Genomic DNA, 57,671 nt, shown 5'->3' on the forward strand with positions numbered 1-57,671 from the left:
GTGGCGCAGGTGCGTTCGGAAGGTGAGCACAGCACGCGGTCGGGACGAATGCCGTGCGACTTGAGCCAAGCGCCTGCTGCGCGCGCCTCCTGTTCGCCCCGTCCGCTGAGGCGGCGCACATTGTCGTCGGCACCCGCTGAGGCGGGCTGTGCTTCGGCGTGCCGTAGCAGGATCAATTCATGCATAAAAATTCCTTAGTGCTTTCGCTTGATCCAGCGTAACAAAGGTGCCCAGTCCTGTTGGTGCCCGCGAACCTGTTCGGAGTTGTAATCGAAGATACCCTTGCCCAACGAGGTCAGTAACACATATGCCTGCGTGTCGCGCAATTGTGCGATGACCGGGAAGGGCGCCTGTTCGGCGAGCTGTTCCATCGCTTCCTGACTGGCGTGGGTCCATGGCTTGAGCCGGTTGCCGACCAGTGCGACGGGCAATTTGCCGCGTTTGATGCGGCTGATCGTGCGCAAGTGCTGGAGAAAATGGAGCGTGGCGTGCATGTCGAACGACGATGGCAGCACGGGCACCACCAGCATGTCGGCCTTTTCCAGATACGGCTCGAGTTCGCGTTCGTGCGAACCGGCGGGGGTATCGATCAACAGGCGATCGGTGTCTTCGGGCACTTTGTCGAGCGACTTGCGGCCGCCTTCCATCGCCAGGACGCCGGGCACATTTTCAGGACGCAGACTGGCCCAGCGGAAACTGGAGCCTTGCGGGTCGCTATCGATGATGGCGGTGCGTTTGCCGTCCTGCGCCCAATGCGAAGCCAGCTGGGTTACCAGCGTGCTCTTGCCACAACCACCCTTGCTGCTTGCTACCAGCACCGTAAGCATTACATGCCCCTGCGTCGTGGAGTGGGCTCAAGGGTAGCGGGGGAGAGGGGAGCAAGGGAACAGGCAACGATAGCGCACTGCAACGAAGTTGGCGCGGTTGCTGTTCCCTTCTTGGCTCAGTTGGCCTTGGCCGCCGGGGCGTCGGTGGGAATGCCGTCGTCGTGCAGTGCGGCCAGTATCAGGCTCATCTGGGTACCGCCAGTGCGCGCCAGGGCCAGCAGATGCTGCGATTGGGCTTTATCGTTCCGCGCGCGGGCGGAGAGCTCGGCGAAGTTCTGTACCTGCCACACCAGGTTGTGCCGCGCATTCTGGGCGTCCTGCTGCTGGGCCGGATCGCCACTGAGTACTTCACGCAGGTGCAAGCCGAGCGAGCGGCCCAGCGGGCTGGAACCCCATTCCAGAATCTTGCCGAGTTTCAGGCAATCGTCCTTCACGGTCGGATCCTTCGGCGCTTTGTCTTCGCAGTAGGTCGCGGTGTCGTGCAGTGCCGGCTGCGGAATGCCGGACGCGCTGCTGAAGGCAATCAGCATCTGAACGCCGTTCGGGCCCGCACTGGAATTGGGGTCCATGGTGGCGGGCGGCGGTGGCAGGGTGCTGACGGTGGCGGCCAAGGCTTTCAGGCCGACGCCGGAATAGTCGTCATAGATCTTGGCGTTGGCGGCATTCGTCAGGTCCTGACGTGCGTCTTGCGCCTTCATCGTATTGACGTCCTGGCTGAGCTTCACCAGCCAGGCCGCCGCGTTGTCCGGTGCCTGCTGGACCAGTTGGGCGAGCGCATCGGCGTTCGGGCATTCCTTGGCCTTGGCGTCGCAATCGGCCAGGCGAACCCAGTTTTCCGCAGGGCCGGCGTCGTCCGCGTGGGCGGCACGTTCGATCAGTGCATGGAAGGAACTGATTTTGTTCTGATTGGGCAGCGGACGGGCCAGCAGCGCGGCGGCGAGCAGCCGGTCGGCGGAGGCGCTTGGCGCCAGCACGCTGACCAGATCGCTTTGGAAGGCGAGCAACGCATTGACGCGCGCTTCGTCGGCTTTCGAGGGAGTGGGCCCGGGGCCGGGACTGTCTTGCGGGCTTGCCATAGCAGCCGACGAGGCGCCAAGCGTGCAGAGAAGGGTAAGGACCAGGGGGCGCCATCCGCGCATCAGAGATGCTCCGTCGTTCATAAAGGCGGGCAGCATACCCCGCGCGGACTAAGGCGGTTCTGAACGGCTGGATTCAGATGCCCCGGCCCGCGGCCGCACTTGTTAGCATGGCCGCTTGCCATCGCGGTACATGGGAGAAAGATGTGGATTCGTTTTTGACGCTGGCGCAGGGGACCGTCCCATGGTTTGCAGGATGGGGCACGCTCGCCTTGATCAATGCCGGTCTGGCGCAGGGCAAGAACCGCAGCGGACTGTGGTGGTTCTTGTTGTCGCTGGTATTTGGCCCCGTTGCGACCCTGGTACTGGTGCTATTGCCCAAGGTACGCAGCCGGTTGTTCTGATGCCCGCGGTAGGTGCGGGCACGCCGATCGTTCGCTGAAATTATTCGCCCAACGCTTCGCGCATGAACTCGGGCGTCGCCAGCGCGCCTTTGTGCACGTCGGCGTTGTAGTAGCGCGTCGGGAAATTCTTGCTGATGGCGCCGCGTTCGCGGAAACCGGCAAGATCGCCGCCTTTGCGCGCCATCGTGCAGCTCCACCAGCCGGTCGGGTAGCACGGTTGCGGGAAGGGCAGCGTACGCACGGCACTGAAACCGGCGGTGCGCATCGCAGCGCGCATCGACTTGATCAGTTCCAGATGCGCAATCGGCGATTCGCTCTGTTGCACCAGAATGCCGCCATGACGCAGTGCCTTGAAGCAGCTCGAATAGAACGCGGCGTTGAACAGCCCTTCGGCCGGACCGACCGGATCGGTCGAATCCACGATGATCAGATCCAGCGATTCCGGCTCGGCGTCCGCCATGTATTTGATGCCGTCGATAAACAGCAGCTCCGCGCGCGGATCGTTGTTCGACTCGCACAGCTCCGGAAAATACTGCTCGGCCAGACGCGTCACGCGCTCGTCGATTTCCACCTGCACGGCATGCTCGACTTCTTCGTGCTTGAGCACTTCGCGCAACGTGCCGCAGTCGCCGCCGCCGATGATCACCACGCGTTTGGCGCGCGCATGGGTGAACAGCGCCGGGTGGGTCATCATCTCGTGGTAGAGGAAGTTGTCGCGGCTGGTCAGCATCACGCAGCCGTCGATCACCATCAGGTTGCCCCAGTCGGTGGTCTGGTAGATCTCGATCGTCTGGAACGGGGTTTTCTCGGCATGAAGCGGTTTTTCCACGCGATAACCGATGGAGGAACCGGAAGCCTGATGCGCTTCGGTGAACCAGCTGGGCTGCGACATGACGGGAAGATCCTGAGAAGCAAGGTTAAAGAGACGCAATTGTACCGAGAACGGTGCCGATGCGGTTGACCTCAAATTGTCGCGCCGGGCCTATTACAATACGTATTCGGGTCGCGCCCACCCCATGCGGACGTGACCCGCCAAGCCCTTCCGGCCCCGCGGCGTGCGAGGCTTCCGGCCGGTGGGCTTCGCGTTCGTCAAGGCTCGCCGCTGCGACGATGTCGTCTTTAGGGTCAATCGAACGGCCCGCATAAGGAGATACCGTCCATGGCGAATTCCTGGAACACCGAGACCGCACGTCACACCTATGCCGTGCCCTACTGGGGCGACGGCTACGTCGATGTGAACGATGCCGGTCACATCGTGATCCGGCCACATGGCTCGAAAGGGCCGGCTCTTTCGCTTCCCGAGATCGTCGAGCGTGCACGCGCCGAAGGCTTGCGTCTGCCGTTGCTGGTGCGCTTTCCGGACATCCTCGCCGACCGCCTTTCCCGTCTGCAGGGCGCGTTCGCCAAAGCGATCGGCGAATGGAATTACGCGGGCGGCTATACGGCCGTCTATCCGATCAAGGTGAATCAGCAGCGTGGCGTGGTGGCGGAACTGGTCGCTGCCGGCGAGCAGGGTTTTGGCCTCGAAGCCGGATCCAAGCCGGAATTGATGGCCGTGCTGGCGATGGCGCGTCCGGGTTCCATCGTGATCTGCAATGGCTACAAGGATCGCGAATACATTCGTCTTGCGCTGATCGGCCGAAAGCTTGGCTTGCGGATTCATATCGTCATCGAAAAGCCGTCCGAACTGGAAAACGTCATTGCCGAAGCGAAGGCGTTGAATGTCGAGCCGCTGCTTGGCGTGCGCGTTCGCCTTGCATCGATCGGTGCGGGTAAGTGGCAGAACACGGGTGGCGACAAAGGCAAGTTCGGTTTGTCGCCAGCGCAGGTGCTGAGCCTGGTCGAACGCCTCGATCAAGCGGGCTTGAAGCACACGTTGAAGCTGCAGCACTTTCATATGGGCTCGCAGATTTCCAACGTGCGCGACATCGCCAACGGCATGCGCGAAGCGACGCGCTATTTCGTCGAGCTCACGCGCCTTGGCGTTCCGCTGGAGATCGTCGATGTCGGCGGTGGCCTTGGCGTGGATTACGAAGGCTCACGTTCGCGCAGCCACAACTCCATCAATTACTCGCTGGAACAGTACGCGACGACCATCGTTCAATCGCTCGCCGAAGCCGTTGAAGCGGAAGGTTTGAAGGCGCCGCACATCATCACCGAAGCCGGTCGTGCGATGACTGCACATCATGCCGTGATGGTGATCAACGTGAGCGAAGTGGAAGCCGTACCAGCAGGCAGTTTGCCACCTGCTGAAAAAGACGAGCCGTCGGTGTTGCGTCATCTGCGTGAAGTGCACGAAGAACTCGATGTGCGCCCGTCGCTGGAGCTGTTTCACGAAGCGCAACATCACTTGCAGGAAGGTCAGACTCTTTACGCGCTCGGTCAGTTGTCATTGGCCGATCGCGCGCGGCTGGATGAGTTGTATTACGCCATTGCCAATGCCGTGCGCGCGCGCCTGCTGCCTGCCGAACGCGCACATCGTCAGGCGCTGGACGATCTGGACGAAAAGCTCGTCGACAAATACTTCGTCAACTTCTCCGTGTTCGAATCGGTGCCGGATGTGTGGGCAATCGACCAGATTTTTCCGATTGCGCCGATCGCGCGCCTGCACGAACAACCGACGCGCCGTGGCGTGCTGGTCGATCTCACCTGCGACTCGGATGGCCGCATCGATCATTACGTCGATGCAGAAGGTGTCGACGTCAGCATTCCGCTGCACGAACTGAAAAACGGCGAGCCGTATCGCCTGGGCATTTTCATGGTCGGCGCGTATCAGGAAACGCTGGGCGACATCCACAATCTGTTCGGCGATACCGATGCGGTGAACGTGCGCGCGGACGGCAACAGCTATGTCTTCGCCCACAAGCGCCGCGGCGACACGACGGATCTGATGCTCGACTACGTGGGATATGACCTCGAGGCATTACGCACCAGTTACCGCGAACGGATCGCCGCCGCCGGTGTCACCGGCGAGCAGGCCGAGAAGCTGTTTGTAACATTGAATGAAGGTTTGACCGGCTATACCTACCTATCCGAAGGCGTGCGCTGATGTAGCAGGATCGCGGCGTCTCGCAAGTACGCGAGGCGCCCTGAACCGGATGGATGTGCCGCCGATAATCCTTTCCCCATCCCCCATCCGAAGGAGTGGCATATGGCAAGTCTCGACGGCAAAGTTGCATTGATCACCGGCGCTGCAAGCGGCATTGGCAAGGCGATCGCAGAGCTTTACGCAAAGAACGGCGCAGCCGTGGCGATTGCGGACATCAATCAGCAAGCAGCGGACGCTGCAGCAGCAGAGATCAAGGCAGCAGGCGGCAAAGCTGTCGGCATCGAAATGGATGTCACCAACGAAGACGCCGTGAACGCGGGTACCGAGAAGACGGTCGCCACCTTCGGCCATCTGGACATTCTCATTTCCAACGCGGGCGTGCAGATCATCAACCCGATCGATCAGTTCTCTTACGCCGATTGGAAGAAAATGCTGGCGATCCATCTCGACGGCGGCTTTCTTACGACCAAGGCCGCGCTCAAGCACATGTATAAAGACAACCGCGGCGGCACGGTGATCTACATGGGCTCCGTGCATTCGCATGAAGCGTCGAAGCTGAAGTCGGCGTATGTCACGGCGAAGCATGGCTTGCTTGGTCTGTCGCGCACGCTTGCCAAAGAAGGCGCGGCGCACAACGTTCGTTCGCATGTGATCTGCCCGGGCTTCGTGCGCACGCCGCTCGTTGAAAAACAGATTCCGGAGCAGGCGAAAGAGTTGGGCATCAGCGAAGCAGATGTGATCAAGAACGTGATGTTGAAAGACACGGTGGACGGTGTGTTCACCACGGTGGAAGACATTGCTGAAACGGCTCTGTTCCTGGCGGCATTCCCGAGCGCGGCGCTGACTGGCCAGAGTTTTGTGGTGAGCCACGGCTGGTACATGCAGTAATCGCCGACGCCGCTCCCTCCCCTGCTTGCAGGGGAGGGTTGGGGAGGGGTTGCACGAGCTTGCCGCAAGGCCGATCGGCTTCACCCCACCCCAACCCTCCCCTACTGCACGTAGGGGAGGGGGTAGGTAGTGGTGAGTTGAAGTTGGATGCCACGCAAAACCTTCACTAGGAAGCGCTCATGAAAATCGCCGACGTCAAAGCCAACGCATTCGCTATGCCGCTGACAAGCCCGGCGTTCCCGCCCGGCCCGTATCGTTTCGTCAATCGCGAATTCCTCGTCATCACCTATCGCACGGACATGGACGCGCTGCGTGCTGTTGTGCCGGAACCGCTCGAAGTCACCGAGCCGCTGGTGAAATACGAATTCATTCGCATGCCCGATTCCACCGGTTTCGGTGACTACACCGAATCGGGACAGGTGATTCCCGTAACCTTCAACGGCCAACGTGGCGGTTACGTTCACTCCATGTATCTCAACGATCATCCGCCGATTGCCGGTGGCCGCGAGCTGTGGGGTTTTCCGAAGAAACTCGCCAGCCCCGTGCTGGATACCGAAATCGATACGCTGGTTGGCACGCTCGATTACGGCAAGGTGCGCGTGGCCAAGGCGACGATGGGATTCAAGCATCGTCCTGCGGATCAGGCTGCGATTCTTGCCGGTCTCGCTGCGCCGAACTATTTGCTCAAAATCATTCCGCATGTCGACGGCACACCACGCATCTGCGAGCTGGTGCGTTACTACACCAGCAACGTCACGCTGAAAGGTGCGTGGACGGGTCCCGCTTCGCTGGAGCTTCATCCGCACGCATTGGCACCGGTTGCTGATCTGCCCGTGCTTAAGATCGAATCGGCGCTGCATTACATCACTGATCTCACGCTCGATCTGGGCACAGTGGTTCACGATTATCTCGCTGCATAGAGGCGTTCCATGACTGAGCAAAAGGCGTCGACGCCAAAAGTCGCTGCGCACCATCCCGCGCAGGATGCTTACAAAGTCACGGCCCTGGTTCTCCAGGGCGGTGGCGCGCTGGGTGCGTATCAGGCGGGTGTGTATCAGGCGCTCAGCGAAGCGGGGTTGCATCCGAACTGGATTGCAGGCATTTCCATCGGTGCGTTGAACGCCGCCATCATCGCGGGCAACGCGCCCGAAGATCGCGTCGAAAAACTGACCGAGTTTTGGGAAACGATCTGCAAGTCCGCGTTCTGGCCCAATCGCCCGGCGTTGCCGTGGCCGGAAACGATGACGTGGCCGCAGATATTCCGCGATGGCGTCAACACACTCGCGGCGTGGCGCGCGCTGACCGAAGGGCAGTCAGGGTTCTTCCAGCCACGCATGCCGCCGCCGGTGCTGCAGTTGCACGGCACGCCAGCGACCGCAAGCTGGTATGACACCGCACCGCTACGCGAAACACTGGAACGACTGGCGGATTTCGACCGCATCAACGATCAGCGCTCGATGCGTGTGTCGGTGGGTGCAGTGAATGTGCGCACGGGCAATTTCGCGTATTTCGAAAATCGCCATCACAAACTGCGGCCGGAACACTTCATGGCGTCGGGCGCATTGCCACCCGGGTTTCCCGCGGTCGAAATCGACGGGGAGTATTACTGGGATGGCGGCATGGTCTCCAATACGCCACTCTACAAGGTGCTGTCCGACCAGCCGCATCGCGATGCGCTGATCTTCCAGGTCGATCTATGGAGTGCCTGCGGAGCATTGCCGCGCGATATGAGCATGGTTGCCGAGCGCAGCAAGGACATCCAGTTCTCCAGCCGCACGCGTCTGGTCACCGAATACATGCGCCTGACCCGGGAGCAACAGCGTTTCCTGCATGACGTGATGAAGCTGGTGCCGGAAGACAAGCGCAACGATCCAGCCTATCGCCGGGCCGAGCAACAAGCCAACGGCGCACTGACCAATCTCATCCACCTGATTTATCGTGACAAGCCCTACGAAGGGCATTACAAGGATTACGAGTTCAGTGTCACGACGATGCATGAGCACTGGCAGAGCGGTTTGACCGATATGCGGCACACGCTTTCGCGGCCGCACTGGCTTGAGCCACCGAAACCCGAAGACCCGTTCGTGACGCACGATGTGCATCGTGCGTTGAACAACGACTGAGAACGTGAAGGACAACGCATGACTTTGAAGGCTGCTTTTATCGGTTTGGGCGCGATGGGCGCACCGATGGCCGGACATCTGAAGCAACATGGCCTGTTGTATGCGGTGGCCAATCGCACGCAAGCGAAAGCCGAGCAGTTGGCGCGCGAACTGGGCGTCACTGCGCCGGCAACCTTGGCGGAGCTGGCGCCGCAATGTGACGTGATCGCGCTATGCGTGACGGCGGATGCCGATGTGCTCAACACCGTTGAGGCGCTCGCGCCGCATGTGCGTCCCGGGACGATCGTGATCGATCACTCCACCGTCGATCCTGAGACGGCGAAGAAAGCAGCTGCACGCCTGAAAGAAGTCGGTGCGCACTTTCTTGATGCGCCGGTTTCCGGCGGCGTTGAAGGTGCGAAGAACGGCAAGTTGTCGGTGATGGTTGGTGGCGATGCGAACGTGCTGGAGCGTGCGCGACCGGTGCTTGAGTCGTATGCGTTGCGCGTCACGCATCTCGGCGACGTGGGTGCTGGCCAGGCGACCAAGGCGGTGAATCAGGTGTTGGTTGCCGGCATCGCGCAAGCCGTTTGCGAAGGCCTGGCGCTGGGTGAGGCATTAGGTCTCGATCCGGAACGTCTCATCCCCACCTTGGGTGCGGGTGCCGCTGGCAACTGGTTCCTCGAAAAGCGCGGCGCGACGATGTTGAAGAACGAATTCAGCGTCGGGTTCAAGCTGTCGCTGTTGCACAAGGATCTTGGCATCGTGCGTGGTATCGCTGAAAAAGCGGGTACATCGCGCAGCGTTGTCGAGCGTTCGTTGGCGGACTATGCCGAACTGATGAAGCAAGGTCACGGCGATGACGATATTTCTGGCCTGATACGGCTGAAACGAGCTCACTGAAACATCGGGCAGCTTCGCTTTAGGTCGAACATAAAAAAGGCCACGCTTTGCGTGGCCTTTTGCATAACAAGCGCGAGGATTACTTGCCTTCTTTCAACGCAATGGCAGGAATGCCCGCGGCGGAGAGACGCTGCTTGGTCGATTCAAGATCGGTTGCCGAATGGAACGGTCCCAGGCGCACGCGATGATAAGTCTGACCGCCGACGTTGACCGACTGCACATTGGCGACGAAGCCCTGCAGCGCAAGTTTGGCTTTCAGTGTCTCCGCATCGGCAGCGCTTGGGAACGCGCCAACCTGGAGCAGATAGCCACTCGTTGCAGGGCTGGCCGCTGGCGCTGCTACGGCGGAAGCGGGGGCTGCCGTGATGTTCTGCGTAACAGCCTTTGGCGCGTTCGGTGGCAGTTGCTGCGCCGGTGCCGGCGTGGTGGCTTGCTGTTGCGCGGCCTGTTGTTGCTGCTCGGCTTTCGCCTGCGCACTGATTTCCGAATCCGGAATGCGCACTTCTTTCTCCGACAGGACGGAGTAGAAGTCGTATTGCGGTTTCTTCGGCGCCGTCGTGCTGGTCGTCGGCTGCAGACCTTCGTCGCTACCCGGCTGTGCGGTCGCTTCCGGATTCGGCTGCGGACCTTTCGGCGCCATCGGCACCATGGAATGACGCATCAGCACGACCACGACGAGGGCGCCGATCAGCACGCCGATAAGTATTCCCGCCCAAGCCGGAAATCCGCCGCCGCTGTTGCGAACAGCCTGCCGGCCTTTGCCCTTGCGTGTTGCCATTACATGCTCTCCGGGGCGCTGAGGCCCAACAAATCCAAACCATTCTTCAGAACTTGCCGCGTGGCAATCACCAAGGCCAAGCGCGCGTCGCGCACATCCTTATCATCGACCAGGAACTGATGCGAGTTGTAGTAGGTGTGGAACGCATTCGCCAGTTCGCGCAACCAGGCTGCGAGAAGTTGCGGTTCCAGATTGGCAGCGGCGTTCTCGACCATTTCCGGATACTTGGACAGTTCCGTCAGCAGAATCTGCTCATGCTCGTTATCAAGACGCGACAGATGCGCCTGACCGTTCACCAAGTCGACAGCAAAACCTTTCTCGGCTGCCTGACGTAACACGCTGCACACGCGTGCGTGCGCGTACTGGATGTAATACACCGGATTGTCGTTACTCTGCGAGCGCGCGAGGTCGATGTCGAAAACCAGCTGCGAATCGCCCTTGCGCGAGATCAGGAAATAACGTGTGGCGTCGCGACCGGCTTCGTCGATCAGATCGCGCAGCGTGAGATAGCTGCCTGCGCGCTTGGAAATTTTCACTTCCTCGCCGCCGCGCATCACGGTGATCATCTGGTACAGCACGTAGTGCGGCCAATCCTTGGGAATGCCGACGTCCAGTGCCTGCAAGCCTGCTTTCACGCGCGCCAAGGTGCCGTGATGATCGGCGCCTAGCACCGTAACGGCATTTTCGTAACCGCGTTGCCACTTGCTCATGTGATAGGCGACATCCGGCACGAAATACGTGTAGGTGCCGTCGGATTTGCGCATCACGCGATCTTTGTCGTCGCCGAAGTCGGTAGTGCGCAGCCATAGGGCGCCGCCTTCTTCGTAGGTGTGGCCGTGCGCGAGCAATTCGCGCACCGTTTCCTCGACCTTGCCGTCGGTGTAGAGCGACGACTCCAGGAAATACACATCGAAATCGACACCGAACGCTTTCAGGTCGAGGTCTTGTTCGTGACGCAGCGCCGCCACGGCGAAGCGGCGGATGGCGTCGAGGTCGTCGGGATTTTTTGCGCCAGTGACCGTGTGGCCGTCGGCCGTTACGGATTCGCCAGCCAGATACGCCTTGGCGACATCGGCGATGTAATCGCCGCGATAGCCGTCTTCCGGCCAGCCCGCATCGCCCGGCGCAATGCCGCGCGCGCGCGCCTGCACCGAAATGGCCAGGTTCTGAATCTGCACGCCGGCGTCGTTGTAGTAGAACTCGCGCTTGACGTTCCAGCCGGTGGCGTCGAACAGACGGCTGAGGCAATCGCCGATCACGGCGTTGCGGCCATGACCAACGTGCAGCGGACCGGTCGGATTGGCCGAAACGAATTCCACGCCGACCGTTTTCCCAGCGCCGCTATGGCTGCGTCCGTAGGCGTCGCCGTCGGCGAGGATGCGGCGCACCTCGGCGTGATAGGCGTCCTGCGCCAGAAAGAAGTTGATGAAACCCGGGCCTGCGATCTCCACTTTGCCGATCAACGTATTGGCAGGCAGCGCAGCGACCAGCTTTTCGGCCAGATCGCGCGGTTTCGCGCGTGCCGGCTTGGCCATCAGCATGGCGGCGTTCGTGGCGAAATCGCCGTGTTCGCGGCTTCGGGTGCGCTCGATCACGAAATGGGGCGGCTCGACGCCCTCAGGCAGGGTGCCATCGCTCTGAAGGTTCTGGATGGCCTTGAAGACCAGTTCGTGCAGCGCGTCTTTCACGGGTCGAGATCGTCAGGGATGGGACCGCGCATCCTATCAGACCAAGCGCGTCGGGCCCTCGTTTCAGCGCTATTTCAGACGGTTCCCGTAGCGGGAGGGGTTCCTGCTGCAACGCGGCGGGTCGAGCTGTGGATAAGTCTGTGGGGAAAGTTGAGGCGCTGTAGAGGCTGCCCCGGAAAAGTCCAGCGGAAATGAAGCTGTCATTCAATTAATTGTTCTACATCAATAGTTTAAATAACTAAGTTGATGTGATCTTCAGTAATATGCCTGTAAGTGGCGCTGCGGCGTCAATGTGCATAAGTCTTGCCACCTCGCTCAAGCGAACCTGCATACCGCATGTCACAACCCAGTCATGACGCGCCGCGACAATGCGCGGGTATCACTGGCGTCTCCCCCGCCGGATCGATACGGGACTGCCGCATCCCGCTATACCCTCCCCTCATGCGGCCGCCGGCGCGAACCTCTCGGTCGCGCCGTTTTTTTTTGCCCCGGAAACGGGAATCTAGAGCAAACCGCGCGCTGCCATCGAGACGGGTTGGGCGTGCCCGATGACCAGATGGTCCAGCACCCGGACCCCGACCAGCCGCAACGCCTGTCCCAATTCGCGGGTGATGGCCTGATCCGCCGCGCTCGGTTCGGCAACGCCGCTGGGGTGGTTATGGGCGAAGATCACTGCCGCCGCGTTGTGCCGAAGGCACGCGCGGACCACTTCCCGCGGGTGCACGCTCGCACCGTCAATCGTGCCCCGGAACAATTCTTCAAAGGCCAGCACGCGATGCCGGTTGTCGAGATAAAGGCAGCCGAAAACTTCATAAGGCAGATGACGCAGGCGGGCGGTGAGGTAATCGCCGCTGTCGCTGGGACTGGCCAGGGCGGGGCGTTCGGTCAGCTGTTCGGCGAGACTGCGGCGAGCCAGTTCGAGTGCCGCGGCAATCCGCGCGCGCTTTGCTGGTCCCAGGCCGTTGGCTCGAATGTCCTGATCGGGCCGGCCCAGCAGCGCGCCAAGACTGCCGGCGCGCGTCAGCAATTCCCGTCCTAGTGCGATGGCGTCCTTGCCGCGCACACCGCTACCCAGCAGAACGGCGAGCAGCTCCGCGTCGGACAAGGCGGCGCTGCCATGGCTCAGCAATTTTTCGCGGGGACGTTCGCCTTCGGGCCAGTCTCGAATACTCATGCTGTCAGCTTGAAGCTGCCGATGCGATCGGGGCAGCAGTTGCCGTACATGAATCCGGTAAGCTAGCCGTCTAGCTGAAAGTCAGGCCCTGCTTACACCATGAGTCTTGCCCAACGCCGCATATTGCTAGGGGTGTCAGGTGGCATCGCCGCCTACAAATCCTGCGAACTCGTCCGCCGCTTGCGCGATCTGGGCGCGCACGTGCGTGTCGTGATGACGGAAAACGCGACCCGCTTCGTGACCCCGACCACCTTTCAGGCGCTCTCCGGCGAAGCCGTGCGTACGAGCTTGTGGGATGAGTCGGCCGAAGCGGCGATGGGTCATATCGAGTTGGCGCGCTGGGCTGAGCGCGTGCTCATCGCACCGGCCAGTGCCGACCTGATGGCCCGTCTTGCGCACGGTCACGCCAACGATTTGCTGACGACGCTGTGCCTCGCTACCGCTGCGCCGGTCTATCTGGCGCCAGCCATGAATCAGCAGATGTGGGCGCACGCCGCGACACAGGCCAATCTCGCCACGTTGCGCTCGCGCGGGGTGCATATCCTCGGTCCTGCTGCGGGCGATCAAGCCTGTGGCGAAGTGGGCTCCGGGCGCATGCTTGAACCGCACGAGCTGCGTGAAGCCATCGTCGCGTCGTTTGGCGATCGCGTGCTGCAGGGAAAGAAAGTCGTCGTCAGCGCCGGTCCGACGTATGAGGACATCGATCCCGTGCGTTTCATCGGCAATCGCAGTTCCGGGCGCATGGGTTTCGCCGTTGCCGAAGCGGCTGCACAAGCCGGTGCGCAGGTGACGCTGGTGGCCGGTCCCGTGACGCTGGCAACGCCGCACGGCGTCGCCGAACGCATCGACGTGCGTAGTGCCGCGCAAATGCATGCGGCGGTGACGAAAGCGGCGGCCGATGCAGATATCTATATCGGTGCGGCCGCCGTAGGCGACTACCGCCCCAACGCGGTATCCGAACACAAATTGAAGAAGCAGTCGGGCTCGGACCTGACGCTGCAACTCGCGGAAAACCCGGACATCCTCGCCAGCCTGTCGGCGCAGCGCGTGCATCCGTTCCTGGTTGGATTCGCTGCTGAAACGCAAAACGTAGAGAGCTATGCGCGCGACAAACTGCAACGCAAGGGATTGGACATGATCGCCGCCAATCAAGTTGGTCATGGGCTGGGATTTGAAACCGCCGACAATGCGATCACGCTGTATTGGCCCGACGGGTCGGCCGAATTGCCGCGTGCCGACAAAGCATCGCTCGCGCATCAGCTGATCGAGCGCATCGCCACCCGTTACAAGGCGGTGCGAGGATGATCGATGTCGAACTGAAGATTCTCGACCCCCGCCTGGGCGACAGCATTCCTCTACCGCAAGCCGCTACAGCGGGCAGTGCGGGCATGGATTTACGAGCCGCGCTGGAACAACCGTTGACGTTATCCCCAGGCGAAAGCGCACTCGTTCCCAGTGGCATGGCGATTCATATCGGCGATCCAGGCTGGTGTGCCTTGATCGTTCCGCGATCGGGACTCGGTCACAAACACGGTTTGGTGATGGGCAATCTGGTAGGTGTCATCGATGCCGACTATCAGGGCCCGCTCATGATTTCGTGCTGGAACCGCGGTACGCAGCCGTACACCATCGGCGTTGGCGAGCGTGTTGCGCAGTTGTTGCTCGTGCCGGTTGCAGAGGCGCGATTGAAAATCGTTGACGAATTTGTGCCGTCGCAGAGGGGCGACGGCGGATTCGGATCCACCGGGAAACATTGAGACACGTGGGGAATGGGGCATGGCGATGAGCGGCGCACAATTGCGTTTGCCGAATGTGCAGGTGCGATGGGACAGATTGCTGATGCTCGCTGGCGGCACCTTGCTGCTGGCCTTTGCCGTGTTTTGTGTCTGGCAAACATGGTTGATCGGCAATCAAGGCGGTGCCATACGACAAATCCATGCCGCGCAGGATGATGCCGTGCGCGTGCTTGGCGAAGAAATTTCCACGCTGCACGATCAGGCGAATTGGGCCGTTTCCGCTGCGGATACGAGCGGTCTTCCGGGAACTTCGGATGCGGTGCTTGCAGCGCTCAAGCAGCGATTGCCACAAGCCAGCAACGTGGAGCTTTACAGCGGCGGCCTGGACGAAGTGCTGCACGCGAACTACCACGACTTTGGCTATGCGAAAGCCGCGCAACTGATGGCCGCGCCTGACGCGGAAGGTGCGCCGCCAGTTCAATCGCAGACCAACAAGGGCGTGCGCCGCCTCACCATGGTGTTGCCGCTGGGCTCGCAACAAAAGCCGCTTGCATGGGCGTGGATCGAATTTCCTTTCGCGCCGCTGGCTGATCGATTCAACAACCTCGCCACGGGTGGTGGGCGGCTTGAGCTGCATCAGAGCAGCGATCGCGGTGAGAATCTGCAACTGCTGGCGCATGGCAGTTCGGCCGCCATCGACGCCGAGCCGGACGGCAAGCCCGTCCCGGGCAGCAGCTTTAACGTGGTGGCTGTTTTGCCCGGCGCCTACATCGTGTTGCCGCAGTCGGTGCCTATTGCGATGGTTTTGAGCCTGCTTGGCCTGGCGGCTGCCGTGGGTCTGTTTTGGTTGTACGCGCGCACATCGCCGACGCGTCGACGTGTTGTCGCTTCTGTTGAGGAAGAAAGTTTGTCAGACGTTATTGCTAAACAACCTGCGCCCGAACCTGCCGTGCCAGTCGTTCGTCCTGCCGCGCCGCGGCCGATCGCCAAGCCGCCTGCAGCCGCTCCGGTTACGGTGGACCCCACCATTTTCCGCGCCTATGACATTCGCGGTGTCGTGGGCAAAAGTTTGACGGCGCCTGTCGCCAAGCTTCTTGGTCAGTCGATCGGCACCGTCATGCGCGAAAAAGGTTTGCGCGAAATGGTGGTGGGGCGCGATGGTCGTCTTTCCGGTCCGGAACTTGCGGGCGCGTTGTCCGATGGTCTGCGTGCAGCGGGCATCGATGTCATCGACATCGGCGCAGTGCCGACGCCAGTGGTGTATTACGCGGCCTTTCGCTTCAATACCGGTTGCGGTGTTGCGGTAACGGGCAGTCACAACCCGCCCGACTACAACGGCTTCAAGATTGTGGTGGGCGGAGAGACGCTTTCGGAAGATGCGATCCAGGATCTCTACCAGCGAATCGTCACGAATGCGCTGGAAAGCGATGACAAAGGCAACCTGCGCCATGTAGACGTGGTGCCCGACTACATCGAGCGCATCACATCGGACGTTCAGACCGAGCGCAGGCTTAAACTCGTCGTCGATTGCGGCAACGGCATTGCTGGCGCTATCGCGCCGCAGGTGCTCGAAGGCATCGGTTGCGACGTGATTCCGTTGTATTGCGAAGTGGATGGAAACTTCCCCAATCATCATCCCGATCCATCCGATCCGCACAATCTTGAGGACCTGATCCTCTCGGTAAAACAGACGGGTGCGGATCTTGGCATCGCCTTCGATGGTGATGGCGATCGCCTGGGCGTGGTCACGCGCGCCGGCGAAATCATCTTCCCGGACCGCATGCTGATGCTGTTCGCGCGCGATGTGCTGTCGCGCCAGCCGGGTGCCACAATCATCTATGACGTGAAGTGCACCGGGCATCTGAAGGGCCAGATCCTCGATGCCGGCGGCAGCCCGCTGATGTGGCGCACGGGACATTCGCTGATCAAGGCGAAAATGCGCGAAACGGGCGCAGAGCTGGCCGGCGAAATGAGCGGCCACTTCTTCTTCAAGGAACGCTGGTACGGCTTCGACGACGGCATCTATTCCGGCGCGCGTCTGCTGGAAATTCTCGCTGGCGACCTCGAAGGCCGCACGCCCGAGCAGATCTTCGCCACCTGTCCGAAAGGTGTTTCCACACCGGAGCTCAAGGTCGAGATGGCCGAGGGTGAGCACTATCGCTTCATGGAGAAATTCCGTGAAAAGGCGAGCTTCGGCGACGCGACGCTGGTGACCATCGATGGTGTACGCGCCGATTGGCCGGATGGGTGGGGATTGGTACGTCCGTCCAATACGACGCCGATCCTGGTCTTGCGCTTTGATGCCGACAATGCCGAAGCGCTCAAGCGCATCCAGGATCTGTTCCGCTCACAGATGCTGGCGGTCGATCCGACGCTGAAGTTGCCGTTCTGAAACCAGTGCAGCGGGTGACGTTGCGTCGCCCGCTCTGCCATCAGTAACCGCGCTCGTCCTTTTCCTTAGCCCTGAGGTCGCGATAGTGCTGCAGGTCTTGCGCCTGCTGTTGCACGACGGTCTCACGATTGGCCTGTTGACGATGCAGTAGCTCGCGTTCGTTGGCGACAACGTTGCGCTGTGCGGCGATCTGATCGGCAAGCGATTTCGGTATGGCTTGCTTCGCACGTTCATTGTCAGCGGCACGATTGAGCAGATCCGTCAGTGCGGCATCCTGCGTATGCAGATTGACGCGCGTCGTGGACATCTGCTCGTCGAGACTTTCCAGGACTTCCTGCTGCTGTTGCTTCAGCGCATCCTCGTCGGGATAGGTGTTCAGCAGATTCAGATCTTCGCGCTTGCGTGCCTCGATGGCGCTTTGCTGGGCCGCTTGCGCAGCTGCTTGTTTTTGCGCGGCGGCGCGTTCGGCCGGAGTCATGACGCGTGAAACGTGGGTCACGACCTGGCCGTCGTTGTTGATCACGTCGTAGCCGAACCGCACGGCATCATCCGTGAGGCTGTCGCTGAAATGCGTCTGGCCACCGGTGTCTACCCAGCGGTAATGAACCTTGGCCGTCGCCTGTGCAAAGGCCACCCCGACGAGACCGAGCGAAAAGACAACGGACGTGATGAACACGAATCGACGCATGACTCCCTCCTCGTCCCAGTATAGCCGCGGGTTTTGACAAGATGGACGGCAGGTATGCGCCAACGTGACTGAATTCACTGCAACGGGTGGTTCATTCCTTCACGCCATAACGTTCGCGGTAGGCGAGCAGGCGCTCGTGCTCGGCCGCAAGATCCGGCCGTTCGCCAGCGTAAGCAAGTACGTCGCTGAATCCCGTGATGGCCACCACCGGGATACCGTAATCGCGCTGCACTTCCTGCGCGGCGGACAGATCGCCCTGGCCCCGTTCCTGACGATCCAGTGCGATCAGCACGCCGGCAGGCGTAGCGCCTTGCGCACGAATCAGCGACAGGGATTCACGCACGGCCGTACCGGCCGTCATCACATCGTCGACGATCAGCACGCGACCCTTCAGTGGTGCACCCACCAGCACGCCGCCTTCGCCATGGTCCTTCGCTTCCTTGCGGTTATAGGCCCAGGGCAGGTCGCGGCCATGTTCGTCGGCGAGTGCCATCGCCGTTGCGGCGGCAAGGGCGATACCTTTGTAGGCGGGGCCGAACAGCATATCGATCGCCAATCCGGAATTGACCACCGCGGCGGCATAGGCGCGGCCAAGCCGGGCCAACGCCGCGCCCGAATCGATGCGTCCCATGTTGAAGAAATACGGACTCTGACGGCCGGATTTGAGCGTGAACTCGCCAAAACGCAGCACATCGCGCTGCAGGGTCAGTTCGATGAAGTCGCGCTGATAGTCGTGCACGGGGATTTTCTCTTGGGGTCGTCGAAGTTCAGGGCAGCTCTCGCCACAGCAAGTGTTGCGGCCCGGCTCGCCCGCCATGGTACAGCTGTCCGGTATCGATGAAGCGGGCGCGCAGATACAGGCGCAGCGCGGCGAGGTTACGACAGTTCACCAGCAGCACCAACAATTGCGCGTGCGGGTGGCGCGTGGAGAGATCGTCGATAGCGGCCGCAAGTGCTCGCGACGCGAGTCCTTGTCCCTGCCATCGGTGATCGATGAAAAAGGAACGCAGGCCCACCGCAGGGCGGTCGTATTCGCGCTCGGCGATGCTCGCGGCGTGCATTTCAATCCGGTAATAGCCGATAGGTTCATCGTTCCGAAGAATGACCATGGGCGTGCTGCCGGGACAGCGTTCGGCGTCGTCCAGCGAAGGTGCGATGTCGCTGACGAAATCCCGCTGCGGTGCGGTGACGCGCAGTTGCAGCAGGGCCGGCCGCCAATCGGGCGTGACCTGCATAACACGGATGGCGGCTGACTTCTCCATGATTGCTATGATGGCGCATCACACGAGCAACGCCCAACAGGAACGCCCATGCGCATCGTCAGCCTGAACGCCAATGGCATCCGCTCCGCCGCGAACAAAGGTGTGTTCGAATGGCTGCGAAAACAGCGCGCAGATGTCGTCTGCCTGCAGGAAACCAAAGCGCAGGAAGACCAGTTGACCGATCCCATGTTTCGTCCCGACGGGCATCACTGCTTTTATCGCGACGCCAGCAGCAAGAAGGGTTACAGCGGTGTCGCCATCTACGCCAAGCGCGAGCCCGACAAGGTCATCACCGAACTGGGCTGGGATGCATTCGATAACGAAGGTCGTTACGTCGAAGCGCGCTTTGGCAATCTGAGCGTGGTGTCGCTGTACGTGCCCTCCGGATCGTCGGGCGACGAACGCCAGCAGTTCAAGTTCAAGGTGATGGAGTGGATCACGCCGATCTTTGACAAATGGCTCAAGAGCAAACGCGACTACGTCATTTGTGGCGACTGGAACATCGTGCATACCAAGGACGACATCAAGAACTGGAGCTCCAATCAGAAAAATTCCGGTTGCTTGCCGGAAGAGCGCGCGTGGCTGGATATGCTGTTCCACAAGCGGGGATGGGTCGACAGTTTCCGCGCACTCAAGCCGGATGCGGTGGAATACACGTGGTGGTCCAATCGCGGCCGTGCGCGCGAAAACAACGTGGGATGGCGTATCGACTATCAGGTTGTGACGCCGTCACTGCGTGATCGCCTCAAGCATTGTTCCATCTACCGCGACGAACGCTTCTCCGATCACGCGCCTTACATCGTCGACTATGCCGACTGAGTCCGTGGCTTCACCGGCGGCCAAGCCATCCATATGGCGCTCGTTTTCGCAGCCCGCTGCGTGGACGCTGTGCCTGTTGGGGTTCTCTTCTGGATTGCCGTTTTTGCTTGTCGCGGGAACGGCTGCGTTTTGGTTGAAAGAAAACGGCATCGTGCTGGCCGATATTACGATGATTGCCAGTGCGGGCATGACGTATGCGTTCAAATTTCTCTGGGCGCCGTTGCTCGATCATTCGCGGCTGCCATTTTTCGGTCGGCTGGGTCAACGCCGAGGCTGGCTGTTGTTCGCGCAGTTAGGCGTGCTCATCGGATTGATGGGTATGGCGGTATTAACGCCGCATCAACTTCCGCTGTTCGTCGTTGCGACTTTGCTCGTGGCTTTTATGGGTGCCACGCAAGACATCGCGATCGATGCCTATCGTATTGAGATTGCACCCGCGTCGGCGCAAGGCGCGCTGGTGGCGACCTATTCACTGGGGTATCGAATCGGGTTGTTGATGGCCGGTGCAGTGGCGGTGATCCTTGCCGATCACATCGCATGGACGTTGGTCTACGTGTTCATGGCGGCGTTGATGGTGGTTCCGATCATCACCACGCTCGTGATGCGCGAGCCGGATGTGCGCCATCCGACACCCCACTCATGGCGTGGCGCCATGCAGGAAGGTGTGATCGATCCTTTCGCGGATTTCTTTCGTCGCTACAGCTGGAAGCTTGCGCTCCTGCTTCTGCTCTTCATTTTACTGTTCAAGGTTCCTGAGCAAGCCATCGTAGGCGGCGTGATGAGCCCGTTCTATCGCGACATGGGTTTTTCCAAAACCGAAATTGGAGCGGTGACGAAGATCTATGGTGTCTGGATTGGTATTGCCGGTGCATTCGTGGGTGGTGCGGCCGTCGCGCGCTGGGGCGCATGGCGTACGCTTGGCGTGGCGATCGTGTTGGAAAGCTGCAGCAACTTGCTTTACACGTTACTGCTCACGCGACACGGTGAGCTATCCATCCTTACTCTCGCGATTTCCGGTCAGAATTTCGCGGAAGGTTTGCTGGGGCCGCCGACGGTGGCGTTTCTGTCGTTGCTCGTGAATCGCCGGCATACAGCGACGCAATACGCGTTGCTGAGTTCGCTGGTGAATCTGCCTGGAAAAGTGCTCGGCTTCTTCGCGGGCGGCATTGTGACGGCGCTCGGATACGGAAGTTATTTCCTGATCACGGTGCTTTCCATACTGCCCGCCATGCTGCTTTTTGGCTTGCTGTGGCCACGTTTTCGTCGTGAGCAACCCGACGCAAACAGTTAACTAAACGCCTTTAGCGACGCATTCACATCGCAATTGCCAACTGGCCCACGAATCGCCGCCATGGTGATTGCTCACGGACGCAGCGTTGGCGACCATCCAGTCACAGGGGCTACGTGGCACGGAGTGGAGCCATATGCCGGATATCATGATTCGACACATCGACCGCCTTATGGTCGAGCGCATAAAGATGCTGGCGAAAGAACGTCAGTTGGCAGTCAACGACGTTGTGCTGCAGGCGCTTCGCCACGGTTTGGGTGTTTCCGAGAGTGCAGGCCTGCTTGCAGAAAGTTCGCGCGAGTCGAAAGAGCTCGCTGCGCCCGCCAACGAGTGGGACGCAAGCGAGCAGGCAGCCTTCAAGGAAGCGATGCAGGCACTCTCCGTGGCGCGCCCCGAGCAGCTTGCGACGGGACGTCGCTGATCTCTCGTCGATCGATGGATCAGCGGAGTGCGCGGGGTGCTGCGTAGATCGCGCCCAATATCCGCAATCCGCTTGCGCCGGTCACGGCAGGCAAGTTACCCGGCAATCCGAGCAGGCGCTGCCGGGCAAGCCACGCAAAAGCCGTGGCTTCCAGATAATCCGGATCGACGCCTTCATCCGCGGTGCTACGCAGCGCGCGCGGTTGCAACAATGCGCCAAGCCGCTGGACCAGAACGTTGTTGTGTACGCCACCGCCGCACATCAGCACATCGGAGGCGTCAGATGCATGTTGCACAATCGCATTCACAACACTTCGCGCGGTGAGTTCGAGCAGCGTTGCTTGAACATCGGCGGCCGATCGACTTATCGATTCCAGTTGCGCATCCAGCCACGCAAGATGAAAGTGTTCACGCCCCGTGCTTTTCGGCGGTGGCAACGCGAAATAGGGATCCTGCAGAAGCGTGGCGAGAAGTGTTTCATCGACGCGACCGCTCGCCGCGAAAGCACCATCCCGATCGAACGCTTCGCCGCGATGTCGCAAGCACCACGCATCGAGCAGCCCGTTCGCCGGCCCCGTGTCAAAGCCGAGCACGTCACCGTTCGCCGAAAGCACAGTGATGTTGGCGATGCCGCCAAGATTGAGCACCACACGCGTATGACCAGGTTTAGCCAACAGCATGGCATGGACGGCAGGTAATAGCGGTGCACCCTGTCCGCCGGCTGCGACGTCGGCACGACGAAAATCCGCCACGACATCTATATTGCTGCGTTCGGCGATCACGCTCGCATCGCCAATTTGCAGCGTGAAAGGGAAATCGCCTGTTGGCCGATGACGGATGGTCTGGCCGTGCGAGCCAACAGCACGCACCGACGCCGATGACGTCCCGCTCTGCTCAAGAAGTTCCTGCACGCTATCGGCAAAAACGCGTCCGATCGCCACGTCGAGGCGACAGTAATCATCCAGGTCGAGTTTTGCTTCGCCCTGCGCGACACGCAGAATCTGCGTGCGCAACGCATCCGGCCACGGATGCGTGAGCGCATGCACAAGCTTGGGTGTGTTCTGCTCGAATCGCACCAGCGCGGCATCGATGCCGTCGGCGCTGGTGCCGGAAATCAGACCGATGTAAAGCGCCGAAGCGTCATCCACGTGATGGCTCAGTCGTCGCTGCGCTTGGTGGAATCAGCGCGCGCAAGCTTGTAGTTGTTGTCGATTTCCATCAAGCGTGCAAGCTGCGGCTTCACCGCGTTGCTCTGGAACATCGCCATTTGCGCGCCGGCCAGTGGCTCCGGCTTGGGCAGCGTCACCGTTTGCGGATTGCGCTGTACGTTGTCAACGCGGAATTCGTAGTGCAGATGGGGGCCGGTCGCCAAGCCCGTCATGCCGACGAAACCGATGATGTCGCCTTGGTGCACGTGTTGACCGATGTGTTCTGTCGCAAAGCGAGACATGTGCCCATACGCCGTGCTGATGTGCGAATCGTGCTGGATGATCACAAAGTTGCCGTAGCCATTCATCCATCCGCGGAACTTAATCACGCCATCGCCAGCAGCGTGAATCGGTGTGCCCGTTGGTGCGGCGTAATCGACACCTTTGTGCGCGCGCATCAAACCAAGAATGGGATGCATACGCGCCGCGCTGAAGGGCGAGGAAATACGCGTGAAATCCACCGGAATGCGCAGGAAGGATTTCTGGATCGGGCGACCGTCTTCGCTGAACCAACCGATGCTTCCATCGGCGCGCTTGAAGCGATACGCCGTATAACGATGGCCTTGGTTGACGAACTCGGCTGCCACGATATCGCCTTCGTGCAGATACGCACCGTCGCGATACACGGTGTCGTAAACCACGGTGAAGCTGTCGCCCACGCGCAAGTCCTGCACGAAGTCGACGTCGTACTTGAACAGGTCGGCGAGCTTGATCACCATCGCGTTGCTCAGGCCTGCTTTCGCAGCCGCCGCAAAGAGCGAATCGTCGATCACGCCGTGTGCAACCTGCTCACGCGCTTCGACGGTGCGTGCGACGATGGTTTCGGCAGGCGTGGCACCGTCGAGGCGGATCACAGCACGTGTGGCTTCGTCCTTGTCAAAACGAATGCCTTCAAGGCCACCGTTGCGACCGATCAGGAAATCGAATTCCTGACCCGGCTGAATATGATGCAGCGCAGATTTTGCATCGCCTGCGCTGTCTACAACGTGTTGCAGATCCGTCAGGCTCAAACCCTGGCTCTGGAAAATATCGGAAAGCGTTTGACCGGGACGAACCTGCACTACGCGCCAATCTTCCACTGCAGGTGCCTTGAGCGTGGGGGCTTCGATCTTCGGCAGAGCGAGCGGGAGCAGTGTGTGTTCAACGGGCTCGATCGCGGTGGGCTTCATCGCGGTTGCCCACGCAGGAATCAGGAAGCCGGAAAGCAACGTGATCAACAGCGCGGTTGCCGCGAGCATCCAGCGTTCGCGATACCAATGAATAGGCGTGCCTTCACTCTGGCGGTTGAACGACCAGTGCGAGCAGTGCTGGTAGAAGTGTGAGTGGCGGCGTTGGGCCTTGCGGCGGATGGCCTGTTTGCGCGCGGCGCGCGCGTCGAGCTTGCCTTCAGCCATCGCTAGCGGACCTTATTCTTATTATTCATCGTGCGACCGCCCCCGCGGTACAAAGTATCAATTGCCGCGTACCATAACGACCTTGTGCAAAGGGCGTCAATGCCTTTTCCATCAATGGTTTGCATGATGTTTCCGGTTAACGCACAATTAACGGTATTGACGGTGGCCATCACCTATTTGGCTGCCTAAGCAACTAAATCACGAGGAATACATGAACGAGCTTGACCAGGCCCTTGCCACCATTGCGCGAGGCGCCGACGAGATCATCAAAAAGGAAGAGTTGGTCGAGCGACTCAAGCTTGGGCGTCCACTTCGCATCAAGGCGGGCTTCGATCCGACCGCGCCGGATTTGCACCTAGGCCACACCGTGCTGCTCAACAAAATGCGGCAATTCCAGGATCTCGGGCACCAGGTGATTTTTCTGATCGGCGATTTCACCGGCATGATCGGCGATCCAACCGGCAAGAACGTTACCCGCAAACCGCTCACCCGCGAGGATGTGCTGGCGAATGCGGAAACGTATGCGGAGCAGGTTTTTAAGGTATTGGATCGCGAAAAAACCGAGCTGCGCTTCAATTCCGAATGGTTCGGTCAGATGACCGCGACGGATATGATCAAGCTCGCCGCGCAGCACACCGTGGCGCGTATGCTCGAGCGCGACGATTTCGCCAAGCGCTTCGCCTCGCAGCAGCCTATTGCGATTCACGAATTCCTGTATCCGCTCACGCAGGGGTACGACTCGGTCGCGCTCAAGTGCGACGTCGAGCTTGGCGGCACGGATCAGAAATTCAACCTGCTGATGGGACGCGCGCTGCAGGAGCATCACGGTCAGCCCCCGCAAATCGTGTTGACGATGCCGCTGCTCGAAGGCCTCGATGGCGTCAACAAGATGTCCAAATCATTGGGCAACTACATTGGCATCAACGAGCCGGCGATCGATATCGTCACCAAGACGTTGAAGATCGGCGACGATCTGATGTGGCGTTGGTTCGAGCTGCTGAGCTTTGACGTGTCGCTCGATGAGCTTGCGCAGATGAAGCGTGACGTAGCGAGCGGCGCACTCAATCCGCGCGATGCAAAGCTGCGTTTAGCACGCGAACTTGCCGCGCGTTTCCATGGTGCGGCCGCGGCGGAACAGGCTATTGCAGGCTGGCATGCGGTCGTGCGCGGCGAAGGCGATACCAGCCTTTTGCCACTCACCGAAATTGCCGTGCCGGTAGAAGGCTTGCGTTTGCCAGCATTGCTCACAGCCGCAGGCCTTACGCCGAGTAACGCAGAGGCAAATCGCAAGCTCAAGGAGCGTGCGGTGCGCATCGATGCGGAAGTTGTCGAAGATGCGCAGCGGATGTTCACGCCGGGATTCGAAGGTGTTCTGCAGATCGGCAAGCGTAATTTCGCGCGCGTATTGCTGACACAGGCGTAGCGAGCTTGAGTGCGACGATGCAGATCGTCGCGCCGGATATGTCACGCATCGACGAAAGCGATCGTCATCGCACTACGCGAAAAAATTTTTTCGCGCAATCGCTTGCCAAACGTGCAATCGCTCCCTAGTATTCGCCACCCCGCCGTTGCACCTCTTCCGCTCGGCAATCTCCTCAGCAAAAAAGCATCGCTGAGGGTGTTGACGGAAGTCGGAAGAGATGTAGAATGGGCGGCTCACCCCGGACGAAACGTCCCCATGGGGCGGCCTCGTAAGAGGTTGGTAGAGACGATCTTTGACAGTGTGCGCAGGTGACTTGTGTGGGCGTCTTGCGATGGAAGGGAAACCTGTCCAATAAATGCAAGCGTCTAACCTAAGAGTCAATTCAAAAAGCTGACGTTTTACGGTTAGGACAACGCTTCAGAAAGATAGAGTGTCTTCGGACATTCGAAAACTTAAGTGAAGAGTTTGATCCTGGCTCAGATTGAACGCTGGCGGCATGCCTAACACATGCAAGTCGAACGGCAGCACAGTCGTAGCAATACGATGGGTGGCGAGTGGCGGACGGGTGAGGAATACATCGGGACCTGCCCAGACGTGGGGGATAACGTAGGGAAACTTACGCTAATACCGCATACGTCCTACGGGAGAAAGCGGGGGATCAGCAATGACCTCGCGCGGTTGGATGGACCGATGTTCGATTAGCTAGTTGGTGAGGTAATGGCTCACCAAGGCGACGATCGATAGCTGGTCTGAGAGGATGATCAGCCACACTGGGACTGAGACACGGCCCAGACTCCTACGGGAGGCAGCAGTGGGGAATATTGGACAATGGGCGCAAGCCTGATCCAGCAATGCCGCGTGTGTGAAGAAGGCCTTCGGGTTGTAAAGCACTTTTATCAGGAGCGAAATACCATCGGCTAATACCCGGTGGGGCTGACGGTACCTGAGGAATAAGCACCGGCTAACTTCGTGCCAGCAGCCGCGGTAATACGAAGGGTGCAAGCGTTAATCGGAATTACTGGGCGTAAAGCGTGCGTAGGCGGTTTTTTAAGTCTGCTGTGAAATCCCCGGGCTCAACCTGGGAATGGCAGTGGATACTGGAAAGCTAGAGTGTGATAGAGGATGGTGGAATTCCCGGTGTAGCGGTGAAATGCGTAGAGATCGGGAGGAACATCAGTGGCGAAGGCGGCCATCTGGATCAACACTGACGCTGAGGCACGAAAGCGTGGGGAGCAAACAGGATTAGATACCCTGGTAGTCCACGCCCTAAACGATGCGAACTGGATGTTGGTCTCAACTCGGAGATCAGTGTCGAAGCTAACGCGTTAAGTTCGCCGCCTGGGGAGTACGGTCGCAAGACTGAAACTCAAAGGAATTGACGGGGGCCCGCACAAGCGGTGGAGTATGTGGTTTAATTCGATGCAACGCGAAGAACCTTACCTGGCCTTGACATGTCTGGAATTCTGCAGAGATGCGGAAGTGCCTTCGGGAACCAGAACACAGGTGCTGCATGGCTGTCGTCAGCTCGTGTCGTGAGATGTTGGGTTAAGTCCCGCAACGAGCGCAACCCTTGTCCTTAGTTGCCAGCACGTAATGGTGGGAACTCTAAGGAGACTGCCGGTGACAAACCGGAGGAAGGTGGGGATGACGTCAAGTCATCATGGCCCTTACGGCCAGGGCTACACACGTACTACAATGGTCGGTACAGAGGGTTGCAATACCGCGAGGTGGAGCCAATCCCAGAAAGCCGATCCCAGTCCGGATCGTAGTCTGCAACTCGACTACGTGAAGTCGGAATCGCTAGTAATCGCAGATCAGCTATGCTGCGGTGAATACGTTCCCGGGCCTTGTACACACCGCCCGTCACACCATGGGAGTGAGTTGCTCCAGAAGCCGTTAGCCTAACCGCAAGGAGGGCGACGACCACGGAGTGGTTCATGACTGGGGTGAAGTCGTAACAAGGTAGCCGTATCGGAAGGTGCGGCTGGATCACCTCCTTTCGAGAACGACAGATCCTCTGTCGTAAGACGTCCACACAAGACACCTGCACATCCGCACGCCGACGGCGTGAAAGGCTCCATCCCGCAAGGGAGGGGGTCTTTATAGCTTTATGGGTCTGTAGCTCAGGTGGTTAGAGCGCACCCCTGATAAGGGTGAGGCCGGTGGTTCGAGTCCACCTAGACCCACCATTACTAGGGTGTCGATCCATCGACAAGAACCCGGCCATCCATGGCCGGACTCTTCAAGCACAGCCGCTTTGAAAGAAGCGAGATGCAAGCTTGGAGATCCCATGTATGGGGCCATAGCTCAGCTGGGAGAGCACCTGCTTTGCAAGCAGGGGGTCGTCGGTTCGATCCCGACTGGCTCCACCAGTTTTATCGGTAAGCGGATGTGTAGCGCACACAAAAGATTTTGAAACGAGGCGGCGTTGAGGCCGTGCTTGTGATCTTTGAAAATGTAAACGAGTTGACAAGCGTCTTGGTTTGAAACCAAACCGAGATGTGTCGTTGAGGCAACGACGAATGCGTTGTTTGGCACTCCCTATAATTCCTGAGGAGGAATGGGAGTAACCCTGAGGCGACTTGGGGTTATATGGTCAAGCGACTAAGCGTATACGGTGGATGCCTTGGCAGTCAGAGGCGATGAAGGACGTGGCAGCCTGCGAAAAGTGTCGGGGAGCTGGCAACAAGCTTTGATCCGGCAATGTCCGAATGGGGAAACCCACTGCGTAAGCAGTATCCAGCACTGAATTCATAGGTGTTGGAAGCGAACCCGGGGAACTGAAATATCTAAGTACCCGGAGGAAAAGAAATCAACCGAGATTCCCTGAGTAGCGACGAGCGAACGGGGAGCAGCCCAAAAGTGTCGTATGTGTTAGTCGAACAGTCTGGAAAGGCTGGCCGTAGCGGGTGATAGCCCCGTAGACGAAAGCGCACATGGCATGAAATTGAGTAAGGCGAGGCACGAGAAACCTTGTCTGAACATGGGGGGACCATCCTCCAAGGCTAAATACTCCTGACTGACCGATAGCGAACAAGTACCGTGAGGGAAAGGCGAAAAGAACCCCGGAGAGGGGAGTGAAATAGACCCTGAAACCGTATACGTACAAGCAGTGGAAGCCCGTAAGGGTGACTGCGTACCTTTTGTATAATGGGTCAGCGACTTACTGTCAGTGGCGAGCTTAACCGTCTAGGGGAGGCGAAGGGAAACCGAGTCTGAATAGGGCGCATAGTCTCTGGCAGTAGACCCGAAACCACGTGATCTATCCATGGCCAGGTTGAAGGTGCGGTAACACGCACTGGAGGACCGAACCCACATCTGTTGCAATAGATGGGGATGAGCTGTGGATAGGAGTGAAAGGCTAAACAAACGTGGAGATAGCTGGTTCTCCTCGAAAGCTATTTAGGTAGCGCCTCGGACGAATCTTCCTGGGGGTAGAGCACTGTTATGGCTAGCGGGTCATCGCGACTTAGCAAACCATGGCAAACTCCGAATACCAGGACAGACTATCCGGGAGACACACGGCGGGTGCTAACGTCCGTCGTGAAAAGGGAAACAACCCAGACCCGCAGCTAAGGTCCCCAAGTTATCGCTAAGTGGAAAACGATGTGGAAAGGCATAGACAGCCAGGAGGTTGGCTTAGAAGCAGCCACCCTTTAAAGAAAGCGTAATAGCTCACTGGTCGAGTCGGTCTGCGCGGAAGATTTAACGGGGCTAAGCGATACACCGAAGCTCGGGGTGCACACGCAAGTGTGCGCGGTAGAGGAGCGTTCCGTAAGCCTGTGAAGGTGCGTTGAGAAGCGTGCTGGAGGTATCGGAAGTGCGAATGCTGACATGAGTAACGATAATGCGGGTGAAAAGCCCGCACGCCGAAAGCCCAAGGTTTCCTCGCGCAACGTTCATCGGCGCAGGGTGAGTCGGCCCCTAAGGCGAGGCAGAAATGCGTAGTCGATGGGAAGCTGGTTAATATTCCAGCACTTGACTGTAGTGCGATGTGGGGACGGAGAAGGTTAGGTCTACCGGGCGTTGGTTGTCCCGGGGAAAGGAGGTAGGCGGTGATCTTAGGCAAATCCGGGATCACATACGCCGAGCACCGAGACGAGCCCTTTTGGGCGAAGTGACTGAGACCACGCTTCCAGGAAAAGCCACTAAGCTTCAGCTACAGCAAACCGTACCGTAAACCGACACTGGTAGGCAGGGTGAGAATCCCAAGGCGCTTGAGAGAACTCGGGTGAAGGAACTAGGCAAAATGGCACCGTAACTTCGGGAGAAGGTGCGCCCGCCGGTGTGGTCACATGCGTGACTGAGCACTAGCGGGTCGCAGTAACCTGGCCGCTGCGACTGTTTATCAAAAACACAGCACTCTGCAAACACGAAAGTGGACGTATAGGGTGTGACGCCTGCCCGGTGCTGGAAGGTTAATTGATGGGGTCAGCCGCAAGGCGAAGCTCTTGATCGAAGCCCCAGTAAACGGCGGCCGTAACTATAACGGTCCTAAGGTAGCGAAATTCCTTGTCGGGTAAGTTCCGACCTGCACGAATGGCGTAACGACAGCGGCGCTGTCTCCACCCGAGACTCAGTGAAATTGAAATCGCTGTGAAGATGCAGCGTTCCCGCGGCAAGACGGAAAGACCCCGTGAACCTTTACTATAGCTTTACACTGAACGTTGAGTTCTTCTGTGTAGGATAGGTGGGAGGCTATGAAACCGAGACGCTAGTTTCGGTGGAGCCAACCTTGAAATACCACCCTGAAGTGCTTGACGTTCTAACCTAGGTCCGTAATCCGGATCGGGGACCGTGTATGGTGGGTAGTTTGACTGGGGCGGTCTCCTCCCAAAGAGTAACGGAGGAGCACGAAGGTACGCTCAGCGCGGTCGGACATCGCGCACTGTGTGCAAAGGCATAAGCGTGCTTGACTGCGAGATCGACGGATCAAGCAGGTACGAAAGTAGGTCTTAGTGATCCGGTGGTTCTGTATGGAAGGGCCATCGCTCAACGGATAAAAGGTACTCCGGGGATAACAGGCTGATACCGCCCAAGAGTTCATATCGACGGCGGTGTTTGGCACCTCGATGTCGGCTCATCACATCCTGGGGCTGTAGCCGGTCCCAAGGGTATGGCTGTTCGCCATTTAAAGTGGTACGCGAGCTGGGTTCAGAACGTCGTGAGACAGTTCGGTCCCTATCTGTCGTGGGCGTTGGAGATTTGAGGGGGGCTGCTCCTAGTACGAGAGGACCGGAGTGGACGTTCCGCTGGTGTTCGGGTTGTCATGCCAATGGCATTGCCCGGTAGCTATGAACGGAAGTGATAACCGCTGAAAGCATCTAAGCGGGAAGCACGCCCCAAGATGAGATCTCCCGAGAGTTCGACTCTCCTTAAGGCCCCATCTAGACTAGGTGGTTGATAGGTGCGGTGTGGACGTGCAGCAATGCATTGAGCTAACGCATACTAATGAGCCGTGCGGCTTGACCATATAACCCCAAGACGCTTCGTGGCATTGACTAACGAAACATCCCGGAACTTCACCAGACGCTTGTCAACTCGTTTACCCCTTATCCAACGCGAGATATCTATCTCGCGGAAGAGCAAAACCAGCCATCCATGGCTGGACTCTTCAAAGTTTGAAGCCGGCGCACCCGTGCGCTGCTTCAACCCTTTCCCTGGCGGCTATAGCGCTGTGGCCCCACCCGATCCCATCCCGAACTCGGAAGTGAAACGCAGCTGCGCCGATGGTAGTGTGGCATTGCCCATGCAAGAGTAGGTCACCGCCAGGGGCTTTATCCTAAAAACGCCTTCCCTCACCGGGAAGGCGTTTTGCTTTATGCGCATGGGCGAACCCGCAACGACTTACCGTCAAGAGTCATCGGCCAAACGGCTTCCGTTACAGGAAGCCGTTTTGTTTTTTAGCGTCCAAACTTTTGCGAAAACGCCATGGCCGCATCAGGCTGAGACATGAACAGGTCTCGTTGAATTCAACGAGGGTCATCTTTGTGCGGCAGCATCGAGCGTCGCCATGTCTCGCACACTGATGGATTTGATGGATTTGATGGATTAACTCGAAAAAGATTTATCGAGCCATGCCGGCACAGGAATGCCCTTTTCGCGGAGAAAAGCAGGATTGAATAGCTTCGCTTGATAGCGTGTTCCCGCATCGCTCAAAACGGTCACCACGGTGTGCCCTGGGCCCAATGCACGGGCTAACCGAATGGCTCCCGCGATGTTCACGCCGCTGGAGCCGCCGACGCACCAGCCCTCTTCATTCAGGAGCTGATGTAACAAAGGCACCGACTCCTGATCAGGAATCGACCAAGCCAAATCGATCGACGCATCCTGAAAATTCGCTGTAACTCGGCTGGATCCAATGCCTTCACTGATGGAGCTACCTTCAGCGACGAGCTCACCGCAATTGACGTAGTTCGCCAACGCGGAGCCCGTGGGATCGGAAAGGGCGATTTTGACGCCAGGGTTGCGAGATTTCAGCGCGCGGCCGACGCCAGCGAGTGTCCCGCCCGTGCCCGCCGAACAGACGAAGCCATCGATCTTTCCATCCGTCTGCTCCCAGATTTCAACGCCTGTAGTGGCCTCATGCCAATCACGATTGGCGGTGTTGTCGAACTGATTGCCGAACCACGCGCGACCTGGTGCAGCATCGTTCAAGCTTTCGCAGTAGGCGCGGGCGATATGGACGTAATGACGTGGATCCTTGAACGGAACCGCTGGCACCAGACGTACCTCAGCACCCGCGACTCGGAGCGCGTCGATCTTTTCCCTGCTCTGTGTGTCGGGCATGAAGATGACAGATCGATAGCCGCGACTGGCCCCAATTAGCGCCAGCCCAATACCTGTGTTGCCGGCGGTACCCTCGACGATCGTGCCCCCTGGACGAAGCAGACCACGCCGTTCGGCATCCAGCACCAGACCAAGCGCGGTGCGGTCCTTGATCGAGCCCCCCGGGTTGAGGAATTCGGCCTTCCCAAACACCTCGCACCCTGTCAGCGCCGACGCGCTGCGAAGGCGTAGCAGGGGGGTGTGGCCGACGGCAGCGGAAAGATCGGGAATCACGCTCATAAGGACGAGTTTTGAGGTTTTGGGTGAAATTGGCGTGAGAGTACTGCCGGGCCAAATAGCCTGCCACTTAATGACTGGGCACGGGGTCGCGGAGATATGGTTATTTCACATAAGTAGCGAATTTAAGGTTCTTTCTGGTCGTTTTTACGTTTAGACGTCTAAACGTCCATTGACGATAAAACCATGCATGGTTATAGTCTTTTCCACTCATCGAGACCGGCTGAGGGACAGGCCCTTTGAAGCCGGGGCAACCTGCAGGATCAAACCTGCAACGGTGCCAACTCCTGCGGGGCGGCGACTAGCGCCGACCGGTAGATGGGATGTCGTTAGACCATGACGCATCATGGCTAATCTGGCGACAGCTCTTCGCTGGTTCTCCGTAGGACGATGTAAACGGAGAACCGCCATGCCACAGCTTGCCAATTCAGCCTCTGACGATCGCCATACTGCCGTGATCGTTCCCTTGCACCCACGTTATGCGCTTACGGAACAGCGCAGCACCCGGCGTATCACGCTGAGTCCCAAGTACGGCAATGGTGTCAGTACCGTTGACGTGCGTTATCAGTGGGTCGGTGCGCCCGATGCTCCTACGGTGATTGTGCAAGGTGGCATTTCCGCAGATCGCTACGTGACCGAGACGGAAAAGGGCGAGGCGGGTTGGTGGTCCGAGCTGGTAGGCCAAGACAAGGCCATCGACGTCACGCAATACCGTGTGCTGAGCATCGATTGGCTAACACCTTCTGACTTTGCGGAAAACCTGCAGGCTATTTCCAGCGAAGATCAGGCTGACGCATTGGCGGCGTTGGTTGAAACGTTGGGCATCGGCCGTGTGGCGGCATTTGTCGGCTCCTCTTACGGGGCCATGACGGCACTCGCTTTTGCTGCTCGCCATCCCGAGAAAGTCGAAAAGCTAATCCTGCTCGCAGGCGCGCATCGCGCACATCCGCTGTCGACGGCGCAGCGAGCTATCCAGCGACAGATTCTTCGCCTCGGCCAAGCGTCGGGACAGGTGACACAAGCGCTGTCTCTCGCGCGTCAGTTAGCGATGACGACGTATCGCGGCAGCGAAGAATTCGCGCAGCGTTTTTCGGGTTCGCCGGATTATCGCGATGGCCGTTTCCACTTTCCTGTTGAAGATTATCTGGAACACGCCGGTCGTCGCTTTGTGGAGCGCTTTGATCTGGAGCGTTTCCTCGCACTATCCGAATCGATCGATCTCCATGACGTTTCTCCGGAAGCGATCAGCGTGCCAACTACGCTCATCGGCTTTCCATCCGATCGCCTCGTACCACTCGCTGATTTGTGCGAGCTGCAACGCCGTCTTCGTGGCGCTGCAACGCTTGAAGTGATCGATTCGCCCTACGGTCACGATGCGTTCCTGAAAGAAACCCGTCAACTGGCGCCGCTGTTGCGTCAGGTTATTTCCAGTCGTTGTGGAGCTTGAGCTATGTGCGCCGATATCGTGAATGAAACGTCTGCCAGCACCCGCGCGGTGCGTGCCGGTATTGAATCGGACACACAGCACGGCGCAGTCGTTCCTCCGCTGCATCTTTCCACCAATTACAGCTTCACCGGATTGGGCGGCAAGCGCGCGTACGACTACTCGCGCAGCGGCAATCCCACGCGTGATTTGCTCGGCAACGCTCTGGCTGAATTGGAGCAGGGCGCCGGAGCGGTGATCACGGCAAGCGGTATGGCCGCTGTCGCCAATGCATTGGAGCTCGTTCCTGCGGGTTCGACGGTACTTGCTGCGCACGACTGCTACGGCGGCACGTGGCGGCTACTGGATGCGTGGGCGAAGAAGGGGCGCTTCAACGTCCGCTTTGCGGACCTCACCGACAATAAAGTGCTTGCGGAAGCGCTTGCCGAAAAGCCTTCGCTCGTATGGGTGGAAACACCTTCCAATCCGCTGCTTCGTATCACAGATATCCGTCATGTATCGCAGGCGGCGCATGCAGTGGGTGCGCTGGTCGTCGTCGATAACACGTTCCTTTCGCCTGCACTGCAGCAGCCGCTCACGCTAGGTGCTGACGTGGTTGTTCATTCGACCACGAAGTACATCAACGGCCATAGCGATGTTGTCGGCGGGGCTGTCGTTGCGCGCGATGCTGCAGTTGCCGAGCAATTGAAGTGGTGGGCAAATTGCAACGGTCTCACCGGCGCACCGTTCGACAGCTTCCTTACCTTGCGCGGTCTGCGCACGCTGGGTGTTCGCTTGCGCCAGCATCAGGAAAATGCAGAACGCGTTGCGGCACAGATTCGCGAACATGCCGCTGTGCGGAAGGTTTACTACCCGGGACTGGAAGATCATGTAGGCCATGCACTTGCTGCGCGTCAGCAGCAAGGCTTCGGCGCCATGCTGAGTTTTGAGTTGCACGGTGATGTCGCGCAGATCGAAGCTTTCGTGGATGGTCTGCAATATTTTTCGCTGGCTGAGTCATTGGGTGGCGTGGAGAGCTTGGTTGCGCATCCCGCGTCGATGACCCATGCAGCCATGGCACCTGAGGCGCGCCGAGCAGCGGGCATCGCCGACACACTGCTGCGTTTGTCGATCGGCATTGAAGACGGAGATGACTTGCTGCGTGACCTGGATGCCGCCTTGACGCGCGCACAGTCGGTCAGCGATGCATTGAAACGCCGGGTGACGGCATGAGCGCGGTGCTTGTAGAAGCACCCTTCACGCCGATTGCGCCGGCCGCCAAGGCCGAGGTTGCTCTCGTGCTTCTCGGTACGGGTGTGGTGGGCGGAGCGTTCCTCAAGTTACTGTGCACGCCTGCGGGAAGTCGATTGCATCTGGTCGGCGCAGCCAACTCACGCAAGCAGCAGACGGATTCCACACAGCTGGCCGCGCGCGATTTGCGCGAACGCCTCAAGCGCGAAGGTGCGGCACGTGGTGATGATGCGCTACTCGCGTCGCTCGACGCGCATCGCGCGACAGTGAAAGTGATCGTCGACGCAACGGCTTCGTCGGAGCTTGCGTCGCGTCACGCGGATTGGCTGGCCCGAGGCTATCACGTGGTCACAGCGAACAAATCGCTAGCCGGCGGTCAGCTATCCGGTTGGCGCGCACTGCAAGCCGCGCGCGCCGCAGGCGGACGTTATGGCGATTCGGCAACCGTTGGTGCTGGATTGCCGGTGCTTTCAACGTTGCGCCGACTCTGCGATTGTGGCGATGCCCTGCTCACGCTCGAAGGCGTGTTCTCAGGTTCGCTGTCTTATCTGTTCAATCAGTACGACGGAACGCGGCCGTTTTCCGCGTTGCTGCGCGAAGCACGCAAGCACGGTTACACCGAACCGGATCCGCGCGCGGACCTTTCCGGAGAAGACGTGGCGCGCAAGTTGCTGATACTCGCGCGCAACGCAGGTTTTGCGCTGGGCAAGGACGAAGTCGTCGTGGAAAGCCTGGTGCCGGAGAGTTTGCGGGACGTCTCCACCGAGGTATTCCTTGAGCGTCTCGAAGAACTGGATGAGCCACTCGCCGCGTTGCATGAAGCCGCGCGTGAGCGTGGTCAGGTATTGCGTTTCCTCGCACGCATCAACCAGCGCGGACGGGCTCGCGTGGGCCTCACCGAAGTTCCGCTCACGCATCCCGCCGCACGCTTGTACGGTACCGACAATCAGTTTGCGCTGACGACGACGCGTTACCACACGCAACCGTTAGTCATCCAAGGTCCGGGCGCAGGGCCCGAGGTGACGGCACAAGCGTTGCTGGGCGATATTCTCGCGCTTGGTTGACGCCTGCAACGCGTCAACCGCACGACTATCAACTGCGAACGGAGGTGTTCTCATCCGGCGACACGTGCGCCAAGTCCGGATGAGTATGTGCCGTGTCACAGGCAGCCTCCACGGCCGGTGTGCGCCAACCCGACTTCACGCCCCACACGTAAAACACCAATCCGATCACGGCGACCACAGCGAGGTCGATGCCATAGGGTAGATAGCCCTGGCCACCGAAGGTGGTGCTTCCTGCCCAAGACACAAACGCGATGACGGGCAGGTACACGATCAACCAATAGGCGCCTTTCAACTGACGTCCAAAATCGTGCCAGTGGGATTTCGCCTGGTAGTAGAGATACACCGGCAACGCCACGACCATCAGCAAGATGATTTCGCCGGTGAGCGGCCACTTAGCCCAGTACAGCAGTTCCGTCGCCATGATGAAGGCGACGCCAGCGAGCACGGGTAGTCCAGCGATGCGTAAAGGGCGATGTAGTTCTGTGGCGGTTCGGCGCAGCGTCATCACACTCACGGGACCCGTGAGGTAGGAAATGATCGTCGCCACCGAGATCACCGCAGCGAGCGTGCCCCAGCCGCGGAAGAAGAACAGAAACAGGAACGACACGATCAGGTTGAACCACATGGCCGGACGCGGCACGCCCCACTTCGGATGTATCCGGCCGAAGATTTTTGGCAACGTACCGTTACGTTCCATGCCGTAAATCATGCGTGCCGTTGTGGCGGTATACGTCATGCCCGTGCCGCTGGGGCTGATGAAAGCGTCAACGTAAAGCAACATTGCCAGCCATTGCAGGTTGACGATGATGGCCAGCTCGGCGAACGGCGAACGGAAATCGATGCCATGCCAACCTGCTTTGGCCAGCATGTCATGCGGTACGGCACCGAGGTAAGCAATTTGCAGAATCACGTAGATCACGGTGGCCAGCAAGATCGAACCCACCACTGCCAACGGAATGCTTCGTCCCGGATTGCGTGCTTCGCCCGCGAGATTTACCGGACTTTGGAAACCGTTAAAGCTGAAGACGATGCCGGCTGTCGCCACGGCCGTCAGCACCGCGGCAAAGTCGATGGCGTGATGATCGCCGTGGATGCCCACGGAGAAATTCTCGGAATGGAAACCGCTAGCGATCAGCGCCAAACCCGTGGCCGCCGGTACGATCAACTTGAAGACGGTGATCGCCGTGTTGGAGCGGGCAAACAACTTCACGCTCCAGAAATTGAGCAGGAAGTAGATAACCACCAGCACCGCCGCAATGCCCAAGCCGGTGTGGCTCAGCTCACCGACGCCGCCGGTTACGTGATAGAGATCCTGCGCCCATTGCCACGGCCACGATGCCATGTATTGCACGGAGGCTTCGGCTTCGACAGGGGTCGTCGATGCGATCGCAATCCAGTTCGCCCACCCCGCAATGAAGCCGACCAGCGAGCCATGCGAATAATGGCCGTAACGCACCATGCCGCCGGATTCCGGAAACATCGCGCCAAGCTCGGCATACGTGAGTGCGACGGTCATGATGATCGCGGCGCCCAGCACCCATGCCCAGATCGCACCGGGGCCGGCCAATCCCGCCGCTCTCCATGCGCCGAACAGCCAGCCGGAGCCAATGATGGAGCCCAAGCCGGTAAGCATGAGGGCAAAGGGCCCGACATCGCGGCGGATCGCATTGGAAGAAGACATCAAACACTCCCTGAAGCTAAACGGATGGCCGCCCGGGCGACGCAATCCCACGATGATGACAGACGGGCGCCGGAGGTGTCAGCCCGCCCGGGTCTCGGAGAGACGTTGCGGGCGCCCAATTTCGCCGAAAACCTACGCGTGGGACGGACATATATCTTTTCATCCCGAACAAGAGATATATACTTGTCCAATCGTTGCCAAGGACCCTCGCGATGCCGGCGCTCAGCTTTGAGTTTTTCCCGCCCAAAACCGATGAACAGCGCGCACAGCTCGACCGCACGGCCAAAGAGCTGAAAAGCCTCAACCCCGAATACGTCTCGGTGACGTTCGGCGCGGGCGGCTCCACGCTCAGTTACACCAGCGATACCGTTGCGCGTTTGCATCAGCAGCACGGGCTCGACGTGGCGCCGCATATTTCATGCATGGGCGGTACGCGCGCTGAAATTGCAGCGTTGCTCGATAGCTATCGCGAAGCGGGTTATCGCCGCATCGTAGCGTTGCGTGGCGATCTGCCATCGGGCATGGCGAGCCCTGGCGATTTCCGTTACGCATCCGAACTGGTGCGTTTTATTCGCGAGCACAGCGGCGATCATTTTCATATTGAAGTGGCCGCGTATCCGGAAATGCATCCGCAAGCCGAAGACGTTCATGCGGATCTGCGTCACTTCAAGACCAAGATCGATGCGGGTGCGGATGGTGCCATCACGCAGTACTTCTTCAACGCCGATGCGTATTTTCGTTTTGTCGAGGATGCGCGCCGTCTTGGTGTAAAAGTGCCGATCGTGCCGGGCATCATGCCGATCTCCCAATACGCTCAGCTCAAGCGTTTTTCCGACGCCTGCGGCGCGGAGATTCCACGCTGGATGTCCCGGCGTATGCAGGGGTATTACGACGACGTGGAATCCATTCGCTCGATGGGTGCCGAAGTCGTTGCGCAGCTTTGCCGCCGCTTGCTGGAAGGCGGCGCGCCGGGATTGCACTTCTATACGCTGAACCGGGTGAAAGCGACGCGTGCGGTTCTTGATCAGCTGAGCTGAAGCCGTCGACGCATCGGGCTATGCTCGCGCGATGCGTCTACTCGCGATCCTTCTCCTGCTGTTGTTGCCGTTCGGCATGGCCCGGGCGCAGAGCGATATTCATCGCTGCGTTGGTGCGAGTGGTGGTGTCATCTTCACCGATCGTGCCTGTTCGGATCTCAACGCTTCGCCGGCGGTGCCTGCGCCGACGGTGAGTGCAAGCGCTAGCGACGCGCCGACAAGCATCGCGCAACCGCCGCCTGTTCTATGCGCGTCGGATATGACACAGCTCAAGCAGGCTGTGGTCGATGCGTTTGCCGATCGCAATCCCAATCGCCTCGCCGGCCTCATGCTGTGGGAGGGCTCCGGTCGCGAAGCGGTAGTGGCAAACATTCGGGAATTCACCCGCATGATGGCCCATCCACTCGTAGGGGTGAGGGCGAGCGAATACACCTCGACCGCACCACCATCGTCCTCAACGTCCACGGGCACCGATCCATCGGTGCTGTCGATGTCGGCGACGCCCAGTCCCTCGCCGCCCCAAGGGGATTCCCTGTCCGTGGAGACCGAGTCGGATGACGGCAGCGGCGCTACGCAAGAGACCCATTTCGGCGTGGTGCGCCATGACGGATGCCTCTGGCTCGAACCGCCATATTGAGGATTTTCAGGGCGTTTGAAGCCTTCAGGCGGTATCATGGGCGGTCCCCAACGGAGAACTCCCCATGGCCCAGCAGTACCCCGAATGGATCTGGCAGAACGGCGAAATCAAGCCGTGGAAGGACGCCACCGCGCACGTGATGTCGCACGCGCTGCATTACGGTTCGTCCGTCTTCGAGGGTATTCGCAGTTACGCCACCCCGGAAGGCGCCGCGATTTTCCGTCTGACTGACCACCTCAAGCGCCTGTACCTGTCGGCAAAGATTTACGACATGGTGCTGCCTTATTCGCAAGACGAGATGGCCAATGCGTGCCGCGAGATCGTCCGCAAGAACGGCTACAGCGCGGCGTATCTGCGCCCGGTGGCGTATCGCGGTCTGGGTGGATTCGGTCTGTCGGCGGAAACGCCGATCGATGTCGCCGTGGCAACGTGGCCGATGGGTCCGTACCTCGGGCCGGAAGCGCTGGAAGTGGGCATCACAGCGTGTGTGTCGAGCTGGCAGCGTTTTGCGCCGAACACGATTCCTGCCGGTGCAAAGGCGGGTGGCAACTATCTTTCCGGCCAGCTGATTGCGCGCGAAGCACGCCGCCTCGGTTTCGGCGAAGGCATTGCGCTCGCCGCCAGTGGCTTGTTGAGCGAAGGCGCAGGTGAAAACCTGTTCCTGGTGTTCGATGGTGTGTTGCACACCACACCGGCCAGCGCATCGATTCTTGCCGGTATTACGCGTGACACGCTCAAAGTGCTCGCACGTGAAGACGGCATTGAAGTCGTCGAGCGCGATATTCCGCGCGAGTACCTCTACCTCGCCGACGAAATCCTGATGTGCGGTACGGCGGCGGAAATCACGCCGATCCGCGAGGTGGATGGCAAGCAGATCGGTAGCGGTAAAGCAGGACGCGTTACTCGCCGCCTGCAGGAACTCTACTTCGGTTTGTTCAATGGCAAGACGCAGGACAAGTGGGGCTGGCTGGAGCCGGTCTGAATCATCGGATGCGATGCAAAGAAAAGGGCGCTAAAAGCGCCCTTTTCTTTTGCCTTTCACCTTCTCCCCTTCGGGGAGAAGGCCGGGATGAGGGGTGATCTTGCGAACGCGCTGAAACAAAAGCTCGCTTTGAACGAGAGTCCAACGCGAGCGTGACCCCTCACCCCAACCCTCTCCCCAAAGGGGAGAGGGGGAAAGGCCTATCAGTAACGGTAATGATCCGGCTTGTACGGACCTTCCACCGGCACGCCGATGTACGCAGCCTGGTCCGGCGTCAGCTTGGTCAGCTTCACACCGATCTGTTCCAGATGCAGACGGGCCACTTCTTCGTCCAGCTTTTTCGGCAGGCGATAGACCGTCTTTTCATACGTGTCTTTGTTCGCCCACAAGTCGAGCTGCGCCAGCGTCTGGTTGGAGAAGCTGTTGGACATCACGAAGCTCGGATGGCCGTGCGCGCAACCGAGGTTCACCAGACGGCCTTCCGCCAGCATGTAGATGCTGTTGCCGGCCTTGCTGAAGGTGTAACGATCCACCTGCGGCTTGATCGTCTCGCGGCTCACATCCTTCGCAGCGTTCAGACGGTCGATCTGGATTTCGTTGTCGAAGTGGCCGATGTTGCAGACCAGCGCGTTGTTCTTCATCGCCGCCATGTGTTCCAGCGTGATGATGTCCTTGTTGCCGGTGGTGGTGACGTAGATGTCGCCGGTGCCGAGCGTTTCTTCGATCGTGGTGACCTGGAAACCTTCCATCGCGGCCTGCAGGGCGTTGATCGGATCGATCTCGGTGACGATCACGCGCGCGCCGAAGCCCTTGAGCGAATGCGCGCAACCCTTGCCCACGTCGCCGTAACCGCATACCACGGCAACCTTGCCGGCGACCATCAGATCGGTCGCGCGCTTGATGCCGTCAGCCAGCGATTCGCGGCAGCCGTAGAGGTTGTCGAACTTGCTCTTGGTGACCGAGTCGTTGACGTTGATGGCCGGCACCAGCAGCTTGCCCGCTTCCATCATCTGATACAGGCGATGCACGCCGGTGGTGGTCTCTTCGGAGACGCCCTTCCAATCGGCAGCGACTTTCTTCCAGAAACCGGGACGCTCCTTCGCGGTGCGCTTGAGCAGATCCTTGATGACCTGTTCTTCGTGGTTGCCGCTGGGCGTATTGACCCAGTTGTCGCCATTTTCCATGTCGACGCCCTTGTGGATCAGCAGCGTGGCATCGCCGCCGTCGTCGACGATCAGTTCCGGACCCTTCATGCCCGGGTGCGTCAGCATGTCGAGCGTGCAATCCCAATATTCTTCGAGCGTTTCGCCTTTCCATGCGAACACCGGAATGCCGGCGGCGGCGATAGCAGCGGCGCAATCATCCTGCGTCGAGAAAATGTTGCATGATGCCCAACGCACCGATGCGCCGAGCGTGCTCAGCGTCTCGATCAGCACGGCGGTCTCTTTCGTCATGTGCAGCGAACCGGAAAGGCGCACGCCCTTCAGCGGCTGACTTTGTGCGTAACGCGCGCGAATCTGCATCAGGCCGGGCATTTCTTCTTCGGCCATGCGGATACGGCGGCGGCCCAGCTCGGCCAGCGACATGTCGCGGACCTTGTAATCGTGCGTAGCGGAATCTTGAGTGACAGCGTTCATCAAGGATGTCTCCGAGTCTCATTGGGGAAATCCGGCTGGGTGAGCCGGATCGACGCGAGTACTTCGCGTCATGAGCGCCGTTCTAGTCGAAGCATCCACCGAGCCTGGCCGTCAGCATTCACGGTCGCAGCGCCCCTCGGCGGGAAGGCTCCCATTTTAACCGCACTCACGCCCTTATGACGACTTGGAACGGGCAGCTTCACGCAAATTCTGTAGGCTAGGCCGTTCATACCCGGAGGATCCATGGAAGCCAGTCGCGACCCTGAATTTCTGCCCCATGACGGGCCGCTGAGAGAAGACGTGCATCGGCTCGGGGCGATGGTTGGCCGCATGCTGGCTGAACAGGGGGGCGAGGCGTTTTTTCAGCGCGTGGAGCATGTACGCACGGCTTCCATCGCGCGCCGCCGCGACGGGCACGCTGTCGACGATCTCGCCGATTCCCTGGCAGGACTCGATGCACACGCGGCCGAATCGCTGGCGCGTGCGTTCGCGGCGTACTTTCAGGCAGTGAACACGGCCGAGCGCGTTCATCGCATTCGCCGTCGCCGCGACTATCAACGCGAAGGCAGTGCGCCGCAGCCCGAATCGCTGCTCGATGTGCTACAGCGATTGAAAGAGCAGGGCGTGGGCGCCGATGAGTTGCTTGAGTGGCTGTACAAGTTGAAAGTCGAGCCGGTCTTCACCGCGCATCCGACAGAAGCAATTCGCCGGTCGTTGCTCGAGAAGGAACAGGCCATCGTGCGCGCGCTGGTCGATAACTTCGATCCCACGCGCACGCCACAAGAGCGCAAGGAAGATGACGATCGTATCTTCATGGCGTTGTCGTCCGGCTGGCAAACGGCAGAAGCGTCGCCGATTCGTCCCACGGTCCAGGACGAACATCATCACGTTGGTTTTTATCTCGCCAATCCGATTTATCGCATCATTCCGGCGTTCTACGAAGTACTCGCCGATGCGTTGCAAACCGTCTACAACGTCGCCGTGCCACTGCCGCGATTCTTGAGCTTTGCAACATGGGTCGGCGGCGACATGGATGGCAACCCCAATGTCGGCGCAGAAACGATTGCAAACAGTCTGGCGACACAACGCGCGCATGTGCTCGAGCATTACATCGCCGACGTGGATGGCCTCGCACGATTGCTCAGTCAGACGGATGATCGTGTCGATTTCGAGCCTGCATTGCTGCAACGTCTCGAAACCTATCGCGAACAGTTTCCGCGCGCGGCCGCAAAAATCCGCCCACGTCATGCGGATATGCCGTATCGATGCTTTCTGACCTTGATCCGCGCGCGCCTGGAGGCGACGCTCGAAGAAGGTCACGCAGAGGGTTATGCCTCGGCAGAGGAGTTACTCGACGATCTTCTGTTGATCGTGCACGGGCTTATCGATCATCGCGGATTGAATGCGGGTGCTTATGCAGTCCGCCGTTTGATCTGGCGTGTACGTACCTTCGGTTTTCATCTGGCACGCCTGGATGTGCGCCAGGATTCGCGTGTGCATGACGATGCGCTGGCTGCGCTGCTTGGCGATGAAACATGGTCGCAGCGAGCGCCATCCGAACGTGTCGAGGCGCTGCGCCTGTATGCGAGCGGCGAAAAAGCGCTGGCAAAGAGCGACGATGCGCAGGCGGAATCCCTGCGCGCCGTCTTCGCCACGCTCAACGAATCCCGCGGCCGCTACGGCAAAGATGCGATCGGCCTCTACATCATCAGCATGGCGCGCTCCGCCGCCGACGTGTTGGCGGTGCTGGCGCTGGCGCGCTACGGTGGTTTTACGATCACTCCCTCTCCCCTTTGGGGAGAGGGGCGGGGTGAGGGGACAATCTCGCGGGAAGATTCCGCTCCGCACAGCCCCTCACCCAACCCTCTCCCCAGAGGGGAGAGGGCTGACAGCGTGCCGCTGGACATCGCACCGCTGTTCGAAACTGTCGACGATCTGAAGAACGCGCCCGATACCTTGCGCGCGCTGCTGGATGATCCAGTTTATCGCGCGCATTTGCTGGCACGCGACGATCGCCAATGGGTGATGCTTGGCTATTCGGATAGCGGCAAGGATGGCGGCACGCTCGCCTCGCGGTGGGGTTTGCAGCGCGCGCAGGTTGAGTTACTGGAAGTCGCAAAACAAGCCGGTATTCGTCTTGCGTTCTTTCATGGGCGGGGCGGTTCCGCCAGCCGCGGCGGCGCGCGCATCACGCCTGCGCTGATGTCTTCGCCGCGTGGCTCAGTGGGCGGTGTCTTGCGCGTGACGGAGCAGGGCGAGGTGATTCACCGCAAGTACGGCATTCGTGCACTCGCGCTGCGCAATCTGGAGCAGACGGTGGGTGCGGTGCTGCGCGCGAGTCTGCGTCCGCGCGAAGACGAGCCGCGCGAGCAGGAGTGGCGCGAATACATGAACGCGCTGGCGGCGGATAGTCGCCGTGCGTATCGCGAACTTGTCGATCATGAGGGATTCGTCGATTACTTTCGTGCCGCGACGCCCATCGACGTCATCGAACAGATGGCGCTAGGTTCGCGTCCGTCGCGTCGCCGCAGCATGCGCGGCGTCGAAGATCTGCGCGCCATTCCGTGGGTTTTCGCGTGGACGCAGTGCCGTTCCATCATCACCGGCTGGTACGGCCTGGGCACGGCGCTTGAACAGGCAGCCGCCAAACACGGCGAGAAGGCGTTGGAGGACATGGCGCAGCATTGGCCGTTCTTCGTCAACGTTCTGGACGACGTCGAAATGGTGCTCGCCAAGTGCGATCTCGATATCGCCGAAGCATTTTCTAAGTTGGCGGGTCCATTGCACGACACGTTTTTCGCGATGATTAAGTCGGAATTCGAACGCACGCGCCATTGGCTATTGCGGTTGAAGAACAGCGAAGAACTGCTTCGCGACGATCCGCGCTTGTCTCTGTCGATTCGACTGCGCAATCCATATGTCGATCCGATGAGCTTGCTGCAGGTGGACCTGCTCCAACGCTGGCGCGAAAGTGATCGCAGCGATGATCGATTGCTGCACGCGCTCGTCGCGAGCGTCAACGGCGTCGCTCAGGGTCTGCAAAATACGGGTTGATGCTGGTTTTAGAGCAGATCACAGGAGCTGGCCAAGAATCGCGGCCCCGCTTTTTGCCCGTCATTCCGGCGAAGGCCGGAATCCAGTGTCGATAAGCCTCAACAATACTTATACACATCAGACTCTATCGCTACTGGATTCCGGCCTCCGCCGGAATGACGGTGTAGATTTGATAGTCGCGCGACGTTTTGTTGGCGGCTCTTAACTATCCAGTTCCGTCCAGCGCGCGTAGGCCGCATCAAGCTCGCTTTGCAGCTTCGCCAGCGCATCGTTCGCCTTGATGATGGCTGCACTGTCCTGCTGGAAGAACGCAGGTTCGTTCATGGCTTCGCTGCGTGCCGCGATATCGGTCTCGAGCGTTTCGATGCGCTTTGGAAGCTCTTCCAGCTCGCGTGTTTCTTTGTAGTTGAGCTTGCGCTTTGCGATGGTCGGTGACGGCGTATTGAGTGCATGGGAGGTGGTTGCGGCATCGCGCTTTGGCTCGGCGGATGTTTCCGTCGCCGTGCCGCGCCCTGTGGGTCTCTGTCGCAGCCAATCGCTGTAACCGCCGATGTATTCGCCAACCTGGCCGCCGCCTTCCAGCACCAGTGTGCTCGACACGACGTTGTCGAGAAACTCGCGGTCATGCGAGACAAGGAGCAAGGTGCCCTTGTAGTCGGTCAGCAATTCTTCCAGCAGTTCGAGCGTTTCCACATCCAGGTCGTTGGTGGGTTCGTCCATCACCAAGAGGTTGGAGGGTTGCGCAAAGAGCTTGGCAAGCAGCAATCGATTGCGCTCACCGCCGGAAAGACGCGTGATCGGCGCGCGTGCACGTTCCGGCGAGAACAGGAAGTCCTGCAGATAACCGATGATGTGTTTGCGTTGACCGTTGAGCTCGATGTATTCGCGGCCTTCGGCAACGTTATCCAGTGCGTTCAAGGCATCGTTGAGCTGCGTGCGATGCTGATCGAAATAGGCGATCTGCAAGCTGGTACCCAGCGTGACGTCACCACGTTGCGGTGTCAGCTCGCCCAGCAAAATCTTGAGCAACGTGCTTTTGCCGGCACCATTGGGGCCCACAATGCCGACACGATCGCCGCGCATGATGGTGGTGTTGAGATCATCGATCAGCACCCGGCCATCGTAGGCTTGATGCACATTCTCAAGCTCGATGACTTTCTTGCCGGACGCCTGCGCATTGGCCAGCGACATCTTCGCATTGCCGCCAAGCTCGCGACGTTCGGAGCGCTCCCGGCGTAGTGCTTTCAAGGCGCGCACGCGACCCTCGTTGCGTGTGCGGCGTGCCTTGATGCCCTGGCGAATCCAGACTTCTTCCTGCGCGAGCTTTTTATCGAACAGCGCATTTGCCTGCGCTTGCGCGTGAAGGCGTTCTTCGCGGCGGCGCAGATAATTGTCGTAGTCCCCAGGCCAACTCGTGACTTGACCGCGATCGATTTCCACAATGCGCGTTGCCAGCGCGCGCAGGAAGCTTCGATCGTGCGTGACGAAAATAATGCTGCCTTCAAATTGCTTGAGAAACTTTTCAAGCCAACCGATGGCTTCGATGTCCAGATGGTTGGTGGGTTCGTCGAGCAGCAACACATCCGGTTTGCGCACGAGCGCCTGCGCAAGCAGCACGCGACGTTTCATGCCGCCCGATAGCGCAGCGAAGTCGGTGTCGCCCGGCAGTTCGAGTTTCTCGAGAACGTCCGTGACGCGACGATCCAGATCCCAGCCGTGTTGCGCTTCGATCTGGTCTTGCACATCGCCCAGCGCATCCATATCGCCTTCGGCAAGCAGATGGTGATAACGCGCAAGCAGGTGACCGAGATCGCCAAGGCCATCGGCCACGACATCGAACACGCTGCCGGACGTTGCCTGCGGTACTTCCTGCGCCATGCGCGCGACGATCACGCCGTTTTGCACGCGCACTTCGCCGTCATCGGCGCGCAATTCGCCCGCGATGAGCTTCATGAGGGTGGATTTGCCCTCGCCGTTTCGACCCACGATACAGACCCTTTCTTGGGCCTCGATCGACAGATCGACGTGTTCGAGCAGGAGGGGACCGCCGATGCTGAAATCGACTCGTTGCAGTTGGATCAAGGACATGTTTCTATTCTACCTGTTGGCTTGAAACATGCTTAAGAAAACATGCTTTAAAAAAAGGCTCTGGCGCGGCTGAGGGCTTCTCAAGTACTACCGGTAGATGGTCGAAAAGCTACCGGTAGGGCGGCGGAAACCCTCCGAAAAACAAAAACAGCGTCTCGAAGCGGCTGCTACTTATATAGAACATGTACTTAGCGTCGCTTGTTGAAGTTTTTCCTCTGGAAATTGTCGTAGCTTTGCATTAACGTTCGCGACGGCGGCATCCAGCCGGCGTCTGCGGGCAGGGAGTCTTTTGTGATTGTTCAAACCATCAAGCCAACTAAGTTGCGGGGCCGCCTCCGGCATACGTCCGTGGCATGGGTCCTGGCCGGCTTTTGCGGCTTTTTGGGCGTCGCCCATGCGCAGACCAACACCACTGCCGCCATCGTCATCGATGGCACCAACGGCCAGGTGGTCAACGCGGTGAACGCCGACCAGGCAGCCTATCCGGCTTCGCTGGCCAAAATGATGACGCTTTACCTCACTTTTCAGGCGCTGGACACCGGCAAGCTGAAGATCGACCAGGAACTGCCTGTGTCCGACTACGCCGCGTCCCAGGCACCGACCAAGCTCGACCTGCGGCCCGGTCAGACCATTTCGGTCGAAGACTGCATCCTCGGCATGGTCACCAAGTCGGCGAACGACGCCGCTGAGGTGGCCGCCGAAGGCGTTGCCGGTTCCGAGAGCGACTTCACCAGCATGATGAACGCCCAGGCGATCCTGCTGGGCATGTCCAACAGCCACTTCGACAATGCCAATGGCTTGCCGGACCCGGACAACATCACCACGGCACGCGACATGGCCAAGCTGGGGATGGCGCTGTACCGCGATTTCCCGCAGTACTCGCACTACTTCGCGACCAAGGACTTTGTATTCCGTGGTCAGCTGATCCGCGGTCACAACAATCTGATGGACCGCTATCCGGGCATGGACGGTTTGAAGACCGGCTTCACCGATGCCTCGGGTTTCAACCTCGCATCGACTGCGGTCCAGAATGGTCACCGTCTGTTCGCCGTGGTTCTGGGTGGCCGCACCGCGTCAGCTCGCGACAATTTGATGGCACGCCTGCTCGATGATGGATTCGGCGGCCGCCAGACACCGTCGGATCTCGTGGCCGAGGTAGGCCTGCCTGCACGGCCGAGCGCCGCACGCCGCATGTTGGCCGCGCTCTCGCCGATCGGTACGGCGGAAGCCGAGACCGTGGCATTGCCGCCGCGCGCGCCTCGCCATAAGGGCCCGGTCGCTTCACGCAAGACCTGCACGGTGCGCCGCGGTGTTGTATGCCCGCGTACCACCGCGCAGGCACGCGCTCCTGCGCATGGCACGACCAAGCTCGCGCATCGCAAGACGACCAAGAAGCCGGTGATGCTGGCGTCGCGGAATCAGAAGCAGGAATAACGTTCGCGCGATCTCATCGTCGTCAAACAAAACCCCGCTTTCGCGGGGTTTTTGATGTCTGAAGCCGTGTCTTGGTGAATAGCTGTACTAACAAAAAGCCCCGCGGGTTCGCCGCGGGGCTTTTTGTTGTGCGAGGTAAGCAGATCGCTTACTTGAGCTTGGCGTCGGCGCGCAGGGCGTCGGCCTTGTCCGTCTTCTCCCAGGAGAAGGCGGTGAAGGTCTTGCCGTCCGCACCCTTCACTTCGTACGGCGTGCGGCCGAAGTGGCCGTAGCTGGCGGTCTGCTGATACATCGGGTGGATCAGGTCGAGCATCTTGATGATGCCGTATGGACGCAGATCGAAGTGCTTGCGAATCAGCTTCTCGATCTTGTCGTCGCTGATCTTGCCGGTGCCGAACGTGGTGACCGAGATCGAGGTCGGCTCGGCCACACCGATGGCGTAGCTCACCTGCACTTCGCAGCGGTCGGCGATGCCGGCGGCGACAATGTTCTTGGCCACGTAGCGCGCAGCGTAAGCGGCCGAACGATCCACTTTCGACGGATCCTTGCCCGAGAACGCACCGCCACCGTGACGGGCCCAGCCGCCGTAGGTGTCGACGATGATCTTGCGGCCGGTCAGACCGCAATCGCCCACCGGACCGCCAATCACGAACTTGCCGGTCGGGTTGATGTGGAACTTGGTGCCCTTGTGCAACAGCTTGGACGGCAGCACGGGCTTGAGGATGTGCTCGCGCACGGCTTCGACCAGGTCTTTCTGCTTCACGTCCGGATCGTGCTGGGTGGAAAGCACCACGGCATCGATCGCGGTCGCCACGCCGTTTTCATAGCGCAGGGTGACCTGGCTCTTCGCGTCCGGGCGCAGCCACGGCAGCGGCGAGTTCTTCTTCTTGCGGATCTTGGCCTGCTGCTCGACCAGGCGGTGCGAGTAGTAGATCGCCGCCGGCATGAAATCCTTGGTTTCGTTCGTGGCGTAGCCGAACATCAGGCCCTGGTCGCCAGCGCCCTGTTCTTCGGGCTTCTTGCGGTCCACGCCCTGGTTGATGTCCGGCGACTGCTTGCCGATCAGGTTCAGCACGCCGCAGGTCTCGCCGTCGAAGCCGACGTCGGACGAGTCGTAGCCGATGTCGACGATCACCTTACGGGTCAGGCCTTCCAGGTCGATCCAGGCGCTGGTGGTGACTTCGCCGGCGACAATCGCCACGCCGGTCTTCACCATGGTTTCGCACGCCACACGTGCACGCGGATCCTGCGCAAGGATCGCGTCGAGGACGGCGTCGGAAATCTGGTCGGCGACTTTGTCCGGATGGCCTTCGGAGACCGATTCGGAGGTGAAGAGGTAATTGCTCATCGTGGCTTATATCCTTCTTTACGGATAAAGAGATGGAAAGGGGAAACGGGCATTCTACACGCCTCGGCCCCGGGAATCACCGCCAAGTCTGGCATATCCGGATGACAGTAGGGCCGTATTCAGCGGGGTCAATCCGTGCATAAAGCCTGCAAGATGCCCCCGTGGCGATTCAACTAGTTGGGGTCGGATGCGCTGCCCTCAATGTGTCTCCAGGCGGTCATTCTGGCGACCCGATCGCGGCGGCAAGGGATGCGAAACTGAAGACATCACGACTCAGGGGAAGCTCGACGATGTGGATCAGGCGTTTTGTCGCAGGGATGCTGTTGTGTTCGCCGCTCATGGCTTGTGCGGCGGGCTTCGATTGCAAGCAGGCGGCTAACTCAGCCGAACACACCATCTGCGACGATCCCGCTCTTTCCTCATTGGATGGTCAGATGATGGCGGCCTATACGCAGGCACTTCATCGCGCCGGCAGCAACCAGGACAGGCTGATGCGCGATCAGCGCAATTGGCTGGCCGAACGCAACGAGATGGCCTCGCTTTACTTTGACCACGAAAGTGTCCGGCAGGAGAACACGAAGGGCATTGAACGCTTCTATCAGCAACGTATCGATTTTCTCAACCATCTGTTTGTCACTGCGGACCAAACTTCGCCACTGCTCAAGGCTGTCGCGCTGAAGCTTTCGACGTCCGCTGCGCCAGGCGATTACGACTACAAAATCGGTTGGAAGGCGCTGGGTGGAGATGGGTCGGTATTCGATATGCCCGAGGAGCATGCTTACACCGTAGGTGAGGTAGGCAAATATATTCCCGTTGAAAATCAGGCCGGCCTTTCGGAAGTCATCGGATCGTTGCCGTCCGCATCGAACGACGATCGGGTGACGCTGGCATTGCTGCCTTCGGCAAAATTTGGAGGCCTCTACCAGGTTGGCGGAACACTCGAATGCGTAAGCTGGTCGCTGTTTACATGGCAGCGGCAAGCTATCGCCCCGATCAAGACACCAGAAATCCTCGACCAAAATTGCTGGACGGCGACTGGTGTATTTGCAGGCTTCCAGGGACAGCTCTATGCGATCTCGGACAGCGTCAAGCTCACTTCATCAGACATTAGCGTGCAGCTTTTGACTGGAAGCGATTGGGGTGCGCAAAGTCGATTGTTGGTGCGCTACGACTACAGGCTGTCCAAACCCATCGCTTACTGCGATAGCTCCAGCAAGGATTGCGATGCGCTGACCGCATTGGCTGACGCTTACGCCAGGCGGTATAGCAGGAGCCGTGTTGTCGAGATATTGAATTCGCCTCTATCCGCCGAGGAACAAAAGAGTTTCGATGCCATGCTTAAGGCAGCGCCGGATGAGAGGACGCAGGTTGAGCTACCAACGTTTGGTGCGACGGTAGTGGGCTATACAAATTTTGCCGACGGTAGCGTCTGGTTTCCGGCGCGAATGCATGGCGAATTGATGTTGGGCCGGATCGGCCACGGTGGCCTTGGGTGGCGCAGCAATGACAACTGGTACGTTGGGTTTTGGCACTGGGATGGAAAATCGCTTAGCCCGGTCATAGGCGTGATTATTCCCGTTCAGCGGGGCGATTTTCTTCTGTCCGCCGATGTGCGTCCTATCCGCGAGATATTGGGCACTAATGTGCAGTGACGGCGCCTGCAGACTTGTGCGTTCGAATGAATTGCAAAGTGTCTTCAAGCGTAGGAGCGTCATTCTTCAAGGGGCGAGAGAATGCAAAGACCATGGCGATGTGACCGACGCCCGGATAAAGCTTCAGCGTCACCGGCACGTGGTGCGCTTGCAGTACATGTGTCAGCGACATGGCGTTTGACGGGTCGACTTCTTTGTCGGCCGTGCCTTGCAGCAGCAACATCGGCGGTTCGTTTCCGCTCACGAAGCGCACAGGCTGCGCGCGCGCCTGCGATGCTTCGTCATGGCCGAACATGCCGAGCATGTCTTTCTCGTCGGCCGGAATTGGCATGAAGTCGTAGCAGCCGGCCAGTCCGATGAAGCCGGCGAAATCTGTCGGATGTAAGTCGTACGGTGCAAGCCACGATGGATCGGTCATCAGTAGCGCGCCGATCTGGCCACCCGCGGAGTGACCCATTACGAAAATATCGTTCGGCGCACCGCCAAATTCCTGCGCGTGCTGATGCGTCCATGCGACAGCTCTCGCGGCGTCCTGCATGAAGCCATCCATTTTCACTTGCGGGTATTTGCGATAGTCGGGAATAACGGCGATCACGCCGTGCGATGCGAGTGTGGTGCCGACGAAGCGATACCACGCACGTTCGCCGTGCGTCCAGCTTCCACCGTAGAAAAAGACCACGACGGGTGCGTGCTCGGCGTTGGCCGGGCGATAGACATCGAGTTTGAGCTGATGCTGTGTATCGAACACGATGCCGGATGTTGTTTCGATGCCGGCGTGTCGATCGGTGGTGTTGAGTCCCGCGAAAAGCGTGGCTCTGCAACCACCAAGCACCACCACCATTGCCAGCAATGCGGCGCGTAAAAACAACGATAGCGGGGATCGGTGAGGTGGAAAGATCATCGGTACATACGCAAGCACGAAAATCCGATGATGCCTGCAATCGCTCCGCAAAGGTTTGCGCCGGTCAGGCGGCAAGACTGCAGTTGTCCTGCAATACATCGAAATAATCGCGGGTCAGGCGCAACTGGTCGCTGGCGCTCTCGGCGCGATTGACGACATCACGAAACGCAATGTTTTCCGGCCGATCTTTCGCGTACCAGCCCAGATGCTTGCGTGCGATTCGCACGCCAGCCTGTTCGCCGTAAAACGCGTAAAGGTGTTCGAGATGGCCGAGCAGAATGGTCGAAATGTCGGAGGGCGACGGCTGATGCAGCAACTGTCCGGTGGCGAGGTAGTGTGATATCTCGCGGAAGATCCACGGGCGGCCCTGCGCGCCGCGACCGATCATCACGGCGTCCGCGCCAGTCACATCGAGTACGTGTTTCGCTTGTTGCGGCGTGGTGATATCGCCGTTCGCCAACACCGGAATGCGCACCGCCGATTTCACCGCTGCAATGGTGTCGTATTCCGCTTCGCCCTCGTATTTGTCGGCGCGCGTGCGGCCATGCACGGCGAGTGCCGCGATGCCGTTGTCTTCAGCGATACGCGCAATGGTCAATGCGTTCTTGTGCTGACGATCCCATCCCGTGCGGATTTTCAGCGTCACCGGTACATCCACCGCATCCACGACCGCTTTCACAATGCGTGCGACGAGCGGTTCGTCCTGCAACAGCGCAGAGCCCGACCACACGTTGCACACCTTCTTGGCGGGGCAGCCCATATTGATATCGATGATCTGCGCACCGTTCGCGACGTTAAAGCGTGCTGCTTCGGCGAGCATCGTCGGATCGTAGCCCGCGATCTGCACGCTGACCGGCTCGGGCTCGCCCTTGTGATCCATGCGCTTGAGCGACTTGCGCGTCCGCCACAGGCGCGGATCGGCCGTCGTCATTTCGGACACAGCAAGGCCCGCCCCCAGCCGTTTGCAGAGCAACCGGAAAGGCTTGTCGGTGACGCCGGCCATGGGGGCCAGCACCACCGGCGGGTCAATGCGGTAAGGGCCGATTTGCATCCGGCTATTGTAGCCGGTGCGGCGGGATGGGTTCCCCGCCACACGAAAAGCCCCGGAAAACGTTCAGTGAACGGGTAAATCTGCCAGCGCTTCGGGGCGGTGTTTGTGCTGAAACAGCACCATGAAGAGCACCGCGACGATTAGAGAATACGCCGCAAACGTCATCCAGATACCGTGCCATTCCAGGCTGTGGTCGGGGCGTGTGAAATAGCGATCGATGATCAAGCCGCTGAGCGAGCTGCCGAGCACCGCGCCCACGCCATTGGTCATCAGCATGAACAGGCCTTGCGCGCTGGCGCGAATCGCCGGGTCGCTTTCGCCTTCCACAAACAGCGAGCCGGAGATATTGAAGAAGTCGAAGGCCATGCCATAGACGATGCACGACAGCACGATCATCCACAGACCATCGCCGGGATTGCCGAAGGCGAACAAACCGAAGCGCAGCGTCCACGCCACCATGCTGATCAGCATCACGGCCTTGATACCGAAGCGTTTGAGGAAGAACGGGATCGCCAGGATGAATAACGTTTCGGACACCTGCGAAATCGACATGATGATCGCGGGATAGCGCACCGCGATCAGATCTTTGTAGGTGTCGACACGTGAGAAATCGTGCAGGAACGTATCGCCGTAAGCATTGGTCAATTGCAAGGCGGCACCAAGCAGCATGGCAAATACGAAGAAGATGGTCATCTTGCGCTGCTTAAGAAGATGCAGTGCTGGGCCAGACATGACCATAACAAAGAAGGTGGCAATTCTGCCGCCCGTAAACGGGATGCCTGACATACGCGATATATCCGCCAAACGATCTTGCGAAATCCCACGCAGGCGCGGAGGACAAGCGGGCAACGTAAAGGCGTACAGGCCCAGCACCAACGCCGCACCAGCGGCTACGTAGAACTGACCGGTCGTCGTTTCCAGATGCAGGAGACTGACAGTCCACATCGCGACGATAAAGCCCACCGTGCCCCACACGCGGATCGGCGGATACACACGCACCACGTCCACGCCATCCTGTTTCAATGCGTTGTACGCCACCGTAATCGCCAGCGCGATGGTGGGCATGTAGCACATCATGTTGAGCAGCATTACCCAGAACAGCGTGCCCGGATCGTTGATCGCCGGCACGATGCACAGCACGACCGCACCCAACAGATGCAGACAGCCATACAGGCGTTCGGCGCGAATCCATTTGTCCGCAATCACGCCGGTGATCGAAGGCATGAAGAGCGAGGCGATGCCCATCGTCGAGAAGATGGCGCCGAACTGCGTGCCTGACCAATGGCGATTCTGGAACCAGTACGCGCCGATGGTGATCAGCCAGGCCCCCCACACGAAGAACTGGAGAAAGTTCATCGCAATGAGTCGCAGCTTAAGGCTCATGGGCACATCTCCGGCATGGTCTTTCCCCCTGAAAAAGGCCGGGGAAAATCCCTGGGCCACAAAGCGCTGGCAGCGTAGAGGAAGGCGTGCCCGGCGGGCAAGGCGCAACGCGGCGCGATGTCTTGTGCCGGGTCTGCCGTTAAACTGTCGGCGCATCCCCCGGAGTGCCTCCCCATGAGCCTGTTCATCACGATCGCGATCATCCAGATCATCGCCTTGGCCATCCCAGGGCCGGATTTCTTTTTCGTCTCGCAGACTGCCATCAGTCGTTCTCGTTACGAAGCAATGGCGGGCGTCGTCGGCATCGCACTAGGTGTGGCGGTGTGGGCTGCGCTGGCGCTGCTCGGTCTGCAATTGCTGTTGCAGAAGCTGATCTGGTTGCAGCGTTTGATCGCCATCGGCGGTGGCCTTTATCTGTGCTGGATGGGCGTGCAGATGTTGCGCGCCGGTTTCGCCAAGCCGGATAACGGCGCGGCGGAATCGCAGGCGGTGCAGACCACGACGGGCGCGTGGCGTTCGTTGACGCGCGGACTGTTCACCAATCTCGCCAATCCCAAGGCGGTGATCTATTTCGCCAGCATCTTCTCGGGTTTTGTCGGTGCAGGCGTCAGTCCCGCGGCGCGCTGGGGCCTATGGACGATGGTGGTGATCGAAACGCTGCTGTGGTTTTCGTTCGTCGCGGTGTGTTTCGCGTTGCCGGTGATGCGCCGCGGCTATCTGCGCATTCGACGCTGGATCGATGGCTGCGCGGGCGCCGTGTTCATGCTCTTCGGCTTGCATCTGATCTTTTCTCAGCGCAGCACTTGAGCGACCTCGTCGCGCAAGACGGGTAGCAGTTCCTGCTCGAACCACGGATTGCGTTTGAGCCATGCCTGATTGCGCGGACTGGGATGCGGAAGTGGCAACACGCCGTTTGCGAGATGCGTGCGCCACGCTTGTACGGTGTCGGTGAGCGAGCGTCCGCGACGTTCGCGAAGCAGCCCGGCTTGCGCGTACTGGCCGATGGCTAGCGTCAGCTGCACCTGCTTGAGTCGCGGCAGCAGACGCGGATGCCACGTCGGCGCGCACTCGGGTCGCGGCGGTAAATCGGCGCCTCGGCTGCTGCCGGGAAAACAGAAACCCATGCCTACGATGGCGACGCGTTCGGCGTCGTAAAACGTCGTGCGATCGATAGCGAGCCAGCCGCGCAGGCGATCGCCGCTGACGTCGTCGAACGGAATGCCGCTCGCATGCACTTTGCGGCCGGGCGCCTGGCCTACGATCAACAAGCGTGATGACGTCGATGCCTGTACAACGGGACGCGGCCCGTCGGGTAAGTAGGGCGCGCACAAACGGCACGCGCGAATCTCCGCGAGCAAAGGTGCCAGCGAATTGCGACGGCTCACGGCAAGAGCTTGCCCGGATTGAGGATGCCATCCGGATCGAATGCCGCTTTCACGTTATGCATGAGGTTGAGCGTGCTTGGCTGCAACGCGAGCGGCATGAATTCGCGCTTTACCAGGCCGATGCCGTGTTCGCCGGACAACGTGCCGTGCAGTGAAATCACTAACGCAAAAACCTCAGCGAGACAGACGTGCGCACGTTCGCGTTCGGCCTCGTCGCGAGGGAGAAGATTGACATGAAGGTTGCCATTGCCGGCATGACCGAATGTCACGATCAACACGTCGTGCTTTTTCGACAGCAAACGAATGCCGTCGACCAGTTCGGGCAAGCGACTCACCGGCACAACAACGTCTTCGTTAATCTTGTTCGGCGATATCGTGCGCTGCGCAGGCGACAGCGCTTTGCGCGCCGACCATAACGCCTGTGTTTCTTCCGCCGTTTGTGCAACGCGCAGTTCGTCCAGTCCATCGCCGCGCGCAGCGCGGGAAACGGCTTCGACGGCCGACGGCAAGGTTTCAGGCTCACCATCGACCTCGATCATCAGCATCGCCCCTGCAACCGGCACGCTGTCGCCGCCATGGTCGCGAGCGAGCTTGAGCGCTACGTCATCGATAAATTCCAGCGCGCATGGCGTTACAGGCTGCGCCATGATGCGCGCAACGGCATGCGCTGCACTGCTTACATCGCGGTACGTTGCGCGCAGCGTGCGCAAACCGGTCGGCTTGGGCGTGAGTTTGAGCGTGGCTTCTGTGATCAGCGCCAGCGTGCCCTCTGAGCCGATCAGCAGGCGCGTGAGGTCGTAGCCGGTTGCGCCTTTGCTTGTATACGTGCCGCAGCGAAATCCTTCTCCCGTACCCGCCACGGCGCGCAATCCGAGCGTGTTTTCGCGCGGGCTGCCATATTTCACCGTGCGTGGACCCGCGGAGTTGCATGCGAGATTGCCGCCGATGCTGCACCATGGTGAAGACGTTGGATCTGGCGGCCAGAAAAAACCGTGCGGTCTGAGCGCGATTTGCAAGTCACCGTTCAATACGCCAGGTTCGACAATCGCGTACCGGTTTTCCGGATCGATCCGCACGAT

At 59.6% G+C, this 57,671-nt stretch carries 45 protein-coding genes, 2 tRNA genes, 3 rRNA genes and 2 riboswitches (2 of these 52 running past the window's edge); of the genes, 28 read left to right on the forward strand and 22 right to left on the reverse strand.

Going from position 1 to position 57,671, the window contains the following annotated elements:
- The 3 genes from EKH79_RS14160 to EKH79_RS14170 form a co-directional block, all read right to left on the reverse strand.
- On the reverse strand, nucleotides 1-185 hold the beginning of the coding sequence (locus tag EKH79_RS14160) for a SixA phosphatase family protein (RefSeq protein ID WP_126674498.1). Its footprint begins 289 nt before the window's first position; only the first 185 of its 474 coding nucleotides appear in the window; it begins with the start codon at nucleotides 183-185; the stop codon falls past the left edge of the window.
- 9 nt (nucleotides 186-194) lie between these two features.
- Nucleotides 195-827, reverse strand: a complete 633-nt coding sequence (locus EKH79_RS14165) for a nucleotide-binding protein (RefSeq protein ID WP_126674499.1) — start codon at nucleotides 825-827, stop codon at nucleotides 195-197.
- Between the two features lie 116 nt (nucleotides 828-943).
- Entirely contained in the window at nucleotides 944-1,966 is a 1,023-nt protein-coding gene (locus EKH79_RS14170; protein ID WP_126674500.1) for a hypothetical protein, read from the reverse strand.
- A gap of 143 nt (nucleotides 1,967-2,109) precedes the next feature.
- Between EKH79_RS14170 and EKH79_RS14175 the strand changes: the two genes are divergently transcribed.
- Nucleotides 2,110-2,307 (forward strand): antitermination protein NusB, encoded by a 198-nt coding sequence (locus EKH79_RS14175; RefSeq protein ID WP_199754336.1) that lies wholly within the window; start codon nucleotides 2,110-2,112, stop codon nucleotides 2,305-2,307.
- Nucleotides 2,308-2,347: 40 nt separating this feature from the next.
- Here the strand turns inward: EKH79_RS14175 and speE are convergent, their stop codons facing one another.
- Nucleotides 2,348-3,199 carry a polyamine aminopropyltransferase gene (speE, locus tag EKH79_RS14180; RefSeq protein WP_126674501.1) on the reverse strand — a complete coding sequence of 284 codons (852 nt, stop codon included), beginning with the start codon at nucleotides 3,197-3,199 and terminating at the stop codon, nucleotides 2,348-2,350.
- A gap of 267 nt (nucleotides 3,200-3,466) precedes the next feature.
- Here speE and speA point away from each other — a divergent pair, with 267 nt between their 5' ends.
- The 5 genes from speA to EKH79_RS14205 all read left to right on the forward strand — a co-directional run bounded on the left by speA (nucleotide 3,467) and on the right by EKH79_RS14205 (nucleotide 9,249).
- The gene (gene speA / locus EKH79_RS14185) at nucleotides 3,467-5,356 is read left to right on the forward strand and encodes a biosynthetic arginine decarboxylase (RefSeq protein ID WP_126674502.1); all 1,890 of its coding nucleotides are present in this window, start codon (nucleotides 3,467-3,469) and stop codon (nucleotides 5,354-5,356) included.
- A 102-nt stretch (nucleotides 5,357-5,458) separates the two neighbouring features.
- The gene (locus tag EKH79_RS14190) at nucleotides 5,459-6,244 is read left to right on the forward strand and encodes a 3-hydroxybutyrate dehydrogenase (protein WP_126674503.1); all 786 of its coding nucleotides are present in this window, start codon (nucleotides 5,459-5,461) and stop codon (nucleotides 6,242-6,244) included.
- Between the two features lie 179 nt (nucleotides 6,245-6,423).
- Complete coding sequence (locus EKH79_RS14195; RefSeq protein ID WP_126674504.1) at nucleotides 6,424-7,164, forward strand: acetoacetate decarboxylase; 741 nt, start codon at nucleotides 6,424-6,426, stop codon at nucleotides 7,162-7,164.
- 9 nt (nucleotides 7,165-7,173) lie between these two features.
- Complete coding sequence (locus EKH79_RS14200) at nucleotides 7,174-8,367, forward strand: DUF3734 domain-containing protein (protein ID WP_126674505.1); 1,194 nt, start codon at nucleotides 7,174-7,176, stop codon at nucleotides 8,365-8,367.
- An 18-nt stretch (nucleotides 8,368-8,385) separates the two neighbouring features.
- Nucleotides 8,386-9,249: an NAD(P)-dependent oxidoreductase gene (locus EKH79_RS14205; protein WP_126674506.1), complete on the forward strand. Its 864-nt coding sequence runs from the start codon at nucleotides 8,386-8,388 to the stop codon at nucleotides 9,247-9,249.
- 79 nt (nucleotides 9,250-9,328) lie between these two features.
- Here EKH79_RS14205 and EKH79_RS14210 read toward each other — a convergent pair whose 3' ends face one another.
- The 3 genes from EKH79_RS14210 to radC form a co-directional block, all read right to left on the reverse strand.
- Complete coding sequence (locus EKH79_RS14210; RefSeq protein ID WP_126674507.1) at nucleotides 9,329-10,027, reverse strand: SPOR domain-containing protein; 699 nt, start codon at nucleotides 10,025-10,027, stop codon at nucleotides 9,329-9,331.
- The gene (argS, locus tag EKH79_RS14215) at nucleotides 10,027-11,715 is read right to left on the reverse strand and encodes an arginine--tRNA ligase (protein ID WP_126674508.1); all 1,689 of its coding nucleotides are present in this window, start codon (nucleotides 11,713-11,715) and stop codon (nucleotides 10,027-10,029) included. Before argS ends, EKH79_RS14210 begins: the two co-directional genes overlap by 1 nt.
- Nucleotides 11,716-12,217: 502 nt before the next feature.
- Complete coding sequence (gene radC, locus EKH79_RS14220; RefSeq protein ID WP_126674509.1) at nucleotides 12,218-12,889, reverse strand: RadC family protein; 672 nt, start codon at nucleotides 12,887-12,889, stop codon at nucleotides 12,218-12,220.
- Between the two features lie 99 nt (nucleotides 12,890-12,988).
- Between radC and coaBC the strand changes: the two genes are divergently transcribed.
- Genes coaBC through EKH79_RS14235 form a run of 3 tightly spaced genes read left to right on the forward strand, consistent with a single transcriptional unit; the run spans nucleotide 12,989 to nucleotide 17,017 of the window.
- Nucleotides 12,989-14,194 carry a bifunctional phosphopantothenoylcysteine decarboxylase/phosphopantothenate--cysteine ligase CoaBC gene (coaBC, locus tag EKH79_RS14225; RefSeq protein WP_126674510.1) on the forward strand — a complete coding sequence of 402 codons (1,206 nt, stop codon included), beginning with the start codon at nucleotides 12,989-12,991 and terminating at the stop codon, nucleotides 14,192-14,194.
- Nucleotides 14,191-14,646: a dUTP diphosphatase gene (gene dut / locus EKH79_RS14230; protein ID WP_126674511.1), complete on the forward strand. Its 456-nt coding sequence runs from the start codon at nucleotides 14,191-14,193 to the stop codon at nucleotides 14,644-14,646. The genes coaBC and dut overlap by 4 nt, the downstream gene beginning before the upstream one ends.
- A gap of 19 nt (nucleotides 14,647-14,665) precedes the next feature.
- Nucleotides 14,666-17,017, forward strand: coding sequence for a phosphomannomutase/phosphoglucomutase (locus tag EKH79_RS14235; RefSeq protein ID WP_126674512.1), 2,352 nt, complete (start codon nucleotides 14,666-14,668; stop codon nucleotides 17,015-17,017).
- Nucleotides 17,018-17,057: 40 nt separating this feature from the next.
- On the opposite strand, the gene EKH79_RS14240 is transcribed toward EKH79_RS14235, so the two are convergent.
- The 3 genes from EKH79_RS14240 to EKH79_RS14250 all read right to left on the reverse strand — a co-directional run bounded on the left by EKH79_RS14240 (nucleotide 17,058) and on the right by EKH79_RS14250 (nucleotide 18,967).
- Complete coding sequence (locus EKH79_RS14240) at nucleotides 17,058-17,705, reverse strand: DUF4124 domain-containing protein (protein ID WP_126674513.1); 648 nt, start codon at nucleotides 17,703-17,705, stop codon at nucleotides 17,058-17,060.
- Nucleotides 17,706-17,796: 91 nt separating this feature from the next.
- Entirely contained in the window at nucleotides 17,797-18,444 is a 648-nt protein-coding gene (gene pyrE, locus EKH79_RS14245; RefSeq protein WP_126674514.1) for an orotate phosphoribosyltransferase, read from the reverse strand.
- A 28-nt stretch (nucleotides 18,445-18,472) separates the two neighbouring features.
- Nucleotides 18,473-18,967 carry a GNAT family N-acetyltransferase gene (locus EKH79_RS14250; protein WP_126674515.1) on the reverse strand — a complete coding sequence of 165 codons (495 nt, stop codon included), beginning with the start codon at nucleotides 18,965-18,967 and terminating at the stop codon, nucleotides 18,473-18,475.
- A 48-nt stretch (nucleotides 18,968-19,015) separates the two neighbouring features.
- On the opposite strand from EKH79_RS14250, the gene EKH79_RS14255 reads away from it, so the two are divergent.
- The 3 genes from EKH79_RS14255 (at nucleotide 19,016) to EKH79_RS14265 (ending at nucleotide 21,495) form a co-directional block, all read left to right on the forward strand.
- On the forward strand, nucleotides 19,016-19,786 hold the full coding sequence (locus EKH79_RS14255) for an exodeoxyribonuclease III (protein WP_126674516.1): 771 nt from the start codon (nucleotides 19,016-19,018) through the stop codon (nucleotides 19,784-19,786).
- Nucleotides 19,776-21,077, forward strand: coding sequence for an AmpG family muropeptide MFS transporter (locus EKH79_RS14260; RefSeq protein ID WP_425478508.1), 1,302 nt, complete (start codon nucleotides 19,776-19,778; stop codon nucleotides 21,075-21,077). The genes EKH79_RS14255 and EKH79_RS14260 overlap by 11 nt, the downstream gene beginning before the upstream one ends.
- Before the next feature lie 133 nt (nucleotides 21,078-21,210).
- The gene (locus tag EKH79_RS14265; RefSeq protein WP_126674517.1) at nucleotides 21,211-21,495 is read left to right on the forward strand and encodes a hypothetical protein; all 285 of its coding nucleotides are present in this window, start codon (nucleotides 21,211-21,213) and stop codon (nucleotides 21,493-21,495) included.
- A 19-nt stretch (nucleotides 21,496-21,514) separates the two neighbouring features.
- Here EKH79_RS14265 and EKH79_RS14270 read toward each other — a convergent pair whose 3' ends face one another.
- Together EKH79_RS14270 and EKH79_RS14275 are read right to left on the reverse strand one after the other, a co-directional pair.
- On the reverse strand, nucleotides 21,515-22,642 hold the full coding sequence (locus tag EKH79_RS14270) for an anhydro-N-acetylmuramic acid kinase (protein WP_126674518.1): 1,128 nt from the start codon (nucleotides 22,640-22,642) through the stop codon (nucleotides 21,515-21,517).
- A gap of 8 nt (nucleotides 22,643-22,650) precedes the next feature.
- Nucleotides 22,651-24,096: an OapA family protein gene (locus EKH79_RS14275; RefSeq protein ID WP_126674519.1), complete on the reverse strand. Its 1,446-nt coding sequence runs from the start codon at nucleotides 24,094-24,096 to the stop codon at nucleotides 22,651-22,653.
- A gap of 211 nt (nucleotides 24,097-24,307) precedes the next feature.
- On the opposite strand from EKH79_RS14275, the gene tyrS reads away from it, so the two are divergent.
- The 6 genes from tyrS to rrf all read left to right on the forward strand — a co-directional run bounded on the left by tyrS (nucleotide 24,308) and on the right by rrf (nucleotide 31,293).
- Entirely contained in the window at nucleotides 24,308-25,519 is a 1,212-nt protein-coding gene (gene tyrS, locus EKH79_RS14280; RefSeq protein WP_126674520.1) for a tyrosine--tRNA ligase, read from the forward strand.
- Nucleotides 25,520-25,972: 453 nt separating this feature from the next.
- A 16S ribosomal RNA gene (locus tag EKH79_RS14285) occupies nucleotides 25,973-27,519 on the forward strand.
- Nucleotides 27,520-27,631: 112 nt separating this feature from the next.
- Nucleotides 27,632-27,708 (forward strand) — tRNA-Ile (locus EKH79_RS14290).
- A gap of 107 nt (nucleotides 27,709-27,815) precedes the next feature.
- Nucleotides 27,816-27,891: transfer RNA gene (locus tag EKH79_RS14295), tRNA-Ala, on the forward strand.
- Between the two features lie 222 nt (nucleotides 27,892-28,113).
- Nucleotides 28,114-30,992 (forward strand): 23S ribosomal RNA (locus EKH79_RS14300).
- A gap of 186 nt (nucleotides 30,993-31,178) precedes the next feature.
- Nucleotides 31,179-31,293 (forward strand): 5S ribosomal RNA (gene rrf / locus EKH79_RS14305).
- Together the 16S, 23S and 5S rRNA genes with 2 tRNA genes alongside form the textbook arrangement of a ribosomal RNA operon.
- A gap of 277 nt (nucleotides 31,294-31,570) precedes the next feature.
- Here the strand turns inward: rrf and EKH79_RS14310 are convergent.
- Nucleotides 31,571-32,587: a cysteine synthase A gene (locus tag EKH79_RS14310; protein WP_126674521.1), complete on the reverse strand. Its 1,017-nt coding sequence runs from the start codon at nucleotides 32,585-32,587 to the stop codon at nucleotides 31,571-31,573.
- A gap of 204 nt (nucleotides 32,588-32,791) precedes the next feature.
- A riboswitch (SAM riboswitch) is annotated at nucleotides 32,792-32,909 on the forward strand.
- Nucleotides 32,910-32,993: 84 nt separating this feature from the next.
- Between EKH79_RS14310 and metX the strand changes: the two genes are divergently transcribed.
- Genes metX through EKH79_RS14325 form a run of 3 tightly spaced genes read left to right on the forward strand, consistent with a single transcriptional unit; the run spans nucleotide 32,994 to nucleotide 36,322 of the window.
- Nucleotides 32,994-34,031 (forward strand): homoserine O-succinyltransferase MetX, encoded by a 1,038-nt coding sequence (gene metX / locus EKH79_RS14315; protein ID WP_126674522.1) that lies wholly within the window; start codon nucleotides 32,994-32,996, stop codon nucleotides 34,029-34,031.
- Between the two features lie 3 nt (nucleotides 34,032-34,034).
- Nucleotides 34,035-35,240 (forward strand): cystathionine gamma-synthase, encoded by a 1,206-nt coding sequence (gene metB / locus EKH79_RS14320; RefSeq protein ID WP_126674523.1) that lies wholly within the window; start codon nucleotides 34,035-34,037, stop codon nucleotides 35,238-35,240.
- Nucleotides 35,237-36,322, forward strand: coding sequence for a homoserine dehydrogenase family protein (locus tag EKH79_RS14325; protein WP_126674524.1), 1,086 nt, complete (start codon nucleotides 35,237-35,239; stop codon nucleotides 36,320-36,322). The genes metB and EKH79_RS14325 overlap by 4 nt, the downstream gene beginning before the upstream one ends.
- A 28-nt stretch (nucleotides 36,323-36,350) precedes the next feature.
- Here the strand turns inward: EKH79_RS14325 and EKH79_RS14330 are convergent, their stop codons facing one another.
- On the reverse strand, nucleotides 36,351-38,003 hold the full coding sequence (locus EKH79_RS14330; RefSeq protein WP_126674525.1) for an APC family permease: 1,653 nt from the start codon (nucleotides 38,001-38,003) through the stop codon (nucleotides 36,351-36,353).
- A gap of 212 nt (nucleotides 38,004-38,215) precedes the next feature.
- Here EKH79_RS14330 and metF point away from each other — a divergent pair, with 212 nt between their 5' ends.
- The 3 genes from metF to EKH79_RS14345 all read left to right on the forward strand — a co-directional run bounded on the left by metF (nucleotide 38,216) and on the right by EKH79_RS14345 (nucleotide 40,659).
- A complete protein-coding gene (gene metF / locus EKH79_RS14335; RefSeq protein ID WP_126674526.1) occupies nucleotides 38,216-39,040 on the forward strand; it encodes a methylenetetrahydrofolate reductase [NAD(P)H] in 825 nt (274 codons plus the stop codon).
- 31 nt (nucleotides 39,041-39,071) lie between these two features.
- Entirely contained in the window at nucleotides 39,072-39,677 is a 606-nt protein-coding gene (locus EKH79_RS14340; protein ID WP_126674527.1) for a DUF4124 domain-containing protein, read from the forward strand.
- 64 nt (nucleotides 39,678-39,741) lie between these two features.
- Entirely contained in the window at nucleotides 39,742-40,659 is a 918-nt protein-coding gene (locus tag EKH79_RS14345) for a branched-chain amino acid transaminase (protein WP_126674528.1), read from the forward strand.
- A gap of 203 nt (nucleotides 40,660-40,862) precedes the next feature.
- On the opposite strand, the gene ahcY is transcribed toward EKH79_RS14345, so the two are convergent.
- Complete coding sequence (gene ahcY / locus EKH79_RS14350) at nucleotides 40,863-42,296, reverse strand: adenosylhomocysteinase (protein ID WP_126674529.1); 1,434 nt, start codon at nucleotides 42,294-42,296, stop codon at nucleotides 40,863-40,865.
- Between the two features lie 65 nt (nucleotides 42,297-42,361).
- Nucleotides 42,362-42,440: riboswitch (S-adenosyl-L-homocysteine riboswitch) on the reverse strand.
- Nucleotides 42,441-42,539: 99 nt separating this feature from the next.
- On the opposite strand from ahcY, the gene ppc reads away from it, so the two are divergent.
- Nucleotides 42,540-45,350: a phosphoenolpyruvate carboxylase gene (ppc, locus tag EKH79_RS14355; protein WP_126674530.1), complete on the forward strand. Its 2,811-nt coding sequence runs from the start codon at nucleotides 42,540-42,542 to the stop codon at nucleotides 45,348-45,350.
- 201 nt (nucleotides 45,351-45,551) lie between these two features.
- Here ppc and EKH79_RS14360 read toward each other — a convergent pair whose 3' ends face one another.
- Nucleotides 45,552-47,438 carry an ATP-binding cassette domain-containing protein gene (locus EKH79_RS14360; RefSeq protein ID WP_126674531.1) on the reverse strand — a complete coding sequence of 629 codons (1,887 nt, stop codon included), beginning with the start codon at nucleotides 47,436-47,438 and terminating at the stop codon, nucleotides 45,552-45,554.
- Between the two features lie 348 nt (nucleotides 47,439-47,786).
- Between EKH79_RS14360 and EKH79_RS14365 the strand changes: the two genes are divergently transcribed.
- Nucleotides 47,787-48,872: a D-alanyl-D-alanine carboxypeptidase family protein gene (locus EKH79_RS14365; protein WP_233590331.1), complete on the forward strand. Its 1,086-nt coding sequence runs from the start codon at nucleotides 47,787-47,789 to the stop codon at nucleotides 48,870-48,872.
- 148 nt (nucleotides 48,873-49,020) lie between these two features.
- Here EKH79_RS14365 and metK read toward each other — a convergent pair whose 3' ends face one another.
- Nucleotides 49,021-50,220 (reverse strand): methionine adenosyltransferase, encoded by a 1,200-nt coding sequence (gene metK / locus EKH79_RS14370; RefSeq protein ID WP_126674532.1) that lies wholly within the window; start codon nucleotides 50,218-50,220, stop codon nucleotides 49,021-49,023.
- Nucleotides 50,221-50,381: 161 nt separating this feature from the next.
- Between metK and EKH79_RS14375 the strand changes: the two genes are divergently transcribed.
- On the forward strand, nucleotides 50,382-51,872 hold the full coding sequence (locus EKH79_RS14375) for a lysozyme inhibitor LprI family protein (protein ID WP_126674533.1): 1,491 nt from the start codon (nucleotides 50,382-50,384) through the stop codon (nucleotides 51,870-51,872).
- Here EKH79_RS14375 and EKH79_RS14380 read toward each other — a convergent pair.
- The 3 genes from EKH79_RS14380 to EKH79_RS14390 form a co-directional block, all read right to left on the reverse strand.
- Nucleotides 51,859-52,740: an alpha/beta hydrolase gene (locus tag EKH79_RS14380; protein WP_233590332.1), complete on the reverse strand. Its 882-nt coding sequence runs from the start codon at nucleotides 52,738-52,740 to the stop codon at nucleotides 51,859-51,861. The genes EKH79_RS14375 and EKH79_RS14380 overlap by 14 nt on opposite strands.
- 97 nt (nucleotides 52,741-52,837) lie before the next feature.
- Entirely contained in the window at nucleotides 52,838-53,824 is a 987-nt protein-coding gene (gene dusB, locus EKH79_RS14385; protein ID WP_126674534.1) for a tRNA dihydrouridine synthase DusB, read from the reverse strand.
- A 63-nt stretch (nucleotides 53,825-53,887) separates the two neighbouring features.
- A complete protein-coding gene (locus EKH79_RS14390; RefSeq protein ID WP_126674535.1) occupies nucleotides 53,888-55,207 on the reverse strand; it encodes a nucleoside permease in 1,320 nt (439 codons plus the stop codon).
- A 174-nt stretch (nucleotides 55,208-55,381) separates the two neighbouring features.
- On the opposite strand from EKH79_RS14390, the gene EKH79_RS14395 reads away from it, so the two are divergent.
- Entirely contained in the window at nucleotides 55,382-56,014 is a 633-nt protein-coding gene (locus tag EKH79_RS14395) for a homoserine/threonine efflux transporter (protein ID WP_126674536.1), read from the forward strand.
- Here the strand turns inward: EKH79_RS14395 and EKH79_RS14400 are convergent.
- Entirely contained in the window at nucleotides 55,999-56,592 is a 594-nt protein-coding gene (locus EKH79_RS14400; protein WP_233590333.1) for a uracil-DNA glycosylase family protein, read from the reverse strand. The two genes, EKH79_RS14395 and EKH79_RS14400, sit on opposite strands and share 16 nt — an antisense overlap.
- Nucleotides 56,589-57,671, reverse strand: partial view of an FAD-binding oxidoreductase gene (locus EKH79_RS14405; protein ID WP_126674537.1) — the 3' portion only. 288 nt of this gene lie beyond the right edge of the window; the window shows 1,083 of its 1,371 coding nt (coding positions 289-1,371); its start codon lies beyond the right edge, outside the window; the stop codon is at nucleotides 56,589-56,591. Before EKH79_RS14405 ends, EKH79_RS14400 begins: the two co-directional genes overlap by 4 nt.

This window comes from Dyella dinghuensis (genome assembly GCF_003977615.1).
In the GTDB taxonomy this organism is placed as follows: Bacteria; Pseudomonadota; Gammaproteobacteria; order Xanthomonadales; family Rhodanobacteraceae; genus Dyella_B; species Dyella_B dinghuensis.

Bases quoted from the DNA above. Each gene is read 5' to 3' on its own strand.
- EKH79_RS14165 (WP_126674499.1), bottom strand. From the start codon at position 827: ATGCTTACGGTGCTGGTAGCAAGCAGCAAGGGTGGTTGTGGCAAGAGC.
- EKH79_RS14170 (WP_126674500.1), bottom strand. From the start codon at position 1,966: ATGCGCGGATGGCGCCCCCTGGTCCTTACCCTTCTCTGCACGCTTGGC.
- speE (WP_126674501.1), bottom strand. From the start codon at position 3,199: ATGTCGCAGCCCAGCTGGTTCACCGAAGCGCATCAGGCTTCCGGTTCC.
- speA (WP_126674502.1), top strand. From the start codon at position 3,467: ATGGCGAATTCCTGGAACACCGAGACCGCACGTCACACCTATGCCGTG.
- EKH79_RS14190 (WP_126674503.1), top strand. From the start codon at position 5,459: ATGGCAAGTCTCGACGGCAAAGTTGCATTGATCACCGGCGCTGCAAGC.
- EKH79_RS14195 (WP_126674504.1), top strand. From the start codon at position 6,424: ATGAAAATCGCCGACGTCAAAGCCAACGCATTCGCTATGCCGCTGACA.
- EKH79_RS14200 (WP_126674505.1), top strand. From the start codon at position 7,174: ATGACTGAGCAAAAGGCGTCGACGCCAAAAGTCGCTGCGCACCATCCC.
- EKH79_RS14205 (WP_126674506.1), top strand. From the start codon at position 8,386: ATGACTTTGAAGGCTGCTTTTATCGGTTTGGGCGCGATGGGCGCACCG.
- EKH79_RS14210 (WP_126674507.1), bottom strand. From the start codon at position 10,027: ATGGCAACACGCAAGGGCAAAGGCCGGCAGGCTGTTCGCAACAGCGGC.
- radC (WP_126674509.1), bottom strand. From the start codon at position 12,889: ATGAGTATTCGAGACTGGCCCGAAGGCGAACGTCCCCGCGAAAAATTG.
- coaBC (WP_126674510.1), top strand. From the start codon at position 12,989: ATGAGTCTTGCCCAACGCCGCATATTGCTAGGGGTGTCAGGTGGCATC.
- dut (WP_126674511.1), top strand. From the start codon at position 14,191: ATGATCGATGTCGAACTGAAGATTCTCGACCCCCGCCTGGGCGACAGC.
- EKH79_RS14235 (WP_126674512.1), top strand. From the start codon at position 14,666: ATGGCGATGAGCGGCGCACAATTGCGTTTGCCGAATGTGCAGGTGCGA.
- EKH79_RS14240 (WP_126674513.1), bottom strand. From the start codon at position 17,705: ATGCGTCGATTCGTGTTCATCACGTCCGTTGTCTTTTCGCTCGGTCTC.
- EKH79_RS14250 (WP_126674515.1), bottom strand. From the start codon at position 18,967: ATGGAGAAGTCAGCCGCCATCCGTGTTATGCAGGTCACGCCCGATTGG.
- EKH79_RS14255 (WP_126674516.1), top strand. From the start codon at position 19,016: ATGCGCATCGTCAGCCTGAACGCCAATGGCATCCGCTCCGCCGCGAAC.
- EKH79_RS14260 (WP_425478508.1), top strand. From the start codon at position 19,776: ATGCCGACTGAGTCCGTGGCTTCACCGGCGGCCAAGCCATCCATATGG.
- EKH79_RS14265 (WP_126674517.1), top strand. From the start codon at position 21,211: ATGCCGGATATCATGATTCGACACATCGACCGCCTTATGGTCGAGCGC.
- EKH79_RS14275 (WP_126674519.1), bottom strand. From the start codon at position 24,096: ATGGCTGAAGGCAAGCTCGACGCGCGCGCCGCGCGCAAACAGGCCATC.
- tyrS (WP_126674520.1), top strand. From the start codon at position 24,308: ATGAACGAGCTTGACCAGGCCCTTGCCACCATTGCGCGAGGCGCCGAC.
- EKH79_RS14310 (WP_126674521.1), bottom strand. From the start codon at position 32,587: ATGAGCGTGATTCCCGATCTTTCCGCTGCCGTCGGCCACACCCCCCTG.
- metX (WP_126674522.1), top strand. From the start codon at position 32,994: ATGCCACAGCTTGCCAATTCAGCCTCTGACGATCGCCATACTGCCGTG.
- metB (WP_126674523.1), top strand. From the start codon at position 34,035: ATGTGCGCCGATATCGTGAATGAAACGTCTGCCAGCACCCGCGCGGTG.
- EKH79_RS14325 (WP_126674524.1), top strand. From the start codon at position 35,237: ATGAGCGCGGTGCTTGTAGAAGCACCCTTCACGCCGATTGCGCCGGCC.
- EKH79_RS14330 (WP_126674525.1), bottom strand. From the start codon at position 38,003: ATGTCTTCTTCCAATGCGATCCGCCGCGATGTCGGGCCCTTTGCCCTC.
- metF (WP_126674526.1), top strand. From the start codon at position 38,216: ATGCCGGCGCTCAGCTTTGAGTTTTTCCCGCCCAAAACCGATGAACAG.
- EKH79_RS14340 (WP_126674527.1), top strand. From the start codon at position 39,072: ATGCGTCTACTCGCGATCCTTCTCCTGCTGTTGTTGCCGTTCGGCATG.
- EKH79_RS14345 (WP_126674528.1), top strand. From the start codon at position 39,742: ATGGCCCAGCAGTACCCCGAATGGATCTGGCAGAACGGCGAAATCAAG.
- ahcY (WP_126674529.1), bottom strand. From the start codon at position 42,296: ATGAACGCTGTCACTCAAGATTCCGCTACGCACGATTACAAGGTCCGC.
- ppc (WP_126674530.1), top strand. From the start codon at position 42,540: ATGGAAGCCAGTCGCGACCCTGAATTTCTGCCCCATGACGGGCCGCTG.
- EKH79_RS14360 (WP_126674531.1), bottom strand. From the start codon at position 47,438: ATGTCCTTGATCCAACTGCAACGAGTCGATTTCAGCATCGGCGGTCCC.
- metK (WP_126674532.1), bottom strand. From the start codon at position 50,220: ATGAGCAATTACCTCTTCACCTCCGAATCGGTCTCCGAAGGCCATCCG.
- dusB (WP_126674534.1), bottom strand. From the start codon at position 53,824: ATGCAAATCGGCCCTTACCGCATTGACCCGCCGGTGGTGCTGGCCCCC.
- EKH79_RS14390 (WP_126674535.1), bottom strand. From the start codon at position 55,207: ATGAGCCTTAAGCTGCGACTCATTGCGATGAACTTTCTCCAGTTCTTC.
- EKH79_RS14395 (WP_126674536.1), top strand. From the start codon at position 55,382: ATGAGCCTGTTCATCACGATCGCGATCATCCAGATCATCGCCTTGGCC.